Source organism: Ferrimonas sediminicola (assembly GCF_005116715.1).
Lineage (GTDB): Bacteria > Pseudomonadota > Gammaproteobacteria > Enterobacterales > Shewanellaceae > Ferrimonas > Ferrimonas sediminicola.
Genome location: NZ_SWCI01000002.1, coordinates 113029 through 169378 on the forward strand (window position 1 = coordinate 113029; position 56350 = coordinate 169378).

Consider the following 56350-nt stretch of genomic DNA (forward strand, 5'->3'; position numbering starts at 1 on the left):
ATCAACATCAGGGTGGTCATCGTCACCGTGATCAGGATGGAGCTGAATCGGTACAGGCTGGAGAAAAACAGATCCGCCTGTCCGGGCACCACGCCGCAAAGCAGCACCACCAGGGCCGAGGCAGCGGCGAAGCCGATGCCGCCGTGCTCACCGCCCTGGCAGACCCAGTAGGCAAACAGGCCAAAGGCGAGGGTGAAGCCGAGCAGATAGAGGATCAGGTTGTCCATCCAGGTGTAGAGCAGCAGCTGCAACGCGATGGCGGCGCTGCACCCGAGGATGGTGCCGATGATGCGCATCCGGGCGGCCAGCAGGCTGCCGCTGAAGTTCATCGGGGCGACCACCAGGATGGCGGCGCCCTGGGCGGCCATGCTGTCCGCCAGATCGAGCGCCTGGAAGGCGGTGAAGATCAGCATCACCAGGGTCCAGCAGATCTTCAGGTTCCGGGTCAGCTCCCGGGGATCCGGCTGGGCGGCGGGCTGAACCGGGGGGGAGGACGGACTGGGAAAGGCCAGGAACATCAGCGCCGTTACCAGGCTGGCCAGCAGGGCGGCCATCAACAGATCCAGGGTGAAGTCCACCAAATCGAAGCCGCCAAAACTGCCCACATTCAGGAACATTGACCCGACCGCCATGCCGGCATACCCCATCATGTAAGTGGCCGGATGGGTCATGGCGATGCAGTTCATCGCCATCCACAGGGCGACGGCGGCAAACATCAGCGGTGGGTAGGGCTGCAAAAAGCCGATGATCAGATTGCCGACCAGGCAGATGGTGGCAATGGCCAGCAACATCCGTCCCACCGTGGCGCCGTTCCATCGCTGCAGCCGGGAGAGCAGCACCAGCACCAACAACGGCGCGAACATCGCTCCATACTTCCAGTTCATCAGTGTGGCTACGGCGAAGGCGAGGGTACACCCCAACCACAGCCGCCTGAGCATCATTCCGCTCATCAGTAGATGTAGTGCAGCAGGCTGATGACGGCGATCTCCAGCCTGGCCAGGGTATGCCACCAGGGGGTGTCGGCGGGATAGAGCACCACTGACGCGCGCGAACCAATAAACAGCTGCTGTGGCAGGCGACCATCTGGGTCCAGATTGACCCTGACCCGCTGGGAGTCACGAACCCAGCGATTGCTCACCTGGATGCTGGACAGGGTGCCGTTGGCGGTCTGTTGTGCCTGGGCGACGCCCATGTCACGACTGCCCAGGTTGAGAGGAAACACCTCCCCGGGGAGGGCGTCATAGGCCACCAGTGCCCGGGATTCCCCGTCCACCAGCGCCAGCGCCTTCTCTCGGAAATCGGCGGTGACCCACAGGGACTTCTCCGGGACGAAAGAGATCAGCGGCTGGTGAGCGTTGGCGTAGCTGCCGACCGCCAGTTGCATATTGGATACCACCCCGGCTTCCGGTGCCCGGATCTGGGTGTAGCTGAGGTTGAGCCTGGCCTGCTCCAGGGCGTTCTTCGCCAGCTCTACCGCAGAGGTGGTGTTTCCGCTCAGCTGGGCCCGGTAGGTTTGCAACTGCTGGCTGGCCATGTTCCGCTCGGCATTGGCGGCCAGCAGGCTGGCCTGGTTGCTGTCGAGCACCGACTGGGACACCAGCTGGCCTTCGGCCATCTTGCGGGCCCGCAGGTACTCCTTATTGGCGTGTTCGTAGGCCACCTGGGCTCGGGTAAGCTGCGCCTCGGCGGCCCGGATCTTGGCCTGAAGCACCTGCTGCTGCTCCCGAGCCTGTCTCAGGGCGATCTCCGCCTGATCCACGGCCAGCCGGAAGCGACGATCATCCAGGGTGAACAGCAGATCGCCCCCGCACACCACATCATTGTTGTCGACATGAACGGCGGTGATGGTACCCGACACCTCGGTGGCAAGCTGTACCACCCGGCCCTGGACGCGCCCCTCGGTGGTCAGAGGGGAGTAACGATCGGCTATGATGACGTAGGCCGCCACCAGCAGAAACAGGATGACCAGGCGTCGGGTCCAGCGTTTGAAGACAACGTCGAGAGAGGGCATAGGGATTCCAGCAGATTTAGGGGAGGGGAAGTATAGCCGCTGTTATTGGTGTCAAATAGGCTGCATAATATAACTAATGCGACCTATAGGTGAGACAATGATGGGCCAGCTTGATGATTTAAATCTGTTTCTGATGACGGTGAGGCACCAGGGGATCAGTGCCGCCGCCAAGGCGGCCGGCATGCCGCGCTCCCGGGTCAGCAGGCGGCTGCAGGAGCTGGAGACGGCCCTGGGGTGTCAGCTGCTGATCCGGACCACCCGCCATATCGAACTGACCGAGAATGGCCGGATGCTGTATGAGCAGACCCAGTCGCAGCTGGACACCGCCAACAGGGCGATGGTCCGTCTCAGGGAGCGCAAGATGCAGATGGAGGGGGCGCTGAGGCTGGCGGTTCCGGCTGCGGTGGCCTCGTCGCCCACCTTCATCGCCATGGTCGAGGCGTATCTGCAGCGCTTTCCCAGGGTGACTCTCGAGGTGTTCTACCATCAGCGCAGCGTGGATCTGCAGCGGGAGAGGATCGATATCCAGCTGTTGCCCTCCGAGGCAGAGGTGGTCAACCTCGACTATGTACGACAGAGCCTGCTGCCGTTTCCCTGTTGCTGGGCGGCGGCGCCTAGCTACCTGGCGCAGCATGGCATCCCCAGGGACAAGGGGGAGTTGCCCCGGCATGCCCTGCTGGCAAGCCGCTACATCGCCGAATCGCTTCAGCAGGATCTGACTTTTCGCTTTCGCTCCGACGATCTGCACATTGTTCAGCAACTTACCTGTCAGGGCTTGGGGATCGGCCTGTTGCCGAAGGTGTTTGTTCAGCGTGTCCAGGCCCAGGGATTGCTGGAGCCGCTGTTTGAAGGGCGTGACGCCGGACAGGTGGGGTTGAGCCTAATCTACTCCCCCCGGGCATTCCTGCCGGAGAAGACTCGGCAGATGATCGACCTGATTCGAGACACCTTCAACGGCTTGAACCAGGGATAGCGCCACCGGGATGTGGGCCACTGTGATCATTGTCTCAAATAGAGTATTTACTCTACTTTTGGGTGGGGGCCTATATTATTCTGATCCCAATGGTTTATTGGTGTATTGGGGGGCTCCCGTGATCAACCCGTTCAAGTTGTGGCACAAGCTGTTCATACCGTCATCCGGCCCGGTCGACGAGGAGGAGAGGCGTAAGATCGACACGACACTGTTCTTTCTCCTCCTGTCATTGCTCACCGGTCTCTACAGCCTTATCAAGTGGCAGGCGCAACTCCACGTCCCCCTGGTCACCAGCTCCTGCCTGCTTATTGCCCTGGAACTGGCCGGGGCCGTCAGCCTCAGGGTGACCGCCTCTTACCGGGTGGCGTTAAACCTGGGATTCCTGGGAATGTCGTTGCACTGCCTGAACCTGATCTACCAGTCCGGTGGTTTCCTCGCGTCCAGCCAGGGGTTATGGGTACCGGTGTTGATGGTGGCGTACTTCATCTGCGCCGAACTTTTGATGGCGGTGGCCTGGTCGCTGTGTGCCGGCGGAGCGGCGCTGGCGATGGTACTCCATGCACTCGCGGGCGGGCGCTTTCCGCAGCTGCAGCTGGCGCCGTCGGCGATGAAGGTTGAGGCGATCACCGGGGTGGTGGTGCCGCTGCTGGTGATCGGTGTGGCCCAGGGGTTTACCGCCATCCAGAGAAGCCGAGCGCTGAGGCGCGCCGCCACAGCCCAGCAACAGAGTCAACAGGCGCTGGCGCGGGCCCGGCTCGGCGAGCAGTCCCTGTCTGAGGTGCTGGAGCGGGTCAATCTCAACGCCGATGAGCTTGCCCGGGTGAGTGACAGCCTGGAGCAGGAGTCCTCGCTGCTTCAGCAACAGGTGGCGATGCTGGACAGCAACTGCGCCGATCAGTCCACCGCCGCCATCCAGATCGCCGCCGAATTGCAGAGGCTCTCCCAAGAAACCCAGCGCAGTGACCAGTTTGTGAATGAGCTCAGGGTTCACAGTGACAGCATCAATGAGGAGGCGCGGCGAAGCTCGGACAGCCTCGACGCGTCCAGCCAGGCCATCGGCCGGATCCTGGATGCCAATGCCCGGATTACCGGGGTAGCCAGCTTGATCACCCAGGTGGCCGACCAGACCAACCTGCTGGCCCTCAATGCCGCCATCGAAGCGGCCCGGGCTGGTGAGCAAGGGCGGGGCTTTGCTGTGGTGGCAGAGCAGGTGCGTGAGCTGTCGGGGCGCAGCAACCAGGCGGCCAAGGAGATTCGAGAGATCCTGGAGCTCAGTCGCAGGGAGGGTGAGCAGGGCCAGGTTGTGATGAATGACACCAACGACATCATCAGTGCCATCCTCGGCCAGATTGCCAGCAGTCGCGAGGAGGTGGTGCAGTTAACCGGCATCATCGCCCAGCAGTCCCACTCGGTGGAAGAGCTCTCCGCCGCCGGCCAGAGCGTCAGCCACACCGCCACAGAGACCTCGGGCGTGGCGAAAAGGGTGGCGGAGCAGCGCCTCAGGCTGGCCGACCAGGTCCGGACCGTACAAAGCCTGACTCAGGATCTGAAGGCGGTGCTGGACGCCGGGGCGCCGGGTTAGCCCGGCTGTCGGGATTGAAGCTGGTCCAGTGCCGACCGGGTCAGGTAGCCCTCAACCCTGCCGCAGGTCGGGCAGGCGAACAGCTTGAACGGCTCTATGGAGTAGGGCTGACCGCTGACCAGAGTCAGGGGGTCGATGCTGGTGTCCCCGTAGAGCACCAGCGACGTGTCACAGCTCTGGCACAGGGGCAGCGGACCCGCCGCGTCGGCGTCGGGTTGACGCTTGGAGCAGCAGTTCCAGCATTGGGAAAAGGTATCATCGTCGATCAGCACATGTCACTGTGGGCACACCCAGGACATGGGCTCCCTCCTTCAGGGGACAAATGTGTTTGACAGGGATTGGAGTGTAGGAGTGGATTTGGGCTAACTTGTTGTCACAAATCAAAAAAAATACAACAAGCCTTGCCGGGAAGATGAAATGACATTCACTCGTTAGCGCCTTTTCGCTTCACCGGCGCCGCCGGGGGGGCCTTGTCAGGCTGAAATAGGGCAAATGCCCGGTATCGGCGCTATCCTCTAAGGTCAGAGGAGCTGAAAGAGCGCAATATGTACAGTGGCTTGCATCTGGTTTCCCAGAAAGGACTGACCGACAGCGTGATTGGCGGGACCCTTCAGGGGGGCTTGCCGGTACTGGTGGTTCAAAACCGGTTTGCCCGGGCGGTGATTAGCCTGTTCGGTGCCCAGTTGCTCAGCTTCATTCCCGCCGGGCAGCGGGAGTGGCTGTGGCTGAGCCAGAAGGCTCACCTGGACCAGACCCGCCCCATCCGTGGCGGCATCCCCATCTGCTGGCCCTGGTTCGGTGCCAGGCCCGGGCCTCAACCGCTTCCTTCCCACGGCTTTGCCCGTAACCATCTCTGGCAGCTCGACGGCATCAGTGAACAGATCCAGGGCACCATAGTCTCGCTGTTTCTGTCTGATGATCAGGTTAAGCCGGACTACTGGCCCTATGCCTACGAACTGCAGCTGGATATCCACGTCTCCCACCAATTGGGGCTTACCCTGACCTGCCACAACTGTGATCGTCGTCCATGGCACTTTGCCGCCGCACTCCACAGCTACTTTAACGTAGGCCAGGTGCAGAGCTGCCAGGTGCACGGACTGGGGGGCCGCTATCGCGACAAGCTGAGCGGCCAGAGCGTCATCCACCCCGGCGTCCTGCAGGTCAGGCCGCCGCTGGACCGCATCTATCCCAGGGCCGAGCCCCAGGTCGTGCTGGCGACACCGAACCGCAGCTTGCTGTTGGACCAGGTTGGCATGGACTCTGTGGTGGTGTGGCATCCGGGGCGCCATGTCCCAGGAGATATGGAGGTCAGCCAGGGAGAGTCGATGTTGTGCGTCGAAACCGCGTTGTTGGGCGACCAGGGGGTGCTGCTGGCACCGGGACAGGCACAGCAACTGGCGGTGACCATCAGCCGGCAGAGATAAAAAAACCGCCCCGGAGGGCGGCGTTAATCAACGGAAGGTTCGGCGTGGCTTTCCCCTTCAGTTAACTTGAATGTGTTAGAAAAGACACTCTAAACATCAGTCTTTTTTACCGCAGATCTGCAAAACCTGTTCCGCCAGGCCTTCCGGACAGCCGAAATGGGTCCAGTCCACGGTCAACAGCTGGGTGTTGTACTTCTCGCAGATGTGAGGCAGGAAGGTGTTGTGGCAATCGGAGATCAGCCGGATGTAGCTAGGTGGGGTGCCGACCTCGGCATCGCGACCGCGCTCCAGCATCCGGTCATAGGCCACTGAGGGGTCGGATTGCAGGTACACCACGGCACTGACCTGCGGATAGTCCTTCAGCTTATCCTGAATGTCGTAGTAGTAGTCCAGATCCTTGCCATCGGGTCGACAGGCTTCCGCCAAGTTTGCCTGACAGAACACCAGATCGGAAAACAGTGAGCGCTCAATGATGTAGTTAAAACCCGGGTCCAGGTCCTGACAGGTCTGCGCGCGTTTGTTGGTGATGTAACGCTGGAAGTTGATCCGTTGACTGGGATCATTGGTGAACGCCTTCAGCAGACGCTGAAACTCAGGATCGGTATCCACCTCCTCAATGATCAGCTTCCATGGCTTGTCATCCAGTGAGGTCAACTGATGGGCCAGCTTTGGCAGCAGGGTGGATTTGCCTACGCCGATGTTGCCTTCGATGGCGATCAGTTCAAAGTCTTGAGTCATTGTCTCTGTTGTCTGCTGTTGAGGTTAGAATGGGCATGATATCAGAACACAGAGTTTTTAAAACGGGAAAATGGCAATTTCAGTACCACTTTCCTTGCTGATAAGGGGGGTGGTGGTCAACATCTGACCAAGGCTAGAAAAAGACCGTGTCAGCGGTCTTCGGCCGAAGCAAGGATATCAGTTAACTCCATGATATATAGCTACAATTGCTTTAACTGTTCAAATTCCAATCGGGGAGGGGAAGTAATGAGGAGACCAAGCATCCGCCTGTCAGGGTAAAGATGAATTCCAAAATGGGGCATTTTGCACCAAGAATATGACAAAACCGGAATAAACCCGGCTTTGTCAGGAGCTCTGGGTTATCGGATCAGTTCCAGGAAGTGGCTGAAGGAGGCGACGGCATGCAGGATCAGGTACCAGATCAGCCCTTCGCTGAGCAGAATGTGCCAGCTGCGCCAGGTCATCGCCATACCGGTTCCCTGGGTTGCCAGCCAGGCAAGGCCGGTCAGGCCGATGGCGGCCATCAGTAGCAGGCCAATCCCCTCGATAAAGGTCAGCAGGCCCGGGGAGCCGGCTGCGGGCAGTTGCCGGCTTCCGAGTTTCTTGAGATCTTTGATGATGGGCGCCAACTGGCCGGTGCACCAACCGAAGTAGAGCCGCCACTGGCCGTGGCGACAGCATTTAACCAGGAACAGCAGGCTCATCAGCGCGGTGATGGCACCCAGAATAATGTGGTTGTAGTCCCATGCTCCGGCATTGGGGTGGATTCGGCTGGCTAGATGCACCTGGCCAGAGGTGGAGAGCAGCCAGATTGCCAGCAGTGCCAGCAGTACGTGCAGCTTCTCCATTAGTTGCGACAGCAGGCCCAAAGCGTGCCCCTCCTTGTTGTCAGTAGCTGGCTACTCGGCGAGAGAAGCGTTCTACCTTGTCCCAGTCGGTGTACTCGATGCAGGCGTCCAGGTTGGTCGGACCCTTGGTGATGTGCATGATAAAGCGGATGATGTGGCGGTCAAAGAAGTTGTAACGCTGGTAATCGACCATACCGCCAAACACTTCCATGAAATCGGGCACCCAGGCGATGCGTTTGAGGAAGGCTTGCATGTAGGGGTTGGTTTCCGGGCTGTCCTTACCGGGCTTTCGGGCGACCAGAGACACCGAGAAGAAGCCGGAGGGCTTCGCCTCCAACTGAGGCTGCTTCTCATTGATGAACTTGAAGACACGATGCGAGTGTTTGCCGTGCTTGATGCTGGCACCGATGAGGACCTTGTCGAAAGGGGACAGGTCGATGTCGCCGTCTGCCATGTTGTGCAACGACACGACCTCGCCCCGCTTCTCAAGCTGCGCCTTAATCTTGTTGCAGATCTTCAGTGTCTGCCCCTTATCGGTGGAATAGGCGATAAGTGTGTTGCTCATTTACTCTCCAGCGGTTCATCCCTAGGTCGACAACTCCATGATAGCCAAAGGCGACGCCGGGATAACTTGAAGGGGATCACCGATTCGGCCGGGGCTTTGCTCATATACCCTCCAACTGCCTTTTTTGTGAACTAAATAGGTAAAGTAACTGTTACTGAAATGGCAGGTGGCCGCCGTCGGGCGGGATGCCTTGTCCGTGACGACGGAGTAAAACCTTGATAAAGAGTCGTCTGCCAGCGGCTTTACCCTGAGTGGCGTTCATATTAAAATCATCAAGCCTGACAAAAATGGTGGTATACTTACTTTGATTGTTTCCTATCGGGACAGAGATGCGTAAGCGGACGGGCCCGTCCTTTCAGAAGCAGATTCAATGAGAATTAGACTAGAGCAATTGAACGAAGAGGAGATGGATTATCTCTTCAAACTTCGCAAGGCCAGAACTTTAGATACGCTGGAATTAATGACGGAAAAGCTGGAAAGGGAAGCAACCAGCAGTGCTCAAGAAGCCTCTATATGCCGTGCTTTTGATGTGCGCGAAGGTGAGATTGAGCAGGGTAAGTACGTCTAAAGTTCACCAAGAACTAAATTTAAATAAGATATTCCAAGTTGCGAAACTGAAATAATAGATAACTGATTATTCTATCTTAAACCGCTGTCATAAAAGCCCGGCTCAAATTGGCCGGGCTTTTTTCGTCAGGGGACCAGTCGCTTCACAAGAGGAATCTTGGCCAGAAGCATGGTGAGCAGCAGGGCGCATAACAGGGTCGCCAGGGTGATGACTGGCAGTCCCACCCAGTTGCTGCCGAACCAGCCGTATACGCCTTTGGTCAGGTCTCTGACCGGGATCAGCAGCAGGGGATGGATCAGGTAGATCCCCAGGCTGTATCGTGCGACAAGGCTGATGCCACGCCTCAGAGGGCCCTGAATGCGGTCGGCATATTTTTGAGCGACCACAAACAGCATGGCGGCGATAACAACGGTATTGAGGGATTTGTATCCCATAAAATAGGCGCTGTAGCCTCGTTTCAGTTCGGAGAACCACCAACTTCCGGTGACATTAATCATCAATGCCAGGCAACCGGCAAGAACCCACCACTTTACTTCGTTGTTATTGTCACGGTTGAACAGGAACCAGCCAAGAATCAGATATCCGCTGTAGAGAATTAAATTCTGTCTCAGTGGCGTATCCACATGAAGCCAATGCATCAGGGTGAGTAACATCCATGCGCAGATAATCAACTTGATGCGTTCCCTGTCCAGCTTGGCCAAAATAGGCCCGAGCAGAGGAATCACAAAATAGAGCGGGATAAAATCGTAAAAAAACCAGAGATGATACCAGGCGGGTTCCCGAGGTGATCCGGTCAGGGTTTCGGTGAAGAGTTCTTGGGAAAAGCCTGTTTGAGTCCAGCCCGAAGCGATTGAATAAATTAGGGTCCATCCGATGAAGGGGACCACAACCTTGAGTAATCGGCGGCTTATGTAGTCCTTAAAGACAAAGGGCCGATTGTCTGACAGCAGCAGGGCACCGGTGATCATCATGAATACCGGTACCGCCCAGCGGGACAGGGCGTTGTAACCGGTTGCCGCCATCCATTGATCCATCGGGGCCAGACCCCACAGGTGCCGCCATGGGCCCAGTACGTGGATCAGGACCACGGCGATGGCCGCAATACAGCGGAGAAAATCGAGATAGAAGATGGAGGGTCGCGTCTGAGACATTCAGCAGGCTCCTGAAGGGAAACTGTTTCAGCATACCTCAGTGACAACCGGGAGGACAGGTCCGCCGGGGCAGCGGTTCAGCAAACCTTAGGGGAGGAGCCTCTCCCCTAAGGGGCTGATCTTACTTGGTGGAGGCCACCAGGTGCAGCATCTCCGTCGCCAGAGTGGCACCGGCCAGGGCGGTGATCTCACTCTGGTCGTAGGCGGGGGCCACTTCTACGAGGTCCATGCCGACAATATTCAGGCCGGCCAGTGCGCGGAAGATCTTCAGCACCCGGTCGGTATTGAGTCCACCGCACACCGGGGTACCGGTGCCCGGGGCAAAGGCCGGGTCCAGGCAGTCGATGTCGAAGGTCAGATAAACCGGCAGGTCGCCGACCCGATTGCGGATCATCTCTGCGATCGCCTTGGGATCCAGGTCGTTGGCTTCATCGGCATGAAGGACCTGGAATGGATGGTCATCGTAGCCGTACTCGGTGCGGATTCCCACCTGGATGCTGTGCGCCGTATCCACTAGCCCCTCCTTGGGGGCATGGTAGAACATGGTGCCGTGGTCGTAACGGCTGCCCATGCTGTAGGTGTCGGTATGGGCGTCGAAGTGAACCAGCGCCAGCTTGCCAAAATGGTTGGCGTGGGCGCGCAACAGGGGCAGGGTAACGAAATGATCCCCGCCAAAGGTCAGCATTCTCTTTCCGGCCTTGAGCAGGCGGGTGGCGTGAGCCTCCAGTCCCTGGACCAGCTGCTCGGCGTCACCGCAGTCGAAGACGAGATCGCCGCAGTCAACCACCTTGATCCTCTCCTCGAGGGCGAAACGCCAGGGGAAGCGCTGATCCTCCCAGGCCAGGTTGACCGAAGCACGGCGCAGGGCGTCAGGGCCGTTGCGGCTGCCTGGGCGTCCGGTGGTGGCCAGATCGAAGGGTACCCCGGTGATCACCCAGTCGGCATCGGACTCGGCGGGGCGGAACTCAAGCGGACGGCGCAAAAAGCCAAAAGCATTGGAATAGAGCGAATAATCTTTCTTATCGGCAAGTGTTGCCATACAGACCTCAAATGTCACCGCAGTGACGGACTGGTTAGGAATTTCAGGGCTATTGTCCACACACTCATGGTTGTTGTCATCTGATATCGCCGGCCGGGGTGAAGATTTTTATCGATGGAGAAACTCTGCTCAATCACCTTTCCCGTATCTTGGTGCGGACAGAAATCGGGGTAGACTGGTGCAGGCAAACAAGGCGGAGAGACAGCATGGCTCATCAGTGGTCCCTGGAGTGGCAGGGAAGCACCATCAAAGTCAGTTCTACCTGGGCGGCCGGGAGTCGCCTCTATGTGGATGATGCCCTGCAGGACAGAAACGGGGCGCTGTTTGGCCTTCCTGCCTGTCAGCGATTGGTGGGCCGCGTCGCGGACGCCGGGATAGAAGCGGAGATCACCTATCAGCTGTTTTGGCCGTCGGTGGTGATCCGCATCGATGGGCAAGAGGTGTTCAGGCGCTCTTCCCGGGGCTACTGAGTCGTCAGCCAGCTTGCTACCACCTGATCGTCTCCTGGATAGGGCGCCGGGCAACTCTTATCCGCACTCAGGTACTGGTACCGCTCCTCCCCCTTGCCACACAGGAGCAGGGTATCGCCGGGCTTGAGTCGGGAGAGGGCGATGCCGATCGCCTCGGCTCGGTCCTCAACCCTGAGGGCGTGTGCCTGGGGGTCCATGGCGTCCAGCAAGGTGGCAAGGGGGACGCCAAGGGGGTTGTCAGCGGTGAAATAGCAGTGATCCGACAGTGTCAGTGCCGCCCGCCCCAGGTTGGATGCTTCCTCGAGCCGGTCCCCGGTCACCCCAAGCAGGGTATGAATCTCCCCCTCACAGCCGCGCCTGGCCTGACCGATCAGGGTGATCAGGCTGGACGGGTTGTGGGCATAGTCGATCACCACGCAGCGTTTCTGGCTCAGAGTGACGCAATGGGAGCGGCCAGGCACAGGCGACAACTTGCCGAGACGGGACAGCAGCCGGGGCAGGGGGTGACCCAGGCTCACACCCGCCCCCAGCATCGCCAACGCGTTGTCGACGTTGAACTCGAAGGGCAGGGGAAGCCGGCACCAGTGGCTTTGGCCGCGGTAGTGCAGGCGAAACTCGCTGCCAGTCAACCAACTGCGAACCCCCTCGGCATACAGGTCGGCCCGGGGATCCTGCCGGCTGTAGGTCAGGGCCGGGCCCCGATGGCGGCAGCGGTCAAGTACCATGTTGGCGCTGGGGTCATCCAGGTTGACCACGGCCCGCCCATTCGGCTTCAGTCTGTCCAGCAGCCTGAGTTTGGCCTGAATGTAGTTGTCGCGATTGCCGTGGAAGTCGAGATGGTCTTCGGTGATATTGGTGAACACCGTACAGTCGAAGGCGATATGATCCACCCGGTCCTGGGCCAGGGCGTGACTGGACACCTCCATTACGTGGTGCGTCAGCCCCAGGCGCTTCAGGGTGTCAAACCGGGACAGCAGGGTCAGGGCATCGGGGGTGGTATTGATGCCCGGGGTCAGAAACTGCTGATAAAGGCTGCCCAGGGTGCCGGTATAGCAACTGGGCGCGATCTCATCCAGCAACTGATAGAGACCGAAGGCCACGGTGGTCTTGCCGTTGGTGCCGGTGACGCCAACCTGGCTGAGATGATCCCCAGGGTAGTCCAGGTAGCGATTGATCAGTGCCAGGGTGTCGGCAAAGCCCGATGTGACGACGCAGGGGACCGGCAGAGTCAGTTCCCTGTTGGCGATCACCAGGCCGGCTCCGGCTTCAACGGCGTTCCGGGCGAACTGGTGGCTGTCGATTTCCAGGCCCTGACGGCAGACGAAGGCATCATTGGGCTCAATGGCCCGGCTGTCCAGTCTAAAGGCACCGGGGTTGCAGCGCTCTAACTGGCGCAGACGGGGGTCGTGATTCATCGGAAAGGGCCCGGTCGACCGGGCCAAATAAATTAGTTGTCCAGGCCAGCGGAGGCTTGACTCATCTGAATGAGTTCGATCATGTAGCCATCGGGATCGCGCACGAAGGCGATGTGGGTATTGCCGCCCAGTACCGGGCCGGGTTCCCGGGTGACCTCACCTCCGGCCGCCTTGATCTTGTCGCAGGCGCTGTAGATGTCTTCAAAACCCAGGGCCAGGTGGCCGAACGCGTTGCCCATCTCGTACTCTTCGACGCCCCAGTTATAGGTCAGTTCAACGACGGCGTGACCCTCTCTCTCTTCGCCAAATCCGACAAAGGCCAAGGTGTACTTGTACTCCTCGTTGACCGATTGGCGCAGCAGGGTCATGCCCAGGACCTCAGTGTAGAACTTGATGGAGCGATCCAGGTCACCAACCCGGATCATGGTGTGCAGCATCTGCGGCATGGTGCGTTCCTCATTATTCGTTTTCAGCCAAGTTTAATGTTAAACGCGCCGGGAATCGACCACAGAAGAGGGTGGGGTGGGATCGACAGCACACAAACAGAGCGAGTGGTTGCCGGGTAGGGGAAGCCGCCATCTCCCTCCGGCCTGGCTCCGCCGCAGTAAGCCATTGGCCATGGTGAAGGTGCGATATTGCCACCGGCGCCGCCGCCGGGCTCAAAAGGGAATTCCATTGTCAACATTCCCTGATAAGCTGGCTTTATTCAGGCATAACGCGGAGTGCCTGAAAACCCGGGAGGGATAAGGGTGGCAACAGTACGCCGTTTGAATATTTATTTGCCATAAATCAGTGTGTTACTCGGAAACAAATGCGTACAGCCTCCGGCTGTCAGGTCTGAGTATTTGCTTGATTACGGCCTACAATGCAGTATTATCGAAAGGTTGTTATAGACTGCGAATATCGTTTGCATGAAGGGGATGGAGTTTGATCCATATCTATCTAGTTGATGACCACGCACTGGTCCGTACCGGGATCCGTCGAATTCTGGACGATGAGCGTGGCATCAAGGTGGTCGGTGAGGCGGAAGACGGGGAGGTTGCCGTAAACTGGTGCCGAAAGAACCACGCTGACGTCATTCTCATGGACATGAATATGCCCGGCATCGGCGGCCTGGAAGCGACCCGCAAGATACTGCGTTTTAATCCGGACGCCAAGATCATCGTTCTGACCATCCACACCGAGGAGCCGTTCCCCACCAAGGTGATGCAGGCCGGTGCCGCCGGTTACCTGACCAAGAACGCACCGCCCGCCGAGATGGTGCAGGCGATTCGCCAGGTGGCCTGTGGTCAGCGTTACCTGTCGCCGCAGATCGCCCAGCAGATGGCGTTGAACAAGTTTAAGACCGAGGACAACCCCTTCGATGACCTGTCGGAGCGTGAGTTGCAGATCATGATGATGATCACCTCAGGTCAGAAGGTGAGCGACATCTCCGACAGCCTCAACCTGAGCCCCAAGACGGTGAACAGTTACCGTTACCGGCTGTTTCAGAAGCTCAACATCGGCGGAGACGTGGAGCTGACCCGCCTGGCCATTCGCTATGGTATGCTGGACGCAGAGAAACTCTGAATACCAGCTCAATGTCCGACACACAATTTGATTCCAGGGCCTTCCTGAAGGCGGTCACCTCCCAACCCGGCGTTTATCGGATGTATGATGCGCCGGGCGGGACCGTCATCTATGTTGGCAAGGCCAAAAATCTCAAGAAGCGTCTCAGCTCCTATTTCCGAACTCAACTCCCCGACGCCAAGACCCAGGCCCTGGTGGCGCAGATTGGCCATATCGAAGTGACGGTGACCCACACCGAAACCGAGGCATTGATCCTGGAGCACGACTACATCAAGTTGTATATGCCCAGGTACAACGTCCTGCTGCGCGATGACAAGTCCTACCCCTATATCTTCCTATCGGATCATCGTCACCCCAAGCTGGGATTCCATCGGGGCCCGCGTCGCGCCAAGGGGCGTTACTTCGGCCCCTTCCCCAACGGCGGTGCCGTTCGCGATAGCCTGCACCTGATGCAGAAGCTGTTTCCGATCCGCCAGTGTGAGGACAGCTACTACAGGGCCCGGTCGCGGCCCTGCCTGCAGTATCAGCTGAAGCGTTGCAGTGCCCCCTGCGTGGGTAAGATAGACGACCAGGAGTACGCCGAGCAGGTGAAGATGGCGACCCTGTTTCTCCAGGGCAAGAACCTGCAGGTGATTGAGCAACTGGTCAAGTGGATGGAGCGGGCCAGTGCCGAGCTGAAGTTCGAGAAGGCGGCGCTGTACCGGGACCAGATCCAGGCGATGCGCACCGTCCAGGAGCAGCAGGGGGTGCACGGCAGCCTGGGGGCGATGGACATTCTCGGGGTGTCGGTGGACAAGGGGATGGCCTGTTGCCACATGTTGTTTATTCGGGAGGGCAAGATCCTCGGCAGCCGCAGCTACTTCCCGAAACTGCCGTCGGATACCGGAAGAGAGGAACTGCTTGCCTCCTTCCTGATGCAGTTCTATCTGGGCGGCGGCGAGGAGCGCCAGGTCCCCGCTGAGATTATCCTGCCCCATGAACTGGCCGATGTCGAGGTGTTGCAGCAAGCAATAGCGCAGCGCTGTGGTCACAAGGTGCGCCTCAAGCACTCGGTGCGCAGTGACCGTGCCCAGTTCCAGAGGCTGGCGGCCACCAATGCCGCCACGGCCCTGGCCAGCCGGGTGGCCCACAAGTCCACCATTGCCGATCGCTACCGGCTGTTGAACGAGGTCCTGGAGTTGACCCACCCCATAACCCGGATGGAGTGCTTCGACATCAGCCACACCATGGGCGAGCGAACCGTTGCCAGCTGCGTAGTGTTTGACGGCGAGGGGCCGGCCAAGAAGGAGTATCGCCGCTACAAGATCGACGGCATCACCCCCGGGGATGATTACGCGGCGATGGCTCAGGCGCTCAAGCGCCGCTTCGAGAAGGTTACCGATAGGGCCAACCTGCCCACCATCCTGTTTATTGATGGCGGCCGTGGCCAGCTAACCCAGGCGGAAACGATCCTGGAGGAGACCCTGAGCCCCAAGGGGATAGCGCCGCCCCTGGTGATCGGTGTGGCCAAGGGGGAGGGACGTAAACCCGGCCTGGAAACCTTGTTTGTCGGCTTTACCCGCGAGGTGATCGATCTGCCTGCCGACTCGCCGGCGCTGCACCTGATCCAGCATATTCGTGACGAGGCCCACCGCTTCGCCATCAGCGGCCACCGGGCGGCCAGGGGTAAGGCGAGATCCCAGTCCACCCTGGAGCAGATCCCGGGCATCGGCACCAAGCGGCGTCAGGCGCTGCTGAAATATCTGGGGGGAATGCAGGAGCTCAAGCGCGCCAGTGTCGAGGAAATAGGCAAAGTGCCAGGAATTAGCGCAGAACTGGCACAAAAGATTCGTGATGCGTTGCGCGATTGATCGGTTTTCGGCATGATTGACGGCTGAAGTGGGCCGGCTAGGGCGTTTGTTTTGACCTTGAATATTCCAAATATACTCACACTGTTACGGCTCATACTGATCCCGTTTTTCCTGGTTTTTTACTATCTCCCCTGGCAATACGCCTACATGACGGCGGCGGGGATCTTCGTCCTGGCTTCCTTCACCGATGCGTTGGATGGCTATCTGGCGCGCAGGCTGAATCAGACTACCCCCTTTGGCGCCTTCCTGGATCCTGTGGTGGACAAGGTGATGGTGGCCAGTGCCCTGGTGGTGCTGGTGCAGAGCTATGAAGGCTCCATCTGGATGACCATCGCCGCGATCATCATGATCGGCAGAGAAATTGTCATTTCGGCCCTGAGGGAGTGGATGGCCGAGCTGGGCAAGCGCTCCAGTGTGGCGGTCTCCTGGATCGGAAAGTTTAAGACTGCGGCCCAGATGATGGCGATCACCGGCCTGATCACCCATTACAATGAGTGGGTGATCAACGTGTCCATGGTGATGCTGTACGTGGCTACGGCACTGACCCTGTGGTCAATGCTGGTGTACCTGAAAGCCGCCTGGAAGGACCTGGTTGCCCACGGATAACTCGGCCGGCTTGGGTTTTGGGTAAATTGCCAGCACTTAACCTCATAAGGCTCAAAAGGTTATTGACCGATCTGGGGGTTTAAGTAGAATACACAGCGTTCCGAAACAGGGAACAACTGGCGCGTTGGCAGAGTGGCTATGCAGCGGATTGCAAATCCGTGGACCTCGGTTCGACTCCGGGACGCGCCTCCACTTTTTCGTAAAGACCTGATAAAGGCCTTTACAGAGGCGGTATCCGGAATGGCAATCCGTGGACGTAGATTCATGGACTTCCAATCGACGTCCGGGACGCGCCTCCACTTTCGGGACTAGAGACGGCCCAAGCCGTCTGTATCTCCCTTGCCCTGGTGGTGAAATTGGTAGACACAAGGGATTTAAAATCCCTCGCTGGTAACAGCGTGCCGGTTCAAGTCCGGCCCGGGGCACCATATACTCTCAGCACGTTTCGTGCTCTAAAGCTCAATTTCCTCAGGGGGTTGGGCTTTTTTATGGTTCTTCGCACATTAGCGGGAACTAGATACGAAAACGGCTGGAAAGGTTATTGTGTAGTCGCCAAACAAACACCATAACCACCAGCCGTTCTCAATGCCGAAGCTTACCTTGCCTATCTCACCGTGGGAAGGGTTTTCCCCCACTCACACCGAGCTCCACCACGATACTCTTACCATCCATTTAACCCCCACGAGCTCTGGTCGATGCCGCTGTGGCCAAGTCGTTAGTCAGATTCATGATGTCACTCCCCGCACGATTCAGGAGCGTGAGGTTTTCGGTTACCAGACTTTGCTGTCTCTGCCGCTGCGCCGACTACGCTGTTCTGATTGTGGCGTGGTCACTGAACGCCTCTCCTGGCTGGAGCCCCATGCTCGCCAGACCAACCGGCTTATCCAGTACGTCGAGCGACTGCTTAAATTGATGCCCATCAAACACGTTAATGAGATGACCGGTTTGCACTGGCACACCCTTAAACGCCTGGATAAACGGCGCCTGACCCGGGAGGTCACCGAGCCAGACTGGAGTCAGGTAAGGCGTCTGGTCATGGACGAGTTCGCCCTGTTCAAGGGCCACCGCTATGCCACTGTTATCGCCGATGCCGACACCCACCAGGTGCTGTGGGTCGGTGAGGGCCGCAGCCGAGAGGCGATACGGCCGTTCTTCCTGAAGTTGGGGGAGCACTGCCAGCACATCGAAGCGGTAGCCATGGACATGAATACTGCCTTCGACCTGGAGGTGGCGATGCATTGCCCCAATGCCGAGGTGGTGTATGACCTGTTCCATGTGGTGGCCAAATATGGCCGGGAAGTGGTGGAACGGGTGCGGGTGGACCGAGCCAACGAGTTGAGGCAGGACAAACCGGCGAGAAGAAGGGTGAAGCGAGGTCGGTGGGTGCTGCTGAAGAACCGGGAGAAGATGACCGACAGGCAGCATGCCTATCTGGAGGAGTTGCTGGCCGAAAACCGGTCACTGATGGTTGTGTACTTGATGCGGGAGCAACTGAAGGAGCTGTGGTATGCCGACAGTCCCGATGATGCTCTGAGCCAGTGGCGATTATGGTGGCAGCAGGTCATGGAGAGTGGCATCGAACCGCTTATCCGCTTCGCCAAGAAGCTCAAACCCTACCTCAAAGGCATCCTCGCCTCGGCTACCTACCGGCTGCATACCTGCAAGCTCGAGGGAATGAACAACAAGATAAAGGTCATCAAACGCATGGCTTACGGATACCGGGACAGCAATTACTTCTTCTTGAAGATAAAAGCCGCTTTTCCTGGTAATGCGCGATGAACCTTTTTTATTGGCTTGTCACAATGTTTTAGACAGGCAATGAACACCTTGTGGTGTTGGAGAGATGGCCGAAACCTGTTGGTGATATGTTCAGGTCGGTGTCGTCCGAATCCTTGGGACTGACGGGAGGAGGGGAGGTGCCCCGGTGACAGTCGGGAGCGCGGAGTCGATGACTCCAGGCCAAGATGTGAAAGTGCTTAGGATCGATTTCGTTTCAGGTCGCTCACCCGGCCGGTAAACTGGGTGAATGTCCTTAGAAGGATTTCGCAGTGGCCAGTGGAGTCGCCATGCACAGGCGGCGCAGAATGGTTCTAGTGCGCCTTTGGAAGAAAGCTGATTGGGCGATAGGTGAGCTGTAGACGATTTCGACAGGGCGCCGTTAAACGTTAAAAAAGAAAAGCCGCTTGGAACGGCTTTCCCATTTTTCACACCCGGTTTCCAAGGGGGGAAATCCACCCGACTGGGAATTTGTGTTCGTCAATAGCAACGGCTCATCACCTGCGCTTTCTGGTTTTGCATCGCCTGCGAATTGATCTTGGTGTTCGATGCTTGCAACCGGGACAGTTCCTCCGCCTGGCATCGACAAATGGCGCTGCCATCTTTCCCCTGCCTGATCACCATTTGGGCATATGCATTCGCTTTCAGATTTTCCATACAGGAGGCGTATTCAGCCTGGTAGGCCGTATCCTGCTTATAACATCGAGGCGCCCAGTCGGTCTCGTAAAAGTCGCTATCATAATATGAAGGTTGGTTATAGTAGTGCTCACTGACCATACGGTTTGCGCGGCGATAGCTGCGGTATTCGTTCGCTTTACACTCACAATCGTATACCTTACTGGAGGATTGGGAACGGCACTGCGACAGTACAGCCTGAACTTCTTGCTCGATTTGACTATCCGACAGTTTCTTCTTAAATCTATTCATACATAATTCGTTTTGCTTAGTACAATAGTTGCTCTGCGATACACTGATGCATTTCATAGCTGCAACATTGCATTCGGCTTCTGAATTTGCTGTTGAAAATTCGCCTTCAACAGTTGTCATTTGATGAATCTGTTTGGGTTTGTAAATTGGCCTATCTTTGTCCGGTGGCGATTTAGGAACTTGAAGTGCACGCGTTATTTCCATGAGCACGCGAGGACTGGGCAACCCCGATACCGGTAGGCCAGAATCTTGCTCAAATTGTTTGATCGCTTGAGAGGTATTCTGTCCCATTACGCCATCGGGCGGTCCCGGGTCATAGCCTAGACTTTGCAACTGTTGTTGGATCCGCTTGATCTGGTAAGGTGCCAGGCTATTTCCGGCAGCAGGCGTCTCTATCTGCATAATTGGTTCCGAAGGATCGTGCCCATATTGCTCCTGTTCTGCCGAAATACTGTCCTGCTGACTATTTTTGTTTGCCTCCTCAAGAAGTTTTCGCTGCTCCTCTTGGAGCATCTCTTTGGCCGTACTCTTCAATATGTCGTTCCAGCTTTCAGCCTGGGCCGCAACGGGCACTAGAATCAGGACCGCTAGCATAATGAGTGTGCTGGCTGCTTTGAGAGTTGGATGATGCTCGCCTGCAGGCGATGTCTGCTCAGGAACTCTGCCATCCGGAACCAGTGCCATATTCCACTCTGTTGCATCTCGCCATGGAGAGGTCACCGCTTCATCCAATGGTGCGGTTGAGTTGTTGGCCGCAACTCCTTTTGGAAGCCTTGCTACGCGAGTTTCGATCTTGGGTTTCATGGTAGTGTCCTATCCTGAACGAGTTCCGTAGTGAACACAGGCAGGCCAGTTCCATTGGTGAGCCATATGGAAGTTGATACAAAAACACTATTATGTGAATGCTAGTACCGGCTACGGAGTCGTGGTACTACCGGGAACGGTAGGGGCTCTGGACCAGTTCTGGCACGATTATTCCAAGCCGGATTGATTTGGTGATGGCATAGCTTCGGCCTCTGGCGTTCAGCTTTGAGAATATACTCTTCCAGTGAAAGCGGATGGTATTGACGGTAATGCCCAGGATGATTGCAATTTCCGGATCTGTCTTTCCCTCTGCTCCCCAATAGAGCACGTCCTTCTCTCTGTTAGTCACAAAGGGAGCGTTATTCACTTTCTTCATTACCATAGCGCGATATGTTTCATGAAAGTAGGTGGCCAACAGGTATGCCTTTGCCAGAAAGTCATAGTCCTTCGGTTCCTGGTATGAATCATTACGTGCTATGCCGATACCGACAACTTCACCGGGTTCGCCTTGAAGAGAAAAGGCAATTCCTGAATTGAGCCCGGACTCTGCGGCCTGATTCATCAACAGCTTGGATTTGGGGGACAAGTTGGGATCGGCGACTAGATCACCCCAGAAGAAGGGGGTCTTGGATGTCAGCACTTTTTGTACGACCGGGTCGACGCTTATATAGTTATGGTCGTTATAGTAGCTCATCCAGTCTTCGGGGTAACTGGTCACAAGGCCATGTTGTTTCGGAAGGCCCAGAGATGGGTGGTCAGTGACCAGGCTATAGGTAATCCGGTCATAGCCGCTTTCGGCCAGGATAGCGCAAAAGTACGAAAACGCCTCTTCGGGCGTCTTGGCAGAGTTGATCAGTTCGATACAGAGTTCAAGCTCATTGATATGTGGCATATCAGTTTGTATCCACAAGTAGAGATCTCTGTAGAAAGCGACAGCTTAACTTGCACCTTTGACATAGCCGTCACGGCGCTGTTTGTACAGTTTAGCCAAACGCCTCATTTTGACGATTTCCCATTCTCCTCCAGGTTGTGAGGGCAACCCACGACCGTGCCGGACCTGGGCTTTGGCATGGAAGGTGCGGCGCCAGTGTTCTTTCATGACGTCGCGTCGGAGCCGACACATCGGCGGACGACTCCCTTCCTCTTCAAAGAATGTCTTGTGGGACTGCAACCAAATGAAACGGGGCAGGGAGCTCAAAAGAGTGACATGCCCTCACCGGTAACGGCGTGCCGGTTCAAGTCCGATCCGGGACACCAGTTACCTTCAGCGCGTTTCGTACTCTAGAGCCTGATCTCTGCCAGGGGTTGGGCTTGTTCGTTTGGCTGCGTGTCGTCGGCCGTTTACCCAGGCCGCTGTCACCATCGGACCGGTTGCAGATTAAAGTGATCCCGGGGGCAAGGTCGCTATCTATCTAGAGTGCTATTGCCTAACTATCTGGAGGATACAGAGAATGCCCTCAAGCTTCGGGCGGTGGCTGCAAGCTGTCCTGGCGATCTTCGCGTTGGCTGCCGGCCTGTATGCGCTCGTTTTTTTCCAGCAAGAGCGGGAAGCGCCCCCTCAATGGTGTAACGACCAGGGGTGCCTGTCGGTTGAATGGGCCGAGGTGGCGGACAGAATTGTCGACAATGACCTCTATCTCCAGGCGGCAGAACCGGATCATCTCCTCACCCTGTTCCTGATGGACCTCGGCTCCCTGCAGCACCAGCGGGGTGCGGTGTTTCAATTCCTGATGCTCACCCTGGACAAGGATCGCCGCTTTGCCGCCATCGCATCGGCGATGGTCATCAGCCGCCATGACTCCCACTTGAGTCTCGAACAGGTGGGAAGACTGAGGCGAGAGGCGGTCGCTTTCTGGCGCGGATACCCAGGAGACGGATTCTGGCTGTCGATGCTGACTGGCGTTGCCCCCAGGGAGAACTGGACCCCCGCCCAGCACGCCAGCTGGGCACGATTGCATCAGAATCCCGGTGAATAAGTTGTGCGGCGCCCCGAATTTGCTGCTCAAACGGGAGTGTCCTGTAGGAATCCCAGAGCGTATTGGTAAAAAAACACGGAAAGCTGGTTAAATGCTAACCGGTTGGGCCGAAGGCAAACAGGATCTGTTAGCTGAGTCGGGTTTTTTCCGCCACTCGCCGCTTTATCAACCCGGCAGCAACAGCCCGTTCACCTGCTGGCGGCGCTTATTGGGGGCGGCACGAGAAAAGCGGCAGGTATCATGCTGTATATAAAGATAAATTTCCTGTTTTGCTGGGTTTTTTGCGGGGCGCTGGTCAGTTCTGCCCCGGTGGTGCAATCGTTCTCTGGACGCATCAATTTCAGCAGCGAACTGGTATCGGTTCGTTAGCAACTGTTTGGCATTGGCTCAAAATGCCGATTGGGCGCAACATGTCCAACAAGCCGGAAGCCCCTCGCTTAAGGCATTTTCAGTCATTTGGCAAGATAGTCCTTCCAATGCCCAGACGGTAAAATTGCCGTCATGATTGAAATAAATCTCCACCTTTTCTATGGCGGTTTTGGTTAGCCACACAAGCTGATCGCCTCTTTGGGGACCTGTCATCCCTTCGACTCCAATCAGTACATCCCCGTTGAGGGCGCCGATACCAACCGGCCCCGAGGGTAAGGCTGTTGGGCAGTTCCAAATAAACTAAAAAGATGAACTCATGAACTCAGTGATTGTAATCAACGAACTGGAATCTCTGATGATCGCCATCGTGGTGCTATTCCTCGGCTACTTTATCAATGGCCGGGTGGAGGTGCTGCGACGCTATAACATTCCGGAGCCCATCGTGGGTGGCCTGATCGTGGCCGGTATCATTGCCCTGCTTCATCGCTGGGGCATGGACTTTCAGTTCAGCCTGGCGGTCAAGAGCACCTTGATGAAGATGTTCTTTGCCACGGTCGGACTGGCGGCCAGCTTTAAACTCCTGGCGCAGGGAGGCTCCAGAGTTTTCCTGTTCCTGGGCCTGGCCACGGTGTTCATTCTGATTCAGAACGGCGTCGGTGTGGGGCTGAGCTCGTTACTTGGGCTGGATCCCCTGCTCGGACTGGTGGTGGGATCCATAACCCTGTCCGGCGGACACGGTACCGGTGCGGCCTGGGCCCAGACCTTTGCCAGTGAGTTTGGCCTCCAGACCCTGGAGCTGTCCATGGCGTCTGCCACCTTTGGTCTGGTGATGGGCGGCATTATCGGTGGCCCGGTGGCTCAAAGGCTCATCCGCAAACACGCGCTCAAATCCTCCTTCGGTGAGGGCGAGAACCACCACATCGAACACCCGGATCTGGTGACCTACAGCGACCATGAACAGGACAGAATCACCTCGAAAAACAGCATTGAGGTGTTGTTCATACTGTTGCTTTGTGTGGCCAGTGCCGCCCATATCAAGGCCTATGTGGATGGTTTCGGCATCGATTGGCTGCGCATCCCTGACTTCGTCTACGCACTGTTCGTCGGTGTGGTGATCACCAACCTGTGTGAAGGCACCGGCATCTACAAGATTAACAATGAGACCGTCGACGCCTTAGGCACTATCTCCCTGTCGCTGTTCCTGGCGATGGCTCTGATGAGTCTCAAACTGTGGGAGTTGCTGGATCTGGCTCTTCCGATGCTGGTGATCCTCTGTGCCCAGACGGTCATTCTGGCGATGTTTGCCTACTTCGTGACTTTCAGGGTGATGGGGGCCAACTATGATGCGGCGATCATCTCCGGCGGCCACTGTGGATTTGGTATGGGGGCCACGCCCACGGCGGTGATGAACATGGGGTCGCTGGTGTCTCATCATGGCCCCTCGCCCCAGGCGTTTATGGTGGTGCCGGTGGTAGGAGCCTTCTTTATCGACATTACCAACCTGATCGTGTTGCAGACCTACGTCAGCTTGATTCGCTGACCTCTCCCCACGTTGATAAGCCGGCACTGCGCTGGCTTTTCTGTTGATTGTGACCGGCCGCCCGGCCGCCGGGAGGGTGTCACCTTGTCCGTTTGCGGATGTCGTCGCGACAGGTGGTTCAACCGAGCCTCTAATCGTGTTACCGGTCCGCCATTTGGAAAAGGAGACGTAGGGCCCACCCCTTCGCTGGCCGATCAGGGTAAACAGCCGGCCGGAGCACTGGAGAACCTGTTAAGCGATATTCAACTGGACTGGGCCTGATCCACTGATTAGCGCCGTACTCAGGAGACCGCCCAACCTGCCTCTGCCCATCAGGGAGTGTCGGTTTATCCTGCACGATGCTGCGCGCCCGGAGCAGTGTGCCGAACGGTTGGTGAATAATGCGCTCAGGTGCTGTGCCTGAATATCTGCTGAAAGGCGACTAATACCATAAGGAATATGAACTCCGGCCGTTAACTATTTATGGCTTAGGTGATGAATTGTTTCGGCTGCTGAAAAGGGCACTGTTAACCTGTAATAATCAATGCTGGGTTTGTTGTTCTACTTTTATTCTGTCCCTCTCTGACTTGATGTGGCGACCTGTTGTGCTATAGTGAATTCTTGGCTGCCCGTTCAGGACTCTCTGGAGTCATGCAGAAAATGAGGGTGCAATAGATGAAGAACTTTTGTGAAAAGTCTCTAACCTATATTCATTTCATGGCGGCAATAACTTTAATTTTTATTGCGCTTATCACAATCCTTTGGTCTACCTACGAGATAGTAGAGGGAGTTTTCTTAAGTGACAGAGGGCAGTTCATCCCTGTTGTGCTTCAGTCTGTCGGAGCGATCATTATTGCTGCCGCAATCATTGACGTGGCACAGTATATGGTTGAAGAAGATGTCTTCCAAGAAAAGGAGCTTAGGAACCCTGAGGAAGCGAGAAAGACGATCACCAAGATTATGGTAATAATCTCGATTGCCGTAAGTATTGAAGGGCTGGTTTACATATTTAAAGCAGGTACCGAAAATTTGGAGATGTTGATTTATCCCGCGTCACTGATCTTCGTCTCCTCTCTCTCTATCGTCGCTTTGGGCATTTACCAGAAACTCAGTGTCAGCATTGAAAGGACAACAGGTTCCAACGCGGTCCTAGAAGCCGATGATGAAGAGAGTAATAAAAGTCGTTGATGCTTACTGCTCACTATTCGAAGCCATAACACCACAAGTTGAAACTTGAAACGGGTTTCTATTTCTGACGGCGTCCATTTGGCCGGCAATCCTCTGTTCAATTCGCAATGACTCACTTTAGTTGGTCTACCTGAGGCTATCCAAAGGCCCGGCAAAGAGGCGAAAGCCAGGAATCCTGGGCAGGAACCTGGCTTTAACTATCGCCTGACTCAGAGGCCCTGGTGAGCGCACCTTACCGGGCGCTCAGGTTCAACGGGCACTAAACAGCGGTTGATCACCCTTGTCTTGCTCAGACCAGAAGTGAATATTGAACTGGGCGTCCCCGGACAGCTCGATACGATGCCAGTATTGCGGCGGACTGGTGGCAAAGCTACCCGCCGGAATCACCACCTTGATTTCGTGCTCGGCGGCGTCTTTGTCCGGGAAGCCGAAGTAGGTGACTTCCCCCTCCATGACGCACAGTTGGCCGAAGACCCCTTCGGCGGTGTTGTGATGGGTCAGCAGGGCTGAGGGCACGTTGTCTTTGGTGAAGAACGGGGTAGAGCGTTGAATGGTCCAGTGTGCCGGGATGCGCAGATGGCTCATGATCAATACCTCTTTAAGTCAGTTGGGGTGTGCCCCTAGGCACAGTTCACATTCAAAGCAGACCTTACCAAGCTCATGGCCGGGCAGATCCAGGGCGGTGGCAAGGCGTTTCGGCACCAGGAGGCGATAGCCTCTGTTTAGCCACGTCAGCAGCGTGACCAGGGCGGCCGCCGATTCCTGCAACAACGGGCGGCCACCGGCGTAACCGGTCATGGGACACTCCTCATTCGACGGGCAGCTGTCTTAGCAGCGGGAAAGCGTTTTTCATATGCAGATCGGTGGTGACGAAGCCAATGAGGCGCTGCTCGCCGTCGAAGGCACTGGCGGTCATACCGTCGGCGTCTACCTTGACCTCCCACCGAGCGTCGGGCCTGCTGGTGTCCCCGGCCAGTTGTATGGGCAGGCGGGGGGTTTTCACCTTCACCAGAGTGACCGTCTGAGCCACCTCACAGGGGTGTCCTAACAGGGTTTTGGCCAAGGCATTGGCGGCCAGCAGGGTCGGCTGCAGATAGGGCTGCAACTGACCGTCGCGCTCCGCGCAGTCACCCAGGGCAAATACTCCGGAGGCGCTGGTGCGAAGCTGGTTGTCGACCACAATGCCCTGGTTGACCATCAGTCCGGCCTGGCGGGCCAACTGCACGTTGGGCCGCAGGCCAATGGCCGCCACTACGGCATCGACGCTGTGCTGATGGCCATTGGCAAAGCTCATTAAGTAGCCCTGGTCCTGAAGTTCCGCGCCCTGCACCTGGGTGGCCAGCTCCAACTGCACCGGCAGGGTGTCCATACAGGTGTAGAGCCGACTGGCGACGAACTCCGGCAGCAACCGGGGCAGCAGTTGCGGAGCCATGTCGGTCAGCACCACCCGCTTATTGGCGCTGGCCAGGTCCATCGCCAGCTCGGTGCCAATCAGGCCAGCACCAATCACCAGCACCGAGCGGGCATCGGCCAGGCGCCTTTGGTGCAGCTGGTACTCCTCAAGGCTGTTGAGGGTGAGGATGTCGCTGGCCGCCATGCCACCGATGGGCGGCACCATGGCGCGGGCGCCGGTGGCCAGCACCAGTTGGCCGTATCTTAGGGTCTGGTCGCCCAGCCTCAGCCTGTGCTGGGTCGGATCGATGTGCTCGACGGTCTGCCGCGTCAGCAGGGTGATCCGCTGTTGCTCGGCAAACTCGGCTCCGGTCATTTTCACCAGGTCGGCGGCACTCTGGCCCCGGCTGATCACATGGCTGAGATCCGGTTTGTTGTAGTCATGGCCGTCATCGGCGGTGACCACGGTGATCGGCTGGGTCGCGTCGATCTTGCGCAGCGCCTTAACCAGTTGATAGGCGGCAAAGCCGCTGCCGATGATAACGATGGGGGCGTTCATGCTGCGTCCTCCTGTTGGGCGATGGGTTCGAACACCCCCTTTCCCAGGCCGCACTCGGGGCAGAGAAAGGTGTCGGGGACCTGGTCCCAGGCAGTGCCGGGTTCCACCCCCTGGCTGGGCTCGCCCTGGGCCGGGTCATAGACCCACTGGCACAGGGTGCAGAGCATGGCGCCGCCTTGATCCCCGGCGAGGCGTGCTGCCACTTTATCCACGCAGGTGCCGGGCAGGGCAGGCGGGGCCGACAAGGCTTGGTCAGCCGTTTTTGCCTCGGCCAGCGGATGCAGGGCCCACTGTCGAGCGACCTGACGGCCATGTTCGCGGCAGGCCAGCATCGCCCGGCTGTCCGGCTTCCACTTGACCTTCAGGCTGGCCAGGGTGTCGAAGCCGGCGTCGCTAAGGCGGGCATGGATGCGATCCACGGCGCCGCCATTCCAACCGAAACTGCCGAAGGCCCCGGCTTTCTTGCCCTTGAAACGCAACCCGGTGATCTCCTCCAGCATGCCGGCTACCTTGGGCATCATCACGTTGTTCATGGTGGAGGAGCCCACCAGCACGCCTTTGGAGCGGAACAGGTTGGCCAGGATTTCGTTCTTGTCCTGGCGGGAGACGTTGAACACCTTAACGGCAACGCCGGGATCAACGTCGTGAATCCCCTGGGCGATGGCGTCTGCCATCATGCGGGTGTTGCCGGACATGGTGTCGTAAAAGATGGTGATGCGGTCCTCCTGGTAATCGTTGGCCCACTCCAGGTACTTTTCGATGATCTGCACCGGGTTGTCGCGCCAGACGATACCGTGGGAGGTGGCGATCATCTCCACCGGCAGGTTCAGGCTCAGCACCTCCTTGATCTTGGCGGTTACCAGGGCACTGAAAGGGGTGAGGATATTGGAGTAGTAGCGCAGGCACTGCTCATAGAGCTCGGCCTGATCCACCTCGTCGTTGAACAGCCGCTCGTCGCAGTAGTGCTGACCGAAGGCGTCGTTGGAGAACAGCACCGCGTCGCCGGTCATGTAGGTCATCATGCTGTCGGGCCAGTGCAGCATGGGTGCCTCCACAAAGACCAGTTGCTTGCCGTTGCCCAGATCCAGGCTGTCCCCGGTCTTCACCGGCTGGAAGTTCCAGTCCGGTCGGTGGTGGTGGCCGGTGATGGAATCGATGGCGTTTTCGGTGCAGTAGATGGGGGTGCCGGGGATCTTCTCCAGCAGGGCAGCCAGGGCTCCGGCGTGGTCCTCCTCGGCGTGGTTGATGACGATGGCATCGAGCTGGCTCAGTTCCACCTCCATCGCCAGGTTCTGGACAAACTCCTGGCTGAAGCGGTGATCGACCGTATCGATCAGTATCGTCTTCTGTTCCCGGATCAGGTAGCTGTTGTAGCTGGTCCCCTTCGTCATCCGGTATTCGGTGCCGTGAAAGTCTTGTACCTCCCAGTCCCGTTGCCCGACCCAGTGGATGTTGTTCTTTACGTGGATTGCCATGAAGCCGTACCTCAATATCGGTTAAATCATTCCAAAAACTGATTTACCTACTACAGTATTCATGCCAACGTTTAGGTGATTGTTTTTTTAGGATTTATTTGTGGCGATGGTGTCATTCTGACAGCTGCGCTATACTGTCAAAATGACAATTAAATGTCTTTTTGACATAGATTACCCAGGAGCGTCGATGGGATTAGCGATAAATGACTTTGCCAGCCTGGCGCTGGATCTCACTTCGGGAGTGTCGGCCCAGGACCGTTTCGACAGGCTGCTGACCACGGTGCGTACCCTGCTGGATTGTGACGCTTCGGCACTGCTGGTGTTTCGCGGCGATCAGTTCACCCCCCTGGCCATCAACGGTCTGGCCACGGAGGTGCTGGGGCGTCGCTTCGTAGTGGCCGAGCACCCCAGGTTGGAAGCCATCGCCCGGGCGGGGGACGTGGTGCGGTTTCCCGCCGACAGCGATCTGCCGGACCCCTACGATGGGCTGATCCCCAGCCATGACGATACCTTGAAGGTGCACGCCTGTGTGGGCTTGCCACTGGTGGCCAACCAGCGCCTGATCGGTGCCCTCACCATTGACGACTTCAATCCGCGCCAGTTTGACCGGTTCAGCGACGCCGACCTGCGCACCGTGTCGGCACTGGCGGCGGCCAGCCTGAACAACGCCCTGTTGATGGAGAAGCTTGAGCAGCTCAGTGGCCAGCTGGGTGTCAGCCTGCCGGGCGCCGATGGTCCACCGCACCAGAGTGGGGAGATCATCGGTCAGTCGCCGGCGATGCTGGCGCTGAAACGAGAGATTGAAGTGGTGGCCAAGACCGACCTCACTGCCCTGGTGTTGGGCCAGACCGGTACAGGCAAGGAGCTGGTGGCCGAGGCGATCCACGGTGCCTCCCTGCGCGCCGGAAAGCCGCTTATCTACCTCAACTGTGCCGCCCTGCCGGAGTCCGTTGCCGAGAGCGAGCTGTTCGGTCATGTGAAAGGCGCTTTTACCGGGGCCATCAGTCACCGCCAGGGAAAGTTCGAGTTGGCAGATGGCGGCACGCTGTTCCTGGACGAAGTGGGAGAGCTGTCGCTGGGGTTGCAGGCCAAGTTGCTGCGGGTGTTGCAGTATGGTGATCTGCAGCGGGTAGGCAGCGACAAGGCGATCAAGGTGGACGTACGAATCATCGCCGCCACCAATCGCGACCTGCGCCAGGAGGTGCTGGACAAGCGTTTCCGGGCCGATCTCTACCACAGGCTGAGCGTGTTCCCCTTGCAGGTGCCGCCGCTGGAGCAACGCGGCGACGACCTGTTGCTGCTGGCCGGTTTCTTTCTGGAGCGGTGGCGCAGCAAGCTGGGACTCAGCAGCCTGAGGCTGGATGAGGCATCGCGCCGGTTGTTGATGGGCGCCGCCTGGCCCGGCAATGTACGGGAGTTGGAGCACTGCCTGCACCGTGCCACGGTTCTGGCGCGGGCCGAGAGCCCGACCGCCGAGGTGGTGATCCACCCCCGCCACCTTGATCGCGGGCCGACCACCGATCCGCAAGCGGGTGTGCCGGCCCCGGTCTCGTTACCCGGCGCAGATCCTGGCCTGGGCTTTCGTCAGGCCACCGAGCAGTTCCAGCAACGGCTGATACGCCAAACCCTGGAGGCCAATGGTGGCAACTGGGCCGCCAGCGCCCGCGACCTGGGGCTGGACACCGGCAACCTGCATCGCCTGGCCAAGCGGTTGGGGATGAAGTAACGGTCAGTGCGAATGGAATATGATACGAAAATTGAAAGGCAGCTACGCTTGGACGTTACGAAGTCATCTGCAGGAGGCTGCATCATGGCGATAGCTGACACTCTAGTCTTTTGTGGAAATTGAAATCGTAAGGTCAGGTTGGGGGAAATGATGCGTGTTGGGGAAGAAAAGGATAGGACAGCAGAGGAAAATGGTCGGTGTGAGAGGATTCGAACCTCCGACCCCTTCCTCCCGAAGGAAGTGCGCTACCAGGCTGCGCCACACACCGATGTAACATTTTGTCCAGCCAGGGTATTTTAGCCTTAACGCCCCCGCTGTCAAACGCTGCGGAATCGTTCGAGCAAAAAAGCGCCAAACCCTGGGTGCTCGGCCGCTGATATAGAATCAATCCCTCCCTTCCAGGTCGACACCGGCGTAATTGACGCCGGTCAGTTCGGCCACCTCCCGTTTCCAACTGCACAGATCGTCCGGCTCAAACTCCGCCAGGCTGTGGTGGCCGCAGGCCCGCGCCATCATCTGCATCAGTTGGGTGGAGGCGGTGAGGAAGCGGGCCAGCCACTGGGCACCGTCATCCACATCCAGCCGCTGGCGCAGCTTGGGATCCTGGGTGGCGATGCCGGCGGGGCAGAGGTTGGTGTTGCACATACGGGCGCCGATGCAGCCCACCGCCTGGATGGCGGAGTTGGCCAGGGCCACGGCGTCGGCGCCCAAGGCCAGGGCCTTGATGAAGTCCGGGGCGGTGCGCAGGCCGCCGGTGATGATCAATGACACGTCACTGGCCCCGCACTGGTCCAGGTAGCGACGGGCGCGGGGCAGGGCGGCCAGGGTGGGCACCGAGATGTGGTCACGAAACAGGGCCGGGGCGGCGCCGGTGCCGCCGCCCCGGCCGTCGAGGATCAGGTAGTCGGCCCCGGCCGCCAGGGCAAACTCGATGTCCGCCTCAATGTGGTTGGCGGAGAGCTTAAAGCCAACGGGAATGCCGCCGGTGATGTTGCGGATGCGCTCGGCAAAGTCGGCGAACTGGCTGGCGCTGCGCAATCTCTCGAAGCAGGCCGGTGAGATGGCGTCTTCACCCGCTTTCAGCCCGCGAACCTCGGCGATCTTGTCCGTGACCTTGATGGCGGGCAGGTGGCCTCCGATGCCGGTCTTGGCGGCCTGGCCCCCCTTGAAATGGAATGCCTGCGCCAGCCTGACTTTCTCTTCGCTGTAGCCGAATTGGGCCGAGGCCATCTCGTACAGGTAGCGGCTGTTCGCCGCCTGCTCCTCGGGCAGCATTCCCCCTTCGCCGGAGCAGATCCCCGTCCCCACCTGTTCGGCCCCCTGGGCCAGGGCTACCTTGGCTTCCTGGGAGAGGGCGCCGAAGCTCATGTCGCTGACCAGCAGGGGGATCGACAGGATCAGCGGTTTCTCCGCCCGGGGGCCGATGACGGTCTCGGTGTTCACCTCGGTGTGCTCCGCCAGGGGCGTGGTGGCCAGTTGAGCGGTAAGGATCTGCAGATCGTCCCATTGGGGCAGCCGGGATCTCGGCACCCCCATGGCCACCATTTCGCCATGGCTGCCGGAGAGACCCTCCCGGGCCAGCTTGTGGATCTCCTCCACATGGGGCTCCTCTGGGGTGGCTCTGGCTTCCGGTCCGTGGGGCTGGTTCAGGTGCAGTGGACGGCCAATCTTGGTGGCGTCGAGCCTGGTGTGGCTGCCGTCGCAATAGGGCTTGTTACCGGACTGTTTGCACTGGCAGAGGAAGGCATCCTGATCCAGCTCCGGGGTAAAGGCGGTGGGGGTAAGGCCGGTGCCGCGGTGGGAGCCATCGCAAAAGGGCTGGTTGGCGGATCGCCCACAGGCGCAGAACAGGTACTGTTTCCCCTTTTCCAGACTGACTTTCTTCGGTTTGATGTCTGCGACTATGGGCTTGGTCATCCGCGGCTCTCCTTAACCAGGTTGAACCCTTAGACAACTAGGACAGTATCCGCGGATTGGCAAGGATTCAGCTGGCCAGCATCACCCGATTGCGACCAAGGTGTTTGGCTTGGTACAGGTGGCTGTCGGCGCGGTTCAGCAACTTCTGCAGCTCTTCGTCCTTGACCACCAGGGTGACCCCAATGCTGATGGACAGACGGATGAGCTGGCCCTGATGCAGGAAGCCGTGGTGCTCAAACCCCTGGCGCAGTCGCTCCGCCTCGGCCAGGGCGTGCTCCTCGGTGTCGCAGTTGAGCAGGATGCAGAACTCCTCACCGCCGGTACGAAACACCTGTCCCGTGTCGCGACACACCCTGCGCATCAACTCGCCACTCTGACGCAGCATCTCGTCGCCGGCATCATGCCCATAGCGGTCGTTGATCTGCTTAAAGTGGTCCAGGTCTGCCACCAGCATGGCAAAGGGGCGCCCCTGGTCAACCAGCTGTGTGCGCCGCAATTGAAAGCAGCGGGACAGGGCGTGGCGGTTGTAGCAGCCGGTCAGTGCGTCTCTGAGCGCCATCTGCGACAGCATCTCGGCGCTGCGTTCTCGGTTGGCCTCGTAAACGTGGGCCAGGATCCAGATGCACAGGTAGGTCAGTGTCAGGTTGATGATCACCAGAGAGAGGGGCAGGGTGTTGCTGGGGTGTCCCACCAGGGTGATCAGCGCCGCGGTCAGGGTCAGGGCGGTGGCCACCGCGCCCTGGCGTTGGCCGAGAATCACATAGTGCACCAGTGGAAAGAACAGGAACCAGGCGAAGATCGCTTCGGAAACCGGTTTGGACAGCATCGCTACCACAGTAAGCAGTACGCAGCATGTCAGATAGATAAACGGCCCTGGTCCAAGCTCCCGGTGAGTGCGGCTGTACTGGAACAGCAGGAAGGAGCTTGCGGAGAAGGCGAACTCCACGGCGGCCAACACGGGGTGGCTGCTAATATACAGGTTGACTAAAGCGGTGGAGAATGTCGCCAGCATCAGCGCCAGACACAGGCCCTGAAAGACCCGCCGTCGTGCCGTGTCCGTGTGAACCAAATCCATGGTGACTCCTGTTCGACCTCAGGCTCCTTGAGGTGTTTCCCATGCTCTTACAAACGGCGTTCAAAAACAATGAGATTGGCCCCATATCCTGGCCGGGTAAGAAAAGTATCGCCCCGCCGCCACTGATCCGACCTTTATTCGGAAAGTTGGGTCCATGTCATGCAGTTTAGAATAAATTGATTTGAATCAGGTGTTTGTATGTGGTTTTATGAACCCCATCGAAAATAGCCTCACACAGGTGCATCAGGCACCGGAGAAAACCGTGTTACCCGCTGATCCCCACCTTTCTGCACTCCCCTTTATTGTCGGTGTGTCCGGGCACCGAGATCTGGCTCCCGAACGGGAGGTTGAGGTTAAGGGCCACATCAGGGAGGCGTTGACCTATTGGCTTGGACAGCTCGATCCCGTTACCCCGCTGTGGGTGATGACCGGCCTGGCCGCCGGAGCCGATACCTGGGTGGCCGAGGTGGCCCTGGAGATGAAACGGAGCCTCGGAGGCGAGCGGATTCGGGTCAAGGCCTGCCTGCCGATGCCCTTGGCATGCTACCGACGAGACTTTTCCGGGCTGGACTATGATCCCCAGGCGGAGCAGCGCCTGGATGCCCTGGTGGAGACCCTCACCCAGCAGGGGGAGGAGATCCTGGTGGTGCCCAGTCACCTGCCTGACGAGGTGCAGGCCAGAGCCTTGGAAGACGCCGATTACGGACCGGAGCGAAATACCCTCTATCTGAACCAGAGCCTGTTCGTGGCCAAGTACGCCAATGTGCTGTTGGCGCTGTGGGACGGACAACCGTCCCGGGGCGCCGGGGGCACCGGCGACGCGGTGGCCTACAAGTTGGGCCAGCCACCTCAGTGGCCACTGGGTCAGGCCAACCCGGCCCTGGCGCCGGTGTCGCAGTTCGATGGCCAGATGGGGGGATTGGTGCACCGGTTGCCGGTATCCAGGCTGGGTGGGGCCGAGCCGCTTACGCCCGAGTTCTGCCCCTTTGATGGCCAGGGCCTGAAGGGGAGCCGGGCCGGCCCCGGTCAGCTGTGGGCCAGCCAGTGTGATACCGAGATGGGGGAGGGCTCCACCGCCCAGTTTCTGTCCGGGGAGTTTGTCCGTCTGCTGGCGGACCTGAACCAGTTCAACGCGCTGTCCCTGCCGACGGAGAGTGATCCCTATCCGGCCGCCGGCCTGGAGCAGACTCAGCCGGTCTTCCTGCGCGCCGACGCCATTGCCCTGGAACGTCAGTCCGGATACCGGCGCACGGTGCAGCGGTTCTTCCTCTCGGCGCTGCTGGTGCTCACCCTGTATGAGATCGCCTCCAACTACCTAAACGGCGACACCGGGGCCTGGATCTTCGCCGGGATGCTGGGCGGCCTGCTCTACTGTGCGTTGCTGGTCAAGCACGCGGCCCGCCGGGAGTTGAAATGGAAATACCAGCTGGCCAGGGGGATTGCCGAGGGGATGCGCATCCGCGGCTTTTTGAACCTGTCGGCGGTGGCGCCCACCGCGGCACCGCTGATCCCCAGGCGCTTCAGACAACATCTGCCGCTGCTCAACCACGCCATCGCCCTCGCCGAGCTGGATTGGTGGCGCGCGGCCCCCGGCTTTTGTGCCGAGACGGTTCGCAGCAGGTGGATCCAGGATCAGCGCAACTTCCTCAGTGCCAGGCTGAGTCGGCAGCGAGTGAGCGCGCTCAGCTGGCGCGAGCGCTTCTATAAGCGCCCCCTGTATGCGGCTGAACTGTGCCAAAGGTGGGCCAAGGGACTGTTTAACGGCAGCATCGTCTTCGCCCTGGCGCTGTTCATGGTGGTGGCGCTGCAGTACGGCCTGGGTAACCCGGTGTTTGCCGACAGCAAGGACTACCTGATGCTGGGGCTGCAGTACAGCCTGATGACTGCCGGTGCCATTGCCTTGTGGAGTGAGCTGGCGGGCTATGAAACCACCGCCGAGGGCTATCGCAGCATGGAGCAGCTCTATCTGCGGGCGGATGGCCTGCTCAGCGGCGAGATGACGCCGGCCAAAGAGGTGATGCTGACCGAGCTGGCCCGTGAGGCGATGTTCGAGCATGTCACCTGGCATAACGCCGAAGCGGAAAACGATTTGAAACAGAAGCAACAACCTTAAGATGGATAAACAGTGATGAGTAAGCAAAGCCGTTGCGAAACCCTGACGGACAACGAGCTGGAACAGGGCTTGCTGAAGGATACCAAACTGGACAGAAAGTACCGGGTAGAGTGGGGCCAGGGGCCGGACTACACCCTGATCTGTGACGATGAGGATATCCGTAAGCCCTATCAGCGCCACTCTGGGGATGTGATCGCCCTGATGCCTCTGCGCAAGATGGAGCGGACCTTTGTCAGTGTAGGTCTGGATCACAACATCTGTGTCTCCGCCTTTAACGGTCGGCAGCAGCAGCTGCTCACAGGTCACGACGATCGCATCCTGGGTCTGATTGAGTTGGCCAAAGGCAAGCTGCTCAGTGTGGCCAAGGACAACACGGTGCGGGTCTGGGATCTGTTCACCGGTCGCGAGTTGACGGTGATGGAAGCGGAAGTAGCGGCGCTCAGCGACATCAAGCTGTTCTCCAACTCCGACAACCTGGCCATCAGCGAACCCAAGGATGTCACCATCTGGTCTTTCGAAGGGAAGAAGGTGGCGGTAATGCAGGGGCTTAAATCCGCCATCAACGAGGTCTTTACCCTGGATGACGGCAGCTGGCTGATTAAAACCGAGAACAATCCGCCGAGCATCTGGTCCGCCACCGGCAAGTTCCTCCATCAGTTCAAGTTTGATTTCAGCTTCACCGACGATCTGGCCGAGCTCGAAGGCGATCGCCTGCTGATCCGCCGTGACACCAGCATCAGCCTGTGGAGTACCGAAGGGGAGTTGCTGAGCAGCCACCAAGCCGATGATGAGCTGGTGGTGGCCTTTGACACCCTGAAGAAGGGGCAGCGCGACAGCCATCAGCACATGGCAGATCACCCCGAGATCATCGATTACCCTCACCTGAGAAACCCGTTGCATCTGCCGCACTCCCGCTTTAACGCCCGCGAGGAGATCGAGTCTCAGGGTCTGAAGCTGACCGGCGATCGCAAGATGTTCTGGGACTTCTTTAACCGGCCGCTGTTTGAGCCGGTCAAGACCGCCATGAAGGGAACCATTGCCTCGGCCCGCCGTCAGTTGCGAAAGCTGGATGAGAAGCAGCAGGCCGCCGCCGAAGCGCGTGACCTGGCCGAGCGAAAGCGCAAGGGCGCTGCCCGCTGGAGCTGGTTCTTCCTGATCCTGACCCTGGGACTGGCCGGCATCGGTTATCTGGCTTTCATCGGCAACCCCATGGTGCTGGACCTGGCCAGGCAGTTGGTCACCGAGAAACTGCAGCTCCCCAGGCTGGCGGGGAAACGGGATTTCTTCCTGGTGGTTGCCGTGGTCTTTGGCGCCGCTGGCGCACTGATGCTGCTGCTGGGGCTGATCCTGTTTGGCCGCAACCGCAAGCACCGTCGCCGTCAGCTGCAGCTGGAGGAGAACCTGGCGGTTCAGGCGGTGATTGCCCCGGCCTATCACTCGATGATTCAGCGCATCAAGCGTTACCGACGAGGCTTGCTGAGCCAAATCCCCATCTTCTCCGACAATGAGCTGTTTACCGGGCGCAAAGTGGCCGAAGCGATCAATCACCAGATCGACAACAAGCTGAAGCAGATGGCGATGGATGAATGTGGCCTAGAGAAGGAGGACATCATCTACACCGATCATGAAGCGATTGTTCTGAGTGACTGGGCGCTGATTCAGGATGACGACAAGCGTCGTCAGGTGAAATCCAAGCTGAACCTGGGTAACGAGCTGAGCTTCTGGACCGGTGCCAATAAGCAGATCCTGTTTGCGGTACAGTACGTTCAATACATCTTCCTCACCGAGGACAAGGTGGACGTATTTACCACCTACTACGACTTCATCGCCGGCAAGTGCATCGGTAAAGAGGCCAACGCCTTCTACTACAAGGACGTCACCAACGTCGCCAAGCGGGATGTGGACCGCAGCAACGGCTACAACGCCGACAACGGCTCCATCTCTGCCACCGAGATCACCCTGTCCGTGGCCAGTGGTGAACGCATCCGTCTGACCATCCTCAACGAGGACAGCGTCAGCTCCATGGCCAACGACGCCAAGGACAACGAAAGCACCTCCATTGAAGTGCGCATCGACCAGCTGGAGCAGGATCGCCGGGAGATCATGGAGGACCCGGACATGGACGAGGAGGAGCGTCAGGAGGAGCTGGCGATGATCGACGCTCACATGACCGATCTCAATAACCAGGATGTGGCCCAGGACACCACCGTCTCCTCCACCAAGGCAGAGGAGACGGTGCGCAACATCCGTAATCAGCTGCACAACCACAAGCAGCACAGCCGTGGTGAGGTGGCGATCTGATGCGACTCTTCCTGAGCTACTCCAGCCGGGACTTTCCTCTGGCCTCTGCCATAGTGCAGGGGCTGGGCGTCTTGGGTCATTCGGTCTGGTTTGCCCCTGAACAGATTGGCGCCAGCCGCTGCTTCGCCAAGGAGATCAGCGCCGCTATGAAAGAGGCGGAAGTTCTGCTGTTGCTGGCCAGCCGCAACGCCATCGGCGATGCCACTCACCCAGGCTCCGCCGAGGTGATGACCGAGATCAAGATGGCCCGGGAGAAGAAGATTCCTGTGGTGCCCCTTAAGGTGGATGCCAGCCTGGAGTGCGGCGGTGCAGAAGGGTTCGACTATCTGCTGAAGAACTTCCAGTGGCTGGATCTGGAGTCGATGCTGGCCATGGAGGATCACGACGCCATCGCCAAGCTGATCGATGCCGCCCTGTCCACAGGCGTCAGTGCCGATACTCGGCTGTTTGATCAGCAGCTCACCGAAGTGGAGAAGCTGCTGCGGGAGAAGCACTGGCAGAAAGCCAAGGCGCTGCTTGAAGCCCTGGTGATGCCGGCAGGGCTGCGTCAGCAGCAGGAACTGCTCAAGCTGGTGGCCCTGATGCAGTCCAGGCCGATCAAGAGCCTGTCCAAACAGCAGGCGGACTGGCTGGTGGGCAGGCTGACCGCATTGGCTCAGGGGGAGCAGGCCTCGGCAGCGCTCTACATGCTAGCGCTGATCTCCCAGGGTTTCTATCAGGCCAATGCCATTGCCGATGCCACCCCCGGGGTGACCAGGCTAAAGCAGCAGGCCCAGCCCCTAGGACGTCTTAAGGCCAAGTACATCAAGATGACCGATGCCATGCTGGCGGACAGTACCGCCTTTGCGACCAACTGGCGTTACTGATTCGCCCGATCATTCAAAAGGCTCCCGAGGGAGCCTTTTTTGATCGCTTTACACTGGAACGAAGGCTGTACGCGCGCCTGCCGCGGCCAGTTGTTGCAAATCTATTGCGAAAGGGGCAGGGGAGTGGTCATAGTAAACCGATAACGATAAGGAACCGGCCCAGGCCGGGACAACAGTAAGGAAGGCACAAGCATGACCCACACCCAGGCGTTCGATCACTGGATTCGCAACGAGTTCATCCAGCTGAATACCGAGCTGGAACAGCGCTACTTTGCCCAGGAGGACAGGGCCAATGTCGAGGGCATCGGCGATGAGATCAAGGCGGCGATGGAGCGACAGGGACGCGAGCATGTCACCCGGCTGCTGGCGGAGGGCAACACCGATCAGGGGTTTGATGCCAACTTCGATCTGCTAGGTAACGTCGGCATGTACATGGCGGCTTGCCGCCGCCACGATCTGACTGAGCCCTCCAGGGAGAGCAGTTCCCCCCTGAAGGAGGCCTCGGCTCTGGCGCTGCACATCGGCGCTTCCCTGGGGGTGACCCCGAGATTTGCCACCAGTCACCTGACGACCCACTGCCTGGCCAAGCAGGGTCAGCCGAAGCGCTTCACCTCCCTGGAGGATGAGGCGCTGTTCATCGACTTCAACACACTGGCGGTACTGGCCTACAAGCGGGCAGCCGATGCTCTGGTGCGCATTCTGCCCATGGGGATCTCCCACCCTGTGGCCCCCTACCTGCTGGAGGATGCGCGGCTGGCGCTGGTGGATGTGGCCAGGTGGAATCGGGTACTGTTTGAGCGTCTCGCCCCCGAGCGCTTCTTCCATAGCGTTCGCCCCTACTACAAGCCGTTCAGGGTAGGCCAGCACGAGTATCGGGGCGCCAACGCCGGCGACTTCGCAGGCATCAACGTCATCGACATGTTGCTGGGGCTGTGCCAGGCCAATAATCCCTTCTATTCTCAGCTGCTGGTGGACAAGTTCCTCTACATGATGCCGGAGGATCAACGCCTGCTTCGCGACGTGATGCGACGCCCCAGCTTCCTGGATCAGTTGCTGGAGGTGCCGGTCTCCCAGCAGCAGAGCGCTTGGTACCGGGAAGTGGCCAGCAAGTTTCTCCAAGTGCTCGACGCCCATGGGCACACCGCCCATCAGCACCATGATCAGCTGGTGTCCCGCTTTATCTCGTCGCCATCGGCCACCATGGCCAAGAAGCACCTGGCGCAGGTAACCGCCAGTGGCCCTCCGCTGGAGGTGCTGCTGCGATCCCTGGAGAAGCTCAGGGATCTGCGGATGGCCGCCGAGCGCGACGATATTCCCAGCCGTTTCCGCGACGTGGCGACTCTTCGGGCGAGCGTGGCCGATGGAGCGCAGCGATGACCCCGTGGCCGGTTGAACCGGTAGAGGGGATCTACCTGCAGAGTCACTCCGTTGGGCGGCCCTGGCTCGGTGCCCAGGAAGCGGTTTCCAAGGCGTTCTTCCAACCCTGGAGGGAGCAGGGGGAGCCCTGGGCGCAGTGGTTGGCGGGGATCGAGCGGTTCAACCGGGGACTGGCGTCACTGATAGGCGGCGCCGCCGAGCAGTACTGCCCCCAGGTTAACCTCTCCAGTGCCCTGACCAAGCTGCTCGGGGGGTTAACCCCTGAACCGGCGCGCCCGGTGCTGCTGATGTGTGAAGAGGATTTTCCCTCCATGGTGTTTGTCGCGCGTCAGGCCGAGAGCTGGGGCTGGCAACTGAGGCTGCTTCCTGGCGGCAGCGACGTCACCGAACTGGCCACCTGGCAGTCGGCACTGAGCCGGCCGGATGTGGGCCTGGTGTTCATTACCCAGGTGCAGTCCAACACAGGTCAGCAGGCGCCGGTGGCCGAGATCTGCGCCCTGGCCAGGGGCCTGGGGGTGCGCAGCGTGGTGGATGTGGCCCAGTCGATGGGGATACTGCCGATGGCGATCGACCGCTGGCAGGCGGATGCGGTGATAGGCTCTTGCGTGAAATGGATCGGCGGCGGGCCGGGGGCCGGTTTCATCTGGCTGAACCCGGACCTGCTGCCGCGGCTGCGGCCCAGGGATGTCGGCTGGTTCTCCCACGCCAACCCCTTTGAGTTCGATCCCCATGATTTCCGCTATCACCCGGATGCGGCCCGGTTCTGGGGGGGAACTCCGTCGGTGATCCCTTATCTGCTGGCTACGCACGCCCTTGAGTGTGCCCGGGAAGTGGGACTGGAGGCGATCCGGGACCATAACCTGGCTCTGGCCGACACCCTGATGGACGCCTGCCCCTCCTGGGTGCGATCCCCCAGGGAGGCACACCGGCGGGGCGGCACGGTGATTGTCGATCCCGGCGAGCGCACGGCAGAGGTGGAACGGGTGCTGACCGGGTTACAGGTTCATTATGACCGTCGTGGCCTCGGCCTGAGGCTGTCCCCGCACCTGTGCAACACCCGGGAGGAGATATCCCGGGTTGCCGAGACTTTGAGCGCATTGGCCGGCAAATGATCGCCTGATTCCCGGTTGATGCTCCCTTGACCGGGAATCGCGCGTCAAATAGGCAAACGATCCCGGTAGGGGTTGCAGAGAAAATCGTTGCCGCTACAATGACTCTCGTCCTCTGGAGACAGGGACAAGCTTGAGGCACTCGGCAGAGTCCAAAGATTTAAGCGGCACTAGCTCAGTGTGGTGTAGAAAGAAGCGCAACCTTCTATTCTTCGCCAAACACACTAAATAGATGCAGAGATTTAAGCGGCACTAGCTCAGCTGGTAGAGCGCAACCTTGCCAAGGTTGAGGTCACGAGTTCGAACCTCGTGTGCCGCTCCAAATTTCCCTGACCGGGAATACAATATATGGCGCGTTGGCAGAGTGGCTATGCAGCGGATTGCAAATCCGTGGACCTCGGTTCGACTCCGGGACGCGCCTCCATCTTTCGAAACGGCTACCCTCGGGTGGCCGTTTTTCGTTTTGGATCGAGATTGAAGATGCGGCTGCCATCGCCTTGGGGGCAAGGAGCCTAGTAGATCTCCTCCAGTTCCAAGGCCCTGTCCAGGGTCTCCTCCACCTTGCACTTGAGGGAGTCGGTAATGCCGCCGGTACCACTGACCCGGTGGGCGAGGAACTCGCATTTGGCGTCGCGGTAATCTATCCACTGCCGGTGCAGCGCTTCCAGTTCCGCCTGACGTGGTGGCGTCAGCCTCGCCAGGGCTTGCTCCAGGGCGTAGAGCAGGCGCTCGGTCTTCCGATCCAGCTCGATCTCGAGACAGCCGATCAGGTCCGATTCGCGGGTTGCTTCGCGAGCGCACAGGTCGTAGCCGCCACTGTAGCGTATCTCCTCTGAGGCGGCGGGCAGGGTCAGCAGGGCCAGACAGAGGCAAAGGGTTCGCATAGCATTCTTCCCGGTGGCGAAGGCGTTAGCCTAGGGTAAGCCATCCCGCCGAGGTGACTCAAGCATCTGACTGACTTGAGTCATCTTTAATCGCAGACACCAGGTAGTTAACCTTGCTGCCGCGGCAGAGTCGCCAGTGACCGGAAAGGGGGTTGTAGGCCATCCCCTGGGGCGAAGCGCAGTGAAAGCCTAGCGGGGCAAGGGCGGCGCCGATCTCGGCGGGCGTGACGAAAGCCCGCCAGCTGTGGGTGCCCTTGGGCAGGGCTTTCAGCAGGTATTCGGCACCGATGATGCCGATCAGGTAGCTTTGCCAGGTGCGGTTAAGGGTAGCCACCACCATCATGCCGCCGGGCTTTACCAGCTCGGCGCACTCCTGCAGCAACTGAACGGGGTTGGGCACATGCTCCACCACCTCGGTGTTGAGGACCAGATCGAAGCGGGCCTGTTCCCGGCACAGTACCTCAGTCAGGCAGTGGCGATAGCTGAGGTTGGCCGACAACTCCCAGCCATTTTTCCGGGCCACCCGGATATTGACCGCACTGGCATCGATGCCGAGCACCTGGTGACCCGCGCCGGCCAGCGGTTCGGTCAGCAGCCCGGCGCCGCAGCCCACATCCAGTATGCTCAGTGAGCGGCGGCCGAAATGGCGCCGGATCTCCGCCAGTATGTGCTGCAGACGTACCTGGTTGAACGCCAACACGGTCTTAAAGGCACCATCCGGCTTGCGCCACTCCTCGGCGAGGGCATCGAAGCGGCGGATCTCTTCCGGTGACAGGTTGTCCGTGTCGCCGGTCAGATTGTCCTTGCTGAGCATCGCCCTCAACTCCTTGAAATAGTGAATTATGCCATACGAGAGCGAGGGCGCCAGGGATCACCCCTGTTGGCGTACCAGGCTCTGCACCAGCTCTACGTAGCGCTGCTTGCACTCCTCGGAGTCGGTGCCGATCAGTGCTTTCCATGCCTGGTACTTGGCGTGCTCAGCCATCTTAAACACCGAGGGTGCACTGCCGGTCACGTCGCCCTGGGTGGCCTGTTTGAACAGGCCATAGAGCGACAGCAACTGGTCGTTGCTGGGGCGGCTGGGCAACTGCTTCACCTCTTGCTGGCTGCGCTCAAAGGCTAGAGTCAGTTCATCCATGGGGGATCTCCTTTTGGGTTGGTTAAGGATTAAGCTAACGCCTTTGGGGAGGACTGACCAGTCGAACAGATCAAAAAAACAGTTTATTTCCATTGGTTTGGGTTGCAAGGCGCGCGCCGGCCCCAGGCCCGGCCATACCGGCCCGGGCCTGGGGTCGGCGGCGGAGATTTTGTGACACAAATCGCTGTTTGTATGGTGTCAGGTCAATAAACGCCCCGGATGGCGCAGTAGACTGGGTAAGGCAAAAGGAATAATGGAGGCGTTATGCACCAAAGCCCTCAACAAAAGCAGGTCCAGGACTCCAACCTGAAGCGGACGCGCGTGTGGCGCTCGCTCCAACAGGGGTGGCGTCATTGGGTTCCGGAAGGGGGAAGGGTGGTGATGTGGACGCCCGATGAAGAGCTGGAGAGCGGCCTGGTCCAGTTGGGCTACGATGTGGTGGCCGCCGGTGAAACCGGCGAAGGTCCGCTAAATGGCGTGCTGTTTCGCGATCTGGCCCCGCTGGCGATCCTGGCCCTGCCCGGAATCGACGCACTGTTGTCCCGGTTGCGCCCCGATGGCGTGTTGATCCAGATATGCCAGCAGGGCGGCAAGGGCTGCGCCGGTCAGAGCATTGTGTCCGGATTCAAGGCCGGCTGGTCCCTGAAGGCCCGTTACGAAGGCGCCGAAGCCGACCGGGGGGTCACCCTGGTCTGGAAACCCTAAGTCCCTCCCTGGCATTCGACCGCCAAACCGGGCATGATCCCTGGTTCGAGTACCAGAGGATATTCCCATTATGCTGAAAACCATGGCATTTGGTGCCGCTATGCTGGCCACCTCCCTCCAGGCTGCCCAGGCACCAAAGAACGTCATTCTCTTTATCGGTGACGGTATGGGCCCGGCCTACACCACAGCGTTCCGCTACTATCAGGCCGACAGCCAGGTGGACCGGGTGAGTGACACCGTGTTTGATCGGCTGATGACCGGCAGCGCCAGCACCTTTCCCCATGACGATACCGTGGTGACCGACTCCGCTGCCGCGGCCACCGCCCTGGCGACCGGAACCAAGAGCTACAATGGCGCCGTCGGCGTCGACGCCGAAAAACAGCCCCTGGACAGCATGCTGGTTCGCGCCAAGTCGCTGGGCTGGCACACCGGGGTGATCGCCACCTCTCAAGTGACCCATGCGACTCCGGCCAGTTTCGTTGCCCATGCCCACTCGCGCAGGGATTATCAGGTGATTGCCGAACAGTTCTACAGCCGCCGGTTGAAGCCGGACCAGCCGCTGGTGGACCTGATCCTCGGCGGTGGCCAGAGCTACTTCCCGATGGAGACCGACCAGTTGGGGGACAGGATGGTTCGCTGGGGCTATCAGTACCAGGATAAGCTGGAGGGGCTGGACAAGCTGACTCGGTTGCCGGTTCTGGGGCTGTTCGCGCCCAAGGGGTTCCCCTATGCCATCGACAGTGATCAGCCCAAGCGGTTGAGCCTGATGGTCGAGGCGGGGTTGCGGCTGCTTGGCGGCTCCGACACCCCGTTCTTCCTGATGGTGGAGGGCAGCCAGATCGACTGGTGTGGACATGGTAATGATATCGCCTGTGCCATGAGGGAGATGGAGGATTTTGCCGAGGCGCTGGAGTTGGCGGAGCGGTTTGCTCGTGACCGGGGCGACACCCTGGTGGTGTTCACCGCCGATCACTCTACCGGCGGGCTGACACTGGGCGCCGCCGGCGAGTATCGCTGGGAGGCAGGTCCGGTCAAACAGGTCACCGCGTCTCTGCCGGTGTTGACCCAAGCCCTGCTGAACCAGCCGGCCGAGGCGATGACGACCATCCTCGAGCAGCATGTGGCGTTCAACTTCACCCCCGAAGAGGTGCAGCGGCTGGCGTCGGTTTCCGCTGAGGAGTCCAGGCTTTATACCGAGTTAATGGAGATGATCAGCGCCCGCAGCTTCAGCGGCTGGACTACCACAGGCCACGATGCCATCGATGTCCCCCTGGGCGCGATTGGGCCTGGCGCCGAAAAGTTTGTCGGCCATCTGGATAACACCGAGATCTCCAACACCCTGCAGCAGATGATCCGGTAACCGGCCCGCCCGTAGCGACCAAGCCCGCCCTTCGGCGGGCTTTTCTGTGGACGCCTGCGAGTCGCTCCCGCGAATCGGCTCGGAGCAGTTTCAGGACGTTGTGCACCGGCCTGAGTGGAAATGGAGTGAAATTGGAGAATAGGGTGTTAGGTTATAAGAGATTTTTTCAAGGGAGAGCGGCATGGACGGCAAGCAATGGGTATGTGGGATGGCGGCGGCCTTGCTGCTGGTGGGCTGCGGTGGAGAACGACCGTCGACGGAATCGGGCGAGGCCAGTGAGTATACCCGGGCCCATAACCGACGGGTGGCCCAGTCCCTGCCACTGGAGAGCCGCCAGGCGTTTGACGATGCCGAACGCGGCCTGATCGCCGCCCCGGAATCGCTGACGGTCACGGATGACGAGGGCGGGGTAATCTGGTCGTTGCCGCCCTACGCCTTCCTGGCCGGGACGGCTCCTGACACCGCCAACCCCAGCCTGTGGCGCCAAGCCCAGCTTAACAACCGGGTGGGGTTGTTCGAGGTGATCCCGGGGATCTACCAGCTCCGCGGCTTCGATCTGGCCAACATGACCCTGATCCGCGGCAGCAGGGGCTGGATAGTGGTGGACCCGCTGACCAGCCAGGAGACCGCCGCCGCTGCCCTGGCGTTCGCTTTCCAACACCTGGAGGCGCTGCCCATCACCACCCTTATCTACACCCACAGCCATGTGGACCACTTCGGCGGTGCCGAGGCGGTGCGGCGCTATGCCGATGAGGCGCTGACCATAGTGGCGCCGGTCGGCTTTATGAAGGAGGCCACTAGCGAGAACATTCTGGCGGGAACCGCCATGGTACGCCGCGCCGGCTACCAGTATGGACGCAACCTGGCCATCTCCCCCAAGGGCCATCTGGACCTGGGGCTGGGCAAATCGGTGGCCTTTGGCAGCGTTGGCCTGGTGCCGCCCAACCTGGAGGTGGCCCACACCGGGGAGCGCCACACCCTGGATGGTGTGGCGTTTGAGTTTCAGCTGGTGTCGGGCTCGGAGGCTCCGGCCGAGTTCACCTTCTACCTGCCCGATTTCAACGCCTTCTGCGGCGCCGAGATGGTGTCGCAGACCATGCACAACCTCTACACCCTTCGGGGGCCAAGGTGCGGGACGCCCTGGGGTGGAGCCGTTACATCGATGAGGCGGCTCAGCGTTTCCAGGAGGCCGAGGTCTATTTCGGCAGCCATCACTGGCCGGTGTGGGGCCGCGACCGGGTCGGACATTTCCTCAGCAGCCAGGGTGACCTGTATAAGTTTATTCACGATCAGACCCTGAGGCTGGCCAATCAGGGGGCCACCCCGGGAGAGATCGCCGACCGGCTGCAACTGCCAGCCCCTCTGCGGACGGAGTTCTCCGCCAGGGGGTACTACGGCACCCTCAAGCACAACAGCCGTGCCGTCTACCAGTTCTACTTCGGCTGGTATGACGGCAACCCCGCCCACCTGGACCCGCTGCCCCGGGCCGCAGCCGCTCGCCGCTACGTGGAGCTGGCTGGCGGCGCCGAGGCCATGCGGTTGAAGGCGGCGGCGGCGCTGGATCTCGGTGAATACCGCTGGGCGGCGGAGCTGCTTAACCACCTGGTGTTCTTCGATCCCAGTGACCGCCAGGCCAGGGAGATGCTGGCCGGAGCCTATGAACAGATGGGCTACCAGGCGGAGTCCGGTACCTGGCGCGACTCCTACCTAAGCGGCGCCAAAGAGCTGAGAGAGGGCGTGACCGAAGGGCTCAGCATGGAGAAAAATATGGTCGGGGTGCTCTATCATACTGGCACCGGCCACTTCCTGGACGCACTGGCTACCAGGCTGGACTATGACGCCGCCGGCAGCAGCCATCATCAGCTGCTGCTGGAGATCCTGGACGACAACCAGCGCTTCCTGGTCGAGATCAGAAACGGCGTGATGCGCTACCGCACGGTGGCCGAGCCCGAGCCCAGTCCCGAGTCGGTGCCCTACCTGGGACTGAGCCGTAAGCTGTTTATCCAGCTGGCTTTACGCCAGGTGGCCCTAGGCGACCTGGTGTCCGGCGATAACCTTAGGGTGGAGGGCAGCATGGTGGATCTGGTGGCCTTCTTCCGTCTGTTTGAACCGTCGAATGGTGACTTTGCCATCGTCGAACCCTGATTTCTTTATCTTGGTAACCGGTGGCGCAGCGAATGTGGCTCGGCGCCGCTGTGGCGTCGGGTCCCCCTTTGTGTCAAACCTTGGAAATCGTGCCGGTTTCAGGAACCTCGGGAGTAAGACGCCCTCTAACGGGTGAGTGTTTAAGGGAAGGTATTGATGAACTGGCTGAAACGCTGTTGTTACTGGGCGGCTCTGGGACTGTTTTTGTATCCGTTGATTGCCCATCTGTTCGAACTGCCTTTGGCGTTTCAGGTGTATGACGAGGCGGGCCGTTATCACGGTGCCAGCAATGAACTCCGACATTTTGTCCTGGCAAATAACTGGTTGCCATCATGCTGGCTGGCGTCGGGGTTTCTGCTGATCGCTGCGGGGGTGGACAGGCGCGGCCAGGCGGTGGCGATCGGTGCCGGGTTGTTGCTGCTGTTTCCCCTGGTGCACTATGGCGTGGCAAAACTCAGCGCCGAACTGCTAGGTGCCTGCGGCGACTGCCGTTTCTTCGGCACGGTGGAGTTGGTGGTCGACGCCATCATCGTTACCCTGGGCACCCTGATTCTGCTGCTCTGGCGGCGCTCCCGCCCGGCCTGACACTCCTTGTGTGATCGGGGTCACTCTGCTAGCTTGAAGCTTTCCGCAAACGCGACTGCCAGCAGGGGGGTGGGATGCCGATCAGGGAGAGGATGGCCCACGAAGGGGTCGAAGGAGTCCGTGTCGGCCGCTTCAACCAGGGGATCAACACCACCTTCATTCTGTACCGGATCGGCGCCACCCAAGTGGACACCGGGCCTCCCAACCAGTGGTCAACCATCCGCCGGCTCCTCGACGCCCAGCCCCCCACCAGACTGCTGCTGACCCACCACCATGAAGACCACGCAGGTAATGCCGCCCGCATCGCCGATCGTTACCGGCTGATGCCGTTCGCCCCGGAGACCGGTCGTACCAAGCTGGCCCGCGGTTATCGAATTCCTCCCATTCAACGGCTGATCTGGGGCAGCCCCCAGCCGGTCGAGACCCTGCCACTGCCGGAGCGCATTCCGATGCCGGAGGGAGGCGCGCTGCAGCCGGTGCATACCCCGGGGCACGCCAAGGATCTCACCTGCTTTTACTGGCCGGAGCGGGGCTACCTGTTTTCCGGCGATCTCTACCTGTCCAAATCGATACGTTACCTGCGTGCCGATGAGGATCTGCTGCAACTGATGCAGAGCATCAAAAAGGTGCTGGCCCTGGATTTCGACGTGTTGTTTTGTCCCCACCGCGGCATTGTGCCGCAGGGGCAGCTGGCGCTGCAGGAGAAGCTGGATAACCTCAAACACCTGTGCCTGCAGGCGTCTGTCCTGCACCGGGACGGGGTCGGGACTCAGGAGATCGTCAACCGGCTGCTGGGGCCGGAGGACTGGTTGTCCAAGCTCAGTGGCTACAACATCAGCAAGGGAAACCTGATCCGCCAGGCGGTGGAGATAGCGCCGGAGCGGATCTAGCGGGGGGCCGACTGGCCCCTGCATCATGGTGCGGAGACGGTGTCCCTGGCGCGCTGTGACAAGCGGTGTACCACCTGGTTGCTGCTGCCTCGCCACAGCAGAGAGGGGTCTGCCAACGCCTGTTCGAAGCGGCCATCAATCAGTACATCCAGGTAGGGCAGTAGCGCCTGCTGGGCCTCATCCAGCTCCTCGAGGCGATAGCCGCTCCAGCACCAGATATCCTTGTCCGGGCAGCTCTGCTTCACCCGTTTGACTAGGGCGAGGATCGCCCCGACGTTGGCCGGATGCAGGGGATCCCCCCCGGACAGACTCAGTCCGCGGCGCTTGATGCGGGTGTCGCTGAGATCCTGAATGATCCTGTCGGCAAGCTCGTCGGTAAAGGGGTGACCAGAGTCGAGTCTCTGGGTGCTCTGGTTGTAGCAGCCCTTACACTGGTGGACGCAGCCCGAGACAAACAGGGTGCAGCGGGTGCCCAATCCATTGACCACATCCACCGGGTAGTATTTGTGGTAGTTCATTGATGTCTCCTTCATCAAAAAGGGCAGGGACACGCCCTGCCCATCTTTGTGACGCATCAGGCTACAGGTGCTTGACCCTGCGCTTGACCTCCTCCTGCTTACCCTCGTTGAAGGGGCGGGCGTCCGGGCTGCCCAGGTAGCCACAGACGCGTCGGGTCACGGACACCTTGGCAGGATCGTGGTTACCGCACTTGGGGCAGGTGAAGCCCTTGGAGGTACACTCAAACTCACCGGTATAGCCGCACTCATAACACTCGTCGATGGGGGTGTTGGTGCCATAGTAGGGGACATGCTGGTAGGCGTAGTCCCACACATCCTCCAGCGCCTCGACATTCTTCTGCATGTTGGGGTACTCCCCGTAGCAGATGAAGCCGCCATTGGCGATCTTGGGGTAGGGCTTCTCGAAGTCGATCTTGTCGTAAGGGTTGACCGCCTTCTCCACATCCAGGTGGAAGCTGTTGGTGTAGTACCCCTTGTCGGTGACCCCCTCCACCACGCCGTACTGACGCTGGTCGATCTTGCAAAAGCGGGTGCACAGGTTTTCACTCGGGGTGGAGTAGAGGCTGAAACCGTAGCCGGTCTGGGCCTTCCAGGCATCGGTGGCGGCACGCAGGCGCTCGACAATGGTCAGCGCCTTGGCTCGCAGATCTTCGGAGTCGAACAGGTGCTCCTTGGTGCCATAGAGGGCGTTGACCGTCTCATGCAGGCCGATGTAGCCCAGGGAGATGGAGGCACGGCCGTTCTTGAAGATCTCGCTGATGTCGTCATCGGCCTTGAGGCGCACGCCGCAGGCACCCTCCATGTAGAGGATCGGGGCCACCCGGGCCTTAACCCCCTGGAGGCGCTCAATGCGGGTCATCAGCGCCTTCTTGGCCAGGGCCAGGCGCTCATCCAGCAGTTCGAAGAACAAGCCCTCGTTGCCCTTGGCTTCGATGGCGATGCGGGGCAGGTTCAGGCTGACCACACCCAGGTTGTTGCGCCCTTCGTGCACCAGCTGTCCCTCCTGCTCGTAGGCGGAGAGGAAACTGCGGCAGCCCATGGGGGTCTTGAAGGATCCGGTCACCTCGACCACCCGGTCGTAGTTGAGGATATCCGGGTACATCCGCTTGGTGGAGCACTCCAGCGCCAGCTTCTTGATGTCGTAGTTGGCATCGCCCTCCTTGTGGTTCAGGCCATCACGGATGGCAAACACCAGCTTGGGGAACACCGGGGTCTTGTGGTTCTTGCCCAGCCCCACCATGCGCACCTTGAGGATCGACTGCTGGATCAGGCGGCTCTGCCAGCTGGTGCCCAGGCCGAAGCCAAAGGTGACGAACGGCGTCTGACCGTTGGCGGTGTGCAGGGTGTTGACTTCGTACTCCAGGCTCTGGAAGGCGTCGTAGCACTCCTTCTCGGTACGGGCCATGGCGTAGGCCTCGACGTCGGACACCTGCCACTCCTGGCCCACCTTCAGGTGCTTCTCGTAGCTTTGGGTAACGTAGGGTTCCAGCACCTCATCGATGCGGTTGATGGTGGTGCCGCCGTAGATGTGGCTGGCCACCTGGGCGATGATCTGGGCAGTCACCGCCGTGGCGGTGGAGATGGACTTGGGCACGTCAATCTCGGCGTTGCCCATCTTGAAGCCACCGGTCAGCATCCCCTCCAGATCGATCAGCATGCAGTTGAACATGGGGAAGAAGGGGGCGTAGTCCAGATCGTGGTAGTGAATGTCGCCCCTCTCATGGGCTTTGACCACGTCACGGGGCAGGATGTGGCGGGTGGCGTAGTGCTTGGCGACGATCCCCGCCAGCAGGTCGCGCTGGGTTGGGATCACCTTGGAATCCTTGTTGGCATTCTCATGCAGCAGCGCGGCGTTACTCTGATCCACCAGGCCACGGATCTCCCGGTTCAGCCGGCTGTTGGACTCGCGGGCAATGTCGCGATCGTGACGGTACTCGATGTAGGCACGGGCCACGGCCTTGTAGGGGCCGGACATCAGGTGGTTTTCCACCATCTGCTGGATCTCATCGATGTTGACGTCATTAGACTCTGCCAGTTCGTGTTCAATGGTGTCGGCGAGTCGCTGGGCATAGTCATCATCCTTGACGTCGGCCGCCATTGCGGCACGCCCGATAGCGTCGCGAATCCTTGCGCTATCAAAGGGCACCTGGCAACCGTCTCTCTTAATCACAACTGGCATGAGAAAAATTCCTTAAGAATGTGGGGTTGGGCCTTGACAAGCACTACATCTTGTTGTCTTGCGTTAAATGTGGCCCATATATGGGATTTCGTCGCATATTAAGCGCCATATTTCGGTGGGATAACTTGATCGCGATCAAGAAGATCACTACCCAAAATTCGAACCAGGTTACTGTCTGGTGATTCATTGGTGTGGATCAAGTTTTGCTCTGGTTGCCAGCTTGTAAACGGCGCGTTGTGTGAGTGTGGGTCTGGGCAGGGAGTCGGCGGGAGTTGCTGCAAAAGTGATGAGGGGATCGGTGTGATCAAATCACGGTTCTTAATAACCGGCCCTGTGGATGGTTTCGCAACTTGTGGACAACCGCTGCCACCCCTTGATTGCCCGGCACTATGGCTGTGGTTAGATCCATGTTAACAAGTCGATCGCCCGCGGCGGGTTTTGATAACAAAAAAAGGGAGCGTTTGCTCCCTTTTTGCACAAGCGTCATCGACGATTTTGTTACAGTTTCTCGCTGCGATCGAGAATGGTTTCCATCTCGTCCATCAGCCGGTTCATCCGCTTGAAGATCGCCTCGTAGGGTGCCGCGCTGGCCAGGTCCACACCGGCACGCTTCACCAGATCATAGGGGTAATCGCTGCCACCGGCCTTCAGCAAGTTCAGGTAGCGATCATAGGCCGCCTTGTCACCGCTGAGCACCTCGTCGGCAAAGGCCGCCGAGGCGGCGATGGAGGTGGCGTACTGGTACACATAGAAGTTGTAGTAGAAGTGAGGCACATAGGCCCACTCGATGCCGTAGGCGTCATCGATGGTCATCACGCCCTGATCGTGACCATGGTAGCGGCGCAGCAGATCCAGGTAGATCGCCGAGGCGCGGGTGTCACTCAGGGGCTGGCCCTTCTCCACCTCTTCATGGATGGCGCGTTCGAACTCGGCAAACATGGTCTGGCGGAAGAAGGTCTGACGGAACTTCTCCAGGGTTTGACCCAGGTAGTAGAGGCGCTCGTTGTCGTCGTCGGCGTTCTTCAGGGCGTAATCGGTGAGCAGATGCTCCTGGAAGGTGGAGGCGATCTCGGCGGTGAAGGTGGCGTAGCCGGCGGTGGCGTAGGGCTGATTGGCGTTGGCATACACCGAGTGGGTGGCGTGACCCCACTCGTGGGTCAGGGTGGAGACCGAGGTGTAGTCGTCGTTGTAGTTCATCAGCACGTAGGGGTGAACATCATAGGCGCTGCCGCTCATGTAGGCGCCGGAGCGCTTACCCAGCTTGGGATAGGTGTCCATCCAGCGCTGGTCCAGGCCGGTACGGATCTTGTTGACGTAGTTTTCTCCCATCGGCTCCAGGGACGCCAGCATCATCTCGATGCCCCGGTCGATAGGGTAATCACCGGTGGCTTTGACCACGGCCGGGTAGATGTCAAAATAGCCCTGGTCATCCAATTTCAGCATGCGGGAGCGTAACTTAAGGTAGCGCTGCAGGGTATCGAGATTGGCGTTGGTGGTGTCCACCAGGGCGCTGTACACCTCCACCGGAATGTTGTCCTCGCTGAGGGCGGCCTCCAAGGCTGAGGCGTGGTTGCGGCTGCGGGCGTTGAAGACGTCGGCCTTGACGTTGGCGTCCAGCAGCGAGGCGATGGTGCGGCGGTACTTGGACAGGGTGCCGAAGAAGTTGTCAAACGCCTGCTTGCGCACCTCCCGGTCCGGGTGGCTGCGGAAACGAGCATAGCTTGCCTGGTTCAGGGTCACCAGTTCGCCGTCCAGTTCGATCTCCGGCCAGGGCAGTTCGGCGTTGGTAAAGGTGGCGTAGCTGGAGTAGGGGGCGCTGGTGACGGTGCCGGCGGCCGCCAGGATCTTCTCCGCCGCCGGGGCCAGGGTGTGCGCCTTGCCACGCAGGATGTTCTCCAGCGGGAAGCGGTAGGCGGCCAGACGGGGTTCGGCGTCAACCAGCTTCATCACCTTGTCTTCGCCCAGGGCGATCAGCTCCGGGTTGACGAAGGCGCTGGCCTGGTTGAAGGTGTTGGCCAGCATGGCGATGGATTGGCGCTTGGCGCCGTTGTCTGAGTCACGCAGGTCGGTGTCGGCGTTGAGATTGGCATAGACATAGAGCTGGGACAGGGTCTTGGACAGGTCGTAGTAGAGGTCCATGGCATCGGCCAGGGCGTCGGCGGACTGCCCCAGTCTACCCTGGTAAGCCAGCAGCCGTTCCAGCTGCTTCTCCAGGTCGGCCTTCTGTCCCTGCCACTGTTGCCAATCGGCATAGAGTGGGGTCAGATCCCAGTTTTGTTGAGACTCTTCGGCCACCAGGGCCGGCGAAAGGGCGGCACCGGCAAACAGGGCCAGGCCGATCAGTGACTTCTTAAACATGTTAAGTCCATATAATCGTTATGGTTAAAGACAGCAGCAGCTTAGCAACTGTGGTGCAAAGCGGTAAAACAACATTGGTAACAGAATGAAAAAGAGTGACAGGGCGCACCAAAATGGCGGTGATGGAGTCAAGCTGACCCCGAAGCAGCAGGTCTTGATGTTGCTGGACCAGTGCCTGGCCACCGGCGTCAGGGGACGGGTCCAGGCGGTGATCAAGCAGGCGATCGCCGAGATCCAGGGACAGGGAACGGCCTCCGGCTATCAGCACGCCGAGAGCGACATCAACGAGCCCGATTACCCTGGACTGATCTTCAAGGTGGGGCGGCATAAGCGCCGCTGGATCTACCGTTACACCCCAAAAGGGGCCAAAAGCACCCGTCAGCTGACCCTGGGCTACTTTCCGCAGATGGACAGGGAGGCGGCCATCGCTGCCTGGAATGAGCAGAGGCTGACCCAGCAGGGGCAGGCGGTAACTGATCAGGGCACGCCGTTACACCTCGGGGTCGAGCGGTTCGCCGACTGGGCCAGATCCCGGCGTCCCCGCTGGAGAGCGGAGTTGCGCCAGTTGGAGAGCCTGTTCCAGGGAGGGCTCGCCTCGCGCACGGGGGAGTCCCTGACCCTGGAGGAGGTGACGGCTCTGGTAGCGCCCGAGAAGCCCGGCGCAAAACACAGGCTTAGCCTGCTGCGACTGTTCTTCCGGGTAGCCAGGGGGCTGGAGTCGGCAGAGGGGTGGATGAGCCCGGGTTCGGCCTGTCCCTGTGAGGGCTTCAGCCTGGCGCGTACCACAACCTTAAGCCACCGAATTGGCTGGCGAGAGCTGGGCCGATACCATAGAGCGGTGTTGGCGTTGGAGGATGCCGAGGCCCTCAAACCCCTTCTTCTGATGCAACTGAGCAACCTCGTCGGCTTCAAATCCCTGTGCCAGTTGAGCTGGTCCCAACTGGATCTGGACAGGGGATTTGCCCGCCTGCAGATCGACGGTAAGACCCGTTTCCTGATGCTCTCTCCCGATACCCTGGCCTGGCTTAAGCGTCGTCATCGGGACGCGGCCGTGGGCCCCTGGGTATTCCGATGTCCCACGGATGCCAGCAAGCCGCTGCCGGAAAGTTACCCAGTAAAACTAATGAGTCAGCTCAAGGGGCAGTGTGGACTGGACCGACGATTCACCACCGCGTCCATCAGGGAGTTGGCCAGCCTCTGGCTGGAAGAGCAGGGCAGAGCGGTACCCAAGCGTCCGTGGCCACTGCTCGAGGAGCGTCCGACAGAGGGGCAGATAGGCGAGCTTTTTGAGTTGTCAAAAATGTGGGTCAAAAGGCTACACATCCAGAAGTCGGTCAGCTGATCACCATAGGCCTTGGCGCCATTTTTCCGCTTTTACGATTTTTACGCGATGTAACAACTTGTGTAACTGAAGGATCTAGCGAAGGCTTTTGGGTGTGTTTTTGTGGCCCGGCGCCCAGCAAAGTTCGGCAATTTCCATCGAGGCGTCCCCAATGCCCGTTTGGGTCTGGCTTCTGGGGCGGCCCTGGAAAAAAGCGCACCTGTTGCAAACTGCCCGCGCAGTTCCGGTGATCGAGGTCAGCCCCACGGCGTCCATCCGGACGGAACCCGTTCGGGTCCCATCGCGCCTTGGGGGCAGCTGACCACCAGGCTGGCGGGGGAGACCTCAACCGCCCCCCCTGGCAGGTTGAACAGTGAGATCCGCTGTGCCTACCCGAATTTAGGATTAGCAATATTAATTCGGACTTTGTGGCTTGATGGGGCCTGGCTTAGGTCCGCCGAGTGACAAAACGACGACATCCGTGTGGAAAATTTGCTCTGGTCTGGTAACTTAAACCCTATAGCAGCAGGGGCGTCCGCCCCCGTCATTTGCACCAGGGAGAGCAGGCCGATGACCGCCATCTATATTCAACGCAACCATTCATTGGGTCACCAGGGGATTCGCGACCTCAGTGAGCAGGTGGCGCAGAGCCTGGCGGACGACTACCAGGTCTCCTGGCAGTGGCAGGGGGAGCGCCTGACCTTTCGCCGCAGCGGTGCCAACGGGGTATTGGTGCCGGAGGCGCACCAGGTCACCATCGAGATGAAATTGGGGCTGCTGCTGCTCCCCTTTGCCCCGGTGATCAGGCAGGGGATAGAGACTCAACTGGATACCCTGCTAATCTAAACCAAGTTTGACCAACCTCAATTTTTCCCCGCCGTTTAGAATGTCCCTTCTAAAGATCCACCGTACTCTGACCATGACAAAGAAAACTTTCCCGTCATGGAGGCAACATGTTGAAGCGACTGTTTGGATCAAAAAATGCGGAT

General features: G+C 59.4%; 51 protein-coding genes and 5 tRNA genes (2 of these 56 running past the window's edge). 31 read left to right on the plus strand and 25 right to left on the minus strand.

Annotation, left to right across the window (positions count from 1 at the left end; translation table 11 throughout):
• On the minus strand, nt 1-938 hold the 5' portion of the coding sequence (locus FCL40_RS03915; protein ID WP_169306995.1) for a DUF2955 domain-containing protein. 31 nt of this gene lie to the left of the window's left edge; the window shows 938 of its 969 coding nt (coding positions 1-938); its start codon is at nt 936-938; its stop codon lies off the left edge, out of view.
• An 11-nt stretch (nt 939-949) separates the two neighbouring features.
• Nucleotides 950-2011: an HlyD family secretion protein gene (locus tag FCL40_RS03920; RefSeq protein WP_136851585.1), complete on the minus strand. Its 1062-nt coding sequence runs from the start codon at nt 2009-2011 to the stop codon at nt 950-952.
• Nucleotides 2012-2108: 97 nt separating this feature from the next.
• Here FCL40_RS03920 and FCL40_RS03925 point away from each other — a divergent pair, with 97 nt between their 5' ends.
• Both FCL40_RS03925 and FCL40_RS03930 read left to right on the plus strand, forming a co-directional pair.
• On the plus strand, nt 2109-2984 hold the full coding sequence (locus tag FCL40_RS03925; protein ID WP_205729080.1) for a LysR family transcriptional regulator: 876 nt from the start codon (nt 2109-2111) through the stop codon (nt 2982-2984).
• A gap of 118 nt (nt 2985-3102) precedes the next feature.
• On the plus strand, nt 3103-4566 hold the full coding sequence (locus tag FCL40_RS03930; RefSeq protein WP_169306996.1) for a methyl-accepting chemotaxis protein: 1464 nt from the start codon (nt 3103-3105) through the stop codon (nt 4564-4566).
• On the opposite strand, the gene FCL40_RS03935 is transcribed toward FCL40_RS03930, so the two are convergent.
• A complete protein-coding gene (locus tag FCL40_RS03935) occupies nt 4563-4838 on the minus strand; it encodes a hypothetical protein (RefSeq protein ID WP_136851588.1) in 276 nt (91 codons plus the stop codon). The two genes, FCL40_RS03930 and FCL40_RS03935, sit on opposite strands and share 4 nt — an antisense overlap.
• 273 nt (nt 4839-5111) lie before the next feature.
• On the opposite strand from FCL40_RS03935, the gene FCL40_RS03940 reads away from it, so the two are divergent.
• Nucleotides 5112-5990, plus strand: coding sequence for a D-hexose-6-phosphate mutarotase (locus tag FCL40_RS03940; RefSeq protein WP_136851590.1), 879 nt, complete (start codon nt 5112-5114; stop codon nt 5988-5990).
• A gap of 96 nt (nt 5991-6086) precedes the next feature.
• Here FCL40_RS03940 and FCL40_RS03945 read toward each other — a convergent pair whose 3' ends face one another.
• From FCL40_RS03945 to hemG, 3 genes are all read right to left on the minus strand, one after another.
• Nucleotides 6087-6728, minus strand: a complete 642-nt coding sequence (locus FCL40_RS03945) for a deoxynucleoside kinase (RefSeq protein ID WP_136851592.1) — start codon at nt 6726-6728, stop codon at nt 6087-6089.
• Between the two features lie 359 nt (nt 6729-7087).
• Nucleotides 7088-7597, minus strand: coding sequence for a cytochrome b/b6 domain-containing protein (locus FCL40_RS03950; RefSeq protein WP_136851594.1), 510 nt, complete (start codon nt 7595-7597; stop codon nt 7088-7090).
• A 19-nt stretch (nt 7598-7616) separates the two neighbouring features.
• Complete coding sequence (gene hemG / locus FCL40_RS03955) at nt 7617-8141, minus strand: menaquinone-dependent protoporphyrinogen IX dehydrogenase (RefSeq protein WP_136851596.1); 525 nt, start codon at nt 8139-8141, stop codon at nt 7617-7619.
• Nucleotides 8142-8511: 370 nt separating this feature from the next.
• Here hemG and FCL40_RS03960 point away from each other — a divergent pair, with 370 nt between their 5' ends.
• Complete coding sequence (locus FCL40_RS03960; protein ID WP_136851598.1) at nt 8512-8709, plus strand: hypothetical protein; 198 nt, start codon at nt 8512-8514, stop codon at nt 8707-8709.
• Nucleotides 8710-8834: 125 nt separating this feature from the next.
• Here the strand turns inward: FCL40_RS03960 and FCL40_RS03965 are convergent, their stop codons facing one another.
• Together FCL40_RS03965 and speB are read right to left on the minus strand one after the other, a co-directional pair.
• Nucleotides 8835-9860, minus strand: coding sequence for an acyltransferase (locus FCL40_RS03965; RefSeq protein WP_136851600.1), 1026 nt, complete (start codon nt 9858-9860; stop codon nt 8835-8837).
• Between the two features lie 121 nt (nt 9861-9981).
• Nucleotides 9982-10899: an agmatinase gene (gene speB, locus FCL40_RS03970; RefSeq protein WP_136851602.1), complete on the minus strand. Its 918-nt coding sequence runs from the start codon at nt 10897-10899 to the stop codon at nt 9982-9984.
• A gap of 206 nt (nt 10900-11105) precedes the next feature.
• Between speB and FCL40_RS03975 the strand changes: the two genes are divergently transcribed.
• Complete coding sequence (locus tag FCL40_RS03975; protein WP_136851604.1) at nt 11106-11369, plus strand: hypothetical protein; 264 nt, start codon at nt 11106-11108, stop codon at nt 11367-11369.
• Here the strand turns inward: FCL40_RS03975 and FCL40_RS03980 are convergent.
• Both FCL40_RS03980 and gloA read right to left on the minus strand, forming a co-directional pair.
• Complete coding sequence (locus tag FCL40_RS03980; RefSeq protein WP_136851606.1) at nt 11363-12784, minus strand: Mur ligase family protein; 1422 nt, start codon at nt 12782-12784, stop codon at nt 11363-11365. The two genes, FCL40_RS03975 and FCL40_RS03980, sit on opposite strands and share 7 nt — an antisense overlap.
• A gap of 32 nt (nt 12785-12816) precedes the next feature.
• A complete protein-coding gene (gene gloA / locus FCL40_RS03985) occupies nt 12817-13230 on the minus strand; it encodes a lactoylglutathione lyase (protein WP_136851608.1) in 414 nt (137 codons plus the stop codon).
• A 481-nt stretch (nt 13231-13711) separates the two neighbouring features.
• Between gloA and uvrY the strand changes: the two genes are divergently transcribed.
• The 6 genes from uvrY (at nt 13712) to FCL40_RS04015 (ending at nt 18588) form a co-directional block, all read left to right on the plus strand.
• The gene (gene uvrY / locus FCL40_RS03990) at nt 13712-14353 is read left to right on the plus strand and encodes a UvrY/SirA/GacA family response regulator transcription factor (protein WP_136851610.1); all 642 of its coding nucleotides are present in this window, start codon (nt 13712-13714) and stop codon (nt 14351-14353) included.
• An 11-nt stretch (nt 14354-14364) separates the two neighbouring features.
• A complete protein-coding gene (uvrC, locus tag FCL40_RS03995; protein WP_136851612.1) occupies nt 14365-16203 on the plus strand; it encodes an excinuclease ABC subunit UvrC in 1839 nt (612 codons plus the stop codon).
• Between the two features lie 51 nt (nt 16204-16254).
• Complete coding sequence (pgsA, locus tag FCL40_RS04000; protein WP_136851614.1) at nt 16255-16809, plus strand: CDP-diacylglycerol--glycerol-3-phosphate 3-phosphatidyltransferase; 555 nt, start codon at nt 16255-16257, stop codon at nt 16807-16809.
• Between the two features lie 118 nt (nt 16810-16927).
• Nucleotides 16928-17001: transfer RNA gene (locus FCL40_RS04005), tRNA-Cys, on the plus strand.
• A gap of 149 nt (nt 17002-17150) precedes the next feature.
• A tRNA-Leu gene (locus FCL40_RS04010) sits at nt 17151-17237 on the plus strand.
• Nucleotides 17238-17394: 157 nt separating this feature from the next.
• Nucleotides 17395-18588 (plus strand): ISL3 family transposase, encoded by a 1194-nt coding sequence (locus FCL40_RS04015; protein WP_407644136.1) that lies wholly within the window; start codon nt 17395-17397, stop codon nt 18586-18588.
• A 477-nt stretch (nt 18589-19065) separates the two neighbouring features.
• On the opposite strand, the gene FCL40_RS04020 is transcribed toward FCL40_RS04015, so the two are convergent.
• A complete protein-coding gene (locus FCL40_RS04020) occupies nt 19066-20316 on the minus strand; it encodes a peptidoglycan-binding domain-containing protein (protein ID WP_205729082.1) in 1251 nt (416 codons plus the stop codon).
• Nucleotides 20317-20443: 127 nt separating this feature from the next.
• A complete protein-coding gene (locus FCL40_RS04025) occupies nt 20444-21208 on the minus strand; it encodes a helix-turn-helix transcriptional regulator (protein WP_136851616.1) in 765 nt (254 codons plus the stop codon).
• A 559-nt stretch (nt 21209-21767) separates the two neighbouring features.
• Here FCL40_RS04025 and FCL40_RS04030 point away from each other — a divergent pair.
• The 3 genes from FCL40_RS04030 (at nt 21768) to FCL40_RS04040 (ending at nt 25368) form a co-directional block, all read left to right on the plus strand.
• Nucleotides 21768-22292, plus strand: coding sequence for a hypothetical protein (locus FCL40_RS04030; protein WP_136851618.1), 525 nt, complete (start codon nt 21768-21770; stop codon nt 22290-22292).
• 685 nt (nt 22293-22977) lie between these two features.
• Nucleotides 22978-24201: a sodium/glutamate symporter gene (gltS, locus tag FCL40_RS04035; protein WP_136851620.1), complete on the plus strand. Its 1224-nt coding sequence runs from the start codon at nt 22978-22980 to the stop codon at nt 24199-24201.
• Between the two features lie 654 nt (nt 24202-24855).
• Entirely contained in the window at nt 24856-25368 is a 513-nt protein-coding gene (locus FCL40_RS04040; RefSeq protein WP_136851622.1) for a hypothetical protein, read from the plus strand.
• 249 nt (nt 25369-25617) lie between these two features.
• On the opposite strand, the gene FCL40_RS04045 is transcribed toward FCL40_RS04040, so the two are convergent.
• The 4 genes from FCL40_RS04045 to norV are packed head-to-tail and all read right to left on the minus strand — an operon-like array spanning nt 25618 to nt 28794.
• Nucleotides 25618-25953, minus strand: coding sequence for a DUF1971 domain-containing protein (locus FCL40_RS04045; protein WP_136851624.1), 336 nt, complete (start codon nt 25951-25953; stop codon nt 25618-25620).
• Nucleotides 25954-25971: 18 nt separating this feature from the next.
• Entirely contained in the window at nt 25972-26166 is a 195-nt protein-coding gene (locus tag FCL40_RS04050) for a hypothetical protein (RefSeq protein WP_136851626.1), read from the minus strand.
• 10 nt (nt 26167-26176) lie between these two features.
• Nucleotides 26177-27319 carry an NADH:flavorubredoxin reductase NorW gene (gene norW / locus FCL40_RS04055; RefSeq protein WP_136851628.1) on the minus strand — a complete coding sequence of 381 codons (1143 nt, stop codon included), beginning with the start codon at nt 27317-27319 and terminating at the stop codon, nt 26177-26179.
• Nucleotides 27316-28794: an anaerobic nitric oxide reductase flavorubredoxin gene (gene norV, locus FCL40_RS04060; protein WP_136851630.1), complete on the minus strand. Its 1479-nt coding sequence runs from the start codon at nt 28792-28794 to the stop codon at nt 27316-27318. Before norV ends, norW begins: the two co-directional genes overlap by 4 nt.
• A gap of 187 nt (nt 28795-28981) precedes the next feature.
• Here norV and norR point away from each other — a divergent pair, with 187 nt between their 5' ends.
• Nucleotides 28982-30520, plus strand: coding sequence for a nitric oxide reductase transcriptional regulator NorR (norR, locus tag FCL40_RS04065; protein WP_136851632.1), 1539 nt, complete (start codon nt 28982-28984; stop codon nt 30518-30520).
• Nucleotides 30521-30711: 191 nt separating this feature from the next.
• On the opposite strand, the gene FCL40_RS04070 is transcribed toward norR, so the two are convergent.
• From FCL40_RS04070 to FCL40_RS04080, 3 genes are all read right to left on the minus strand, one after another.
• A tRNA-Pro gene (locus FCL40_RS04070) sits at nt 30712-30788 on the minus strand.
• Between the two features lie 116 nt (nt 30789-30904).
• Nucleotides 30905-32437 (minus strand): glutamate synthase-related protein, encoded by a 1533-nt coding sequence (locus FCL40_RS04075; protein ID WP_136851634.1) that lies wholly within the window; start codon nt 32435-32437, stop codon nt 30905-30907.
• Between the two features lie 67 nt (nt 32438-32504).
• Nucleotides 32505-33512 (minus strand): GGDEF domain-containing protein, encoded by a 1008-nt coding sequence (locus FCL40_RS04080; RefSeq protein ID WP_136851636.1) that lies wholly within the window; start codon nt 33510-33512, stop codon nt 32505-32507.
• Between the two features lie 262 nt (nt 33513-33774).
• Here FCL40_RS04080 and FCL40_RS04085 point away from each other — a divergent pair, with 262 nt between their 5' ends.
• The 7 genes from FCL40_RS04085 (at nt 33775) to FCL40_RS04115 (ending at nt 41702) form a co-directional block, all read left to right on the plus strand.
• Nucleotides 33775-35625, plus strand: a complete 1851-nt coding sequence (locus tag FCL40_RS04085; protein ID WP_136851638.1) for a hypothetical protein — start codon at nt 33775-33777, stop codon at nt 35623-35625.
• A 15-nt stretch (nt 35626-35640) separates the two neighbouring features.
• Nucleotides 35641-37926: a WD40 repeat domain-containing protein gene (locus FCL40_RS04090; protein WP_136851640.1), complete on the plus strand. Its 2286-nt coding sequence runs from the start codon at nt 35641-35643 to the stop codon at nt 37924-37926.
• Nucleotides 37926-38792 (plus strand): toll/interleukin-1 receptor domain-containing protein, encoded by an 867-nt coding sequence (locus FCL40_RS04095; protein ID WP_136851642.1) that lies wholly within the window; start codon nt 37926-37928, stop codon nt 38790-38792. The genes FCL40_RS04090 and FCL40_RS04095 overlap by 1 nt, the downstream gene beginning before the upstream one ends.
• 192 nt (nt 38793-38984) lie before the next feature.
• On the plus strand, nt 38985-40169 hold the full coding sequence (locus tag FCL40_RS04100) for a PrnB family protein (protein ID WP_136851644.1): 1185 nt from the start codon (nt 38985-38987) through the stop codon (nt 40167-40169).
• Nucleotides 40166-41281, plus strand: coding sequence for an aminotransferase class V-fold PLP-dependent enzyme (locus FCL40_RS04105; protein WP_136851646.1), 1116 nt, complete (start codon nt 40166-40168; stop codon nt 41279-41281). The genes FCL40_RS04100 and FCL40_RS04105 overlap by 4 nt, the downstream gene beginning before the upstream one ends.
• Nucleotides 41282-41524: 243 nt before the next feature.
• Nucleotides 41525-41600 (plus strand) — tRNA-Gly (locus FCL40_RS04110).
• 28 nt (nt 41601-41628) lie between these two features.
• Nucleotides 41629-41702 (plus strand) — tRNA-Cys (locus tag FCL40_RS04115).
• A gap of 88 nt (nt 41703-41790) precedes the next feature.
• Here the strand turns inward: FCL40_RS04115 and FCL40_RS04120 are convergent.
• Genes FCL40_RS04120 through FCL40_RS04130 form a run of 3 tightly spaced genes read right to left on the minus strand, consistent with a single transcriptional unit; the run spans nt 41791 to nt 43300 of the window.
• Nucleotides 41791-42162, minus strand: coding sequence for a lysozyme inhibitor LprI family protein (locus FCL40_RS04120; protein ID WP_136851648.1), 372 nt, complete (start codon nt 42160-42162; stop codon nt 41791-41793).
• Nucleotides 42163-42220: 58 nt separating this feature from the next.
• A complete protein-coding gene (ubiG, locus tag FCL40_RS04125) occupies nt 42221-42976 on the minus strand; it encodes a bifunctional 2-polyprenyl-6-hydroxyphenol methylase/3-demethylubiquinol 3-O-methyltransferase UbiG (protein WP_136851650.1) in 756 nt (251 codons plus the stop codon).
• A 57-nt stretch (nt 42977-43033) separates the two neighbouring features.
• Complete coding sequence (locus FCL40_RS04130) at nt 43034-43300, minus strand: acyl-CoA-binding protein (protein WP_136851652.1); 267 nt, start codon at nt 43298-43300, stop codon at nt 43034-43036.
• A gap of 264 nt (nt 43301-43564) precedes the next feature.
• On the opposite strand from FCL40_RS04130, the gene FCL40_RS04135 reads away from it, so the two are divergent.
• From FCL40_RS04135 to FCL40_RS04155, 6 genes are all read left to right on the plus strand, one after another.
• Nucleotides 43565-44005, plus strand: coding sequence for a hypothetical protein (locus FCL40_RS04135; RefSeq protein ID WP_136851654.1), 441 nt, complete (start codon nt 43565-43567; stop codon nt 44003-44005).
• A 70-nt stretch (nt 44006-44075) separates the two neighbouring features.
• Nucleotides 44076-45365, plus strand: coding sequence for an alkaline phosphatase (locus FCL40_RS04140; protein ID WP_205729083.1), 1290 nt, complete (start codon nt 44076-44078; stop codon nt 45363-45365).
• Nucleotides 45366-45546: 181 nt separating this feature from the next.
• Nucleotides 45547-46665 (plus strand): MBL fold metallo-hydrolase, encoded by a 1119-nt coding sequence (locus FCL40_RS18645; protein WP_205729084.1) that lies wholly within the window; start codon nt 45547-45549, stop codon nt 46663-46665.
• A complete protein-coding gene (locus FCL40_RS18650; protein WP_205729085.1) occupies nt 46587-47510 on the plus strand; it encodes an alkyl sulfatase dimerization domain-containing protein in 924 nt (307 codons plus the stop codon). The genes FCL40_RS18645 and FCL40_RS18650 overlap by 79 nt, the downstream gene beginning before the upstream one ends.
• A gap of 156 nt (nt 47511-47666) precedes the next feature.
• Nucleotides 47667-48095, plus strand: a complete 429-nt coding sequence (locus FCL40_RS04150) for a hypothetical protein (protein WP_136851655.1) — start codon at nt 47667-47669, stop codon at nt 48093-48095.
• A 74-nt stretch (nt 48096-48169) separates the two neighbouring features.
• The gene (locus tag FCL40_RS04155; protein WP_136851656.1) at nt 48170-48985 is read left to right on the plus strand and encodes an MBL fold metallo-hydrolase; all 816 of its coding nucleotides are present in this window, start codon (nt 48170-48172) and stop codon (nt 48983-48985) included.
• A gap of 23 nt (nt 48986-49008) precedes the next feature.
• On the opposite strand, the gene nrdG is transcribed toward FCL40_RS04155, so the two are convergent.
• The 3 genes from nrdG to pepF all read right to left on the minus strand — a co-directional run bounded on the left by nrdG (nt 49009) and on the right by pepF (nt 54040).
• A complete protein-coding gene (gene nrdG / locus FCL40_RS04160; RefSeq protein ID WP_136851657.1) occupies nt 49009-49503 on the minus strand; it encodes an anaerobic ribonucleoside-triphosphate reductase-activating protein in 495 nt (164 codons plus the stop codon).
• Between the two features lie 61 nt (nt 49504-49564).
• Complete coding sequence (gene nrdD, locus FCL40_RS04165; RefSeq protein WP_136851658.1) at nt 49565-51682, minus strand: anaerobic ribonucleoside-triphosphate reductase; 2118 nt, start codon at nt 51680-51682, stop codon at nt 49565-49567.
• A gap of 498 nt (nt 51683-52180) precedes the next feature.
• A complete protein-coding gene (gene pepF / locus FCL40_RS04170; RefSeq protein WP_136851659.1) occupies nt 52181-54040 on the minus strand; it encodes an oligoendopeptidase F in 1860 nt (619 codons plus the stop codon).
• Nucleotides 54041-54125: 85 nt separating this feature from the next.
• On the opposite strand from pepF, the gene FCL40_RS04175 reads away from it, so the two are divergent.
• The 3 genes from FCL40_RS04175 to FCL40_RS04185 all read left to right on the plus strand — a co-directional run.
• The gene (locus tag FCL40_RS04175) at nt 54126-55382 is read left to right on the plus strand and encodes a phage integrase family protein (RefSeq protein ID WP_136851660.1); all 1257 of its coding nucleotides are present in this window, start codon (nt 54126-54128) and stop codon (nt 55380-55382) included.
• Nucleotides 55383-55931: 549 nt separating this feature from the next.
• Nucleotides 55932-56207 carry a polyhydroxyalkanoic acid system family protein gene (locus tag FCL40_RS04180; protein WP_136851661.1) on the plus strand — a complete coding sequence of 92 codons (276 nt, stop codon included), beginning with the start codon at nt 55932-55934 and terminating at the stop codon, nt 56205-56207.
• A 107-nt stretch (nt 56208-56314) separates the two neighbouring features.
• Nucleotides 56315-56350, plus strand: partial view of a phasin family protein gene (locus tag FCL40_RS04185; protein ID WP_136851662.1) — the 5' end (the start) only. The gene runs 453 nt beyond the window's last position; only the first 36 of its 489 coding nucleotides appear in the window; it begins with the start codon at nt 56315-56317; its stop codon lies off the right edge, out of view.

Excerpts from the sequence above, each read along its gene's own strand:
- FCL40_RS04130 (WP_136851652.1), bottom strand. The coding sequence starts at position 43,300 with ATGGATGAACTGACTCTAGCCTTTGAGCGCAGCCAGCAAGAGGTGAAG.
- norV (WP_136851630.1), bottom strand. The coding sequence starts at position 28,794 with ATGGCAATCCACGTAAAGAACAACATCCACTGGGTCGGGCAACGGGAC.
- FCL40_RS04155 (WP_136851656.1), top strand. The coding sequence starts at position 48,170 with ATGCCGATCAGGGAGAGGATGGCCCACGAAGGGGTCGAAGGAGTCCGT.
- ubiG (WP_136851650.1), bottom strand. The coding sequence starts at position 42,976 with ATGCTCAGCAAGGACAATCTGACCGGCGACACGGACAACCTGTCACCG.
- FCL40_RS04095 (WP_136851642.1), top strand. The coding sequence starts at position 37,926 with ATGCGACTCTTCCTGAGCTACTCCAGCCGGGACTTTCCTCTGGCCTCT.
- FCL40_RS04080 (WP_136851636.1), bottom strand. The coding sequence starts at position 33,512 with ATGGATTTGGTTCACACGGACACGGCACGACGGCGGGTCTTTCAGGGC.
- FCL40_RS04150 (WP_136851655.1), top strand. The coding sequence starts at position 47,667 with ATGAACTGGCTGAAACGCTGTTGTTACTGGGCGGCTCTGGGACTGTTT.
- hemG (WP_136851596.1), bottom strand. The coding sequence starts at position 8,141 with ATGAGCAACACACTTATCGCCTATTCCACCGATAAGGGGCAGACACTG.
- FCL40_RS04100 (WP_136851644.1), top strand. The coding sequence starts at position 38,985 with ATGACCCACACCCAGGCGTTCGATCACTGGATTCGCAACGAGTTCATC.
- gloA (WP_136851608.1), bottom strand. The coding sequence starts at position 13,230 with ATGCCGCAGATGCTGCACACCATGATCCGGGTTGGTGACCTGGATCGC.
- FCL40_RS04075 (WP_136851634.1), bottom strand. The coding sequence starts at position 32,437 with ATGACCAAGCCCATAGTCGCAGACATCAAACCGAAGAAAGTCAGTCTG.
- FCL40_RS18645 (WP_205729084.1), top strand. The coding sequence starts at position 45,547 with ATGGACGGCAAGCAATGGGTATGTGGGATGGCGGCGGCCTTGCTGCTG.
- nrdD (WP_136851658.1), bottom strand. The coding sequence starts at position 51,682 with ATGCCAGTTGTGATTAAGAGAGACGGTTGCCAGGTGCCCTTTGATAGC.
- FCL40_RS04180 (WP_136851661.1), top strand. The coding sequence starts at position 55,932 with ATGACCGCCATCTATATTCAACGCAACCATTCATTGGGTCACCAGGGG.
- FCL40_RS03965 (WP_136851600.1), bottom strand. The coding sequence starts at position 9,860 with ATGTCTCAGACGCGACCCTCCATCTTCTATCTCGATTTTCTCCGCTGT.
- FCL40_RS04140 (WP_205729083.1), top strand. The coding sequence starts at position 44,076 with ATGCTGAAAACCATGGCATTTGGTGCCGCTATGCTGGCCACCTCCCTC.
- FCL40_RS04120 (WP_136851648.1), bottom strand. The coding sequence starts at position 42,162 with ATGCGAACCCTTTGCCTCTGTCTGGCCCTGCTGACCCTGCCCGCCGCC.
- speB (WP_136851602.1), bottom strand. The coding sequence starts at position 10,899 with ATGGCAACACTTGCCGATAAGAAAGATTATTCGCTCTATTCCAATGCT.
- FCL40_RS03920 (WP_136851585.1), bottom strand. The coding sequence starts at position 2,011 with ATGCCCTCTCTCGACGTTGTCTTCAAACGCTGGACCCGACGCCTGGTC.
- norR (WP_136851632.1), top strand. The coding sequence starts at position 28,982 with ATGGGATTAGCGATAAATGACTTTGCCAGCCTGGCGCTGGATCTCACT.
- FCL40_RS04105 (WP_136851646.1), top strand. The coding sequence starts at position 40,166 with ATGACCCCGTGGCCGGTTGAACCGGTAGAGGGGATCTACCTGCAGAGT.
- FCL40_RS03975 (WP_136851604.1), top strand. The coding sequence starts at position 11,106 with ATGGCTCATCAGTGGTCCCTGGAGTGGCAGGGAAGCACCATCAAAGTC.
- FCL40_RS04020 (WP_205729082.1), bottom strand. The coding sequence starts at position 20,316 with ATGAAACCCAAGATCGAAACTCGCGTAGCAAGGCTTCCAAAAGGAGTT.
- FCL40_RS03925 (WP_205729080.1), top strand. The coding sequence starts at position 2,109 with ATGATGGGCCAGCTTGATGATTTAAATCTGTTTCTGATGACGGTGAGG.
- FCL40_RS04090 (WP_136851640.1), top strand. The coding sequence starts at position 35,641 with ATGAGTAAGCAAAGCCGTTGCGAAACCCTGACGGACAACGAGCTGGAA.
- FCL40_RS04045 (WP_136851624.1), bottom strand. The coding sequence starts at position 25,953 with ATGAGCCATCTGCGCATCCCGGCACACTGGACCATTCAACGCTCTACC.
- gltS (WP_136851620.1), top strand. The coding sequence starts at position 22,978 with ATGAACTCAGTGATTGTAATCAACGAACTGGAATCTCTGATGATCGCC.
- uvrC (WP_136851612.1), top strand. The coding sequence starts at position 14,365 with ATGTCCGACACACAATTTGATTCCAGGGCCTTCCTGAAGGCGGTCACC.
- FCL40_RS03945 (WP_136851592.1), bottom strand. The coding sequence starts at position 6,728 with ATGACTCAAGACTTTGAACTGATCGCCATCGAAGGCAACATCGGCGTA.
- norW (WP_136851628.1), bottom strand. The coding sequence starts at position 27,319 with ATGAACGCCCCCATCGTTATCATCGGCAGCGGCTTTGCCGCCTATCAA.
- FCL40_RS03980 (WP_136851606.1), bottom strand. The coding sequence starts at position 12,784 with ATGAATCACGACCCCCGTCTGCGCCAGTTAGAGCGCTGCAACCCCGGT.
- FCL40_RS04030 (WP_136851618.1), top strand. The coding sequence starts at position 21,768 with ATGCCCTCAAGCTTCGGGCGGTGGCTGCAAGCTGTCCTGGCGATCTTC.
- pepF (WP_136851659.1), bottom strand. The coding sequence starts at position 54,040 with ATGTTTAAGAAGTCACTGATCGGCCTGGCCCTGTTTGCCGGTGCCGCC.
- FCL40_RS04025 (WP_136851616.1), bottom strand. The coding sequence starts at position 21,208 with ATGCCACATATCAATGAGCTTGAACTCTGTATCGAACTGATCAACTCT.
- FCL40_RS04015 (WP_407644136.1), top strand. The coding sequence starts at position 17,395 with ATGCCGAAGCTTACCTTGCCTATCTCACCGTGGGAAGGGTTTTCCCCC.
- nrdG (WP_136851657.1), bottom strand. The coding sequence starts at position 49,503 with ATGAACTACCACAAATACTACCCGGTGGATGTGGTCAATGGATTGGGC.
- FCL40_RS04040 (WP_136851622.1), top strand. The coding sequence starts at position 24,856 with ATGAAGAACTTTTGTGAAAAGTCTCTAACCTATATTCATTTCATGGCG.
- FCL40_RS03960 (WP_136851598.1), top strand. The coding sequence starts at position 8,512 with ATGAGAATTAGACTAGAGCAATTGAACGAAGAGGAGATGGATTATCTC.
- FCL40_RS04175 (WP_136851660.1), top strand. The coding sequence starts at position 54,126 with ATGAAAAAGAGTGACAGGGCGCACCAAAATGGCGGTGATGGAGTCAAG.
- FCL40_RS04135 (WP_136851654.1), top strand. The coding sequence starts at position 43,565 with ATGCACCAAAGCCCTCAACAAAAGCAGGTCCAGGACTCCAACCTGAAG.
- FCL40_RS03940 (WP_136851590.1), top strand. The coding sequence starts at position 5,112 with ATGTACAGTGGCTTGCATCTGGTTTCCCAGAAAGGACTGACCGACAGC.
- FCL40_RS04050 (WP_136851626.1), bottom strand. The coding sequence starts at position 26,166 with ATGACCGGTTACGCCGGTGGCCGCCCGTTGTTGCAGGAATCGGCGGCC.